Source organism: Bradyrhizobium sp. 132 (assembly GCF_023074185.1).
In the GTDB taxonomy this organism is placed as follows: Bacteria; Pseudomonadota; Alphaproteobacteria; order Rhizobiales; family Xanthobacteraceae; genus Bradyrhizobium.
On sequence record NZ_JADPKY010000030.1, the window covers coordinates 1 to 57671 of the forward strand.

Here is a 57671-nt window from a genome sequence, read left to right on the forward strand (position 1 = left end):
ATAATCTGTTCTTCCGTAAACCTGGCTCGCTTCATCTGTCCGTCCTTCAGAAGGCCGGACTCTAACTTCAACCGGAGGAAATCGGCAGGGGCAGGTCACCTCGCGACAACACCGCCGCGGCATAGGCGGGGGATATTGGGCGCTGAGCCCAACCGTCGGCCACTGACTAGCTGTCGCTTATGCTAAACGCTTTGGACTCCTAACCAACAGCCGGTCCGTGGGCATCGAAATGCAGACTTGGAAACAATTTGAAGAGACGGTCGCACAATCAATCCGCGACAACAGCGTCATATTCCTTCGCCGCGCGGCCAACGAGATCGCGAACCATGACGACCGGGGAGACAAGGCATTCGATCACGAGACGGGCACGATCGTGACCGTATTGACCCAGATGTCACTGGAGCTTGCGGTAGCCAGTTTCTTGGTGAAGCACGATGGGCTCGAATCGATCCTCGTGAAGCCAAAACGGTTCACAGACGATCAGATAAGGGAGAAGTGGCTGGACAACGAGCTTCGGACGAAAACATTTGAAGAATACCGGCAAATTCTTGAGGCCAAGCATCTTGGAATCTATTCCGTTTTTGAAGACATCAATCAACAATTCCAGCAATCACGCAACAAGATCATGCACCTCCATTTTCGATTCGAAGAGGGGATCTTTATGACTTGAAGTTCGAGTCGACCTTCATGCTCATTCACATCATCACGCAGTTTATTTTTGAGGATGACTATAACCACTCCGACAATATCGCCAGCCTGCTTTCGCCAGATTTATTCAAGAAACTCGTTCGCTTTCCGCCATATCAATATTACGTCAAAAAGCTAGCTGAGGACTATTCGCGTGTCGTTCTGCGCTGTCCCAAATGCGAATGCGTCGCGTTCTCTGACGTTGAACGCAAGTGCTTCGCATGCACATACGAGGATCCCGCTCTCAGGCTGCTTGACTGCCCAAAATGCTCAGAGCGAAGCGTCATGTATGACCACCTGAACCTGGATATTAATAAAAAGCTCGCAGGCAAGTGCCTGAAATGCGGGTCCATGCATGAGGTGTTCAAATGCACTTCCTGCGATTGTCCGACTGTGGGCGTCGCACCTTATTTGCATTGTGCGTTTTGCGCCGAAGATGCGCAAGAACAGAAGGCATGAAAACGAAAGCCTCCTTCTCGCAAGGGCGGGAAGAAGGCGTCCGAAGAATAGCCCACCTTCCGCTCGCCGCAGCCACCGACGCTGTCATATCACATCGTGACTTCACCACCAACGCTCCGAGAAAAGATCGCGCCATAACGTTGTCACCAACAAGGGATCGTCTTCGGGAATGTCATTGGGGTTGGCCGTGATGTATCCAAGAAACCAGCCAAAAGTCGGGTCCTCGTAGAGATCGACGGGCGAATATGCGTCGGCCTTGTAGGCGATTTGCGCAGTATCGCCGATGATGCCAACCACAGTGTAGCAGGCGACCGCCAGCGCGGAGCAGAAATACGACCTTTGTTCGAACTCGGCCTTGCTGGTGACTTTGCCGTAGTCGCGGCACGGATCTCTTGCAGTTCCTCCTCGAATTTCGTTCTGGTCTTTTTGTATTTGAAGATTCCGCGCCAGTCGTATTGGCTGTCGCTTTTGACGAGTGCGTCGGCGAACTCCCTCAGGGCTTGGATTCGTTCATCGCCAAACTTGAATTGGCTTCGCAACACGCCAATGATGTAATCCTCCTTGTCGTCCTCGGACAAGCGGTGCTTTTCAATCTTCGGATCGCCCGCCTCTATGATCTCGCCATTGCCCAGATAGACGGCGGCGTGGGTATACGGACTTCCGATCTCGTCCGAAACCCTCTGCGCCAGGGCGTCTGGCTCAACTGCTCGGAATAGCAGGATGTCGCCAGGCAGCAGGTCGGCGAACTCCAGAAGCAGGCCGTCGAGAGACGCTTCCTCCCGCAATGGGTCCTCGTTCGAGGTCCTGTTGGTCATTTGTGGCCTCCCTGTTGCCTGTTGGCAGATGCCTGCCATTCCATGGCTAGCGAAATCGGAAAGCGAGGCCAAGGCCTAGGTCAATATGCGCTGGGGTTTGGCCAGCGACTTTTTCGAAAGCCGCATCCTTGGACGGTTCCTGGCGATCTTCCAACATGAGCAGCGTTCTTCGTATCGTACGATGGGTTGGACGAAGCGAAGCGGAGGCGCAGAGATGGCACCCGCGGTCGGGGCAGTGATAGCGACGCCGTAAAGCGGCGGGCTCTTCGCGCGAGTGCCTCCGGCGAGCAACACATGATGAGCGCGAGGATCGAAGCCGTAAGGCCGAGACCCTCTTGGGGCTCGGTTCATATGTGGACGGCCCCCGACTTGCAAGGATTGGCTTGGGCAGCATGCTCGGATCGCTTGCGCTCATATGTCCGGCCTACGATTGGGTCTGCGACCACTGGCCAAGATGGGCTTCGCGAACAGTGAGATCCAAACACGAGAACCGCATTTGCTGCCGGTGAACCGAGCGGAAACTCTCCCTGTTCGGCTTGCGCCGATCACACCACCTCTTCCTATCCTGCAAGTTCCAGCCTTAGCGTCAGACCTGCGGTGCTGACGCCAAACTTTGCATTTCGTTCAGGCCTATATCGGTGTTGGCATTGGAACTGCGTTGCCAATGGGTCGATAGCGCTCCCCGCTGATCATCAATTTCCAAGCGATCCGAGCCATCTTGTTGGCCAATGCTACCGCGACGAGTTTTGGTGGCTTCCGCGCGATTAAAGATTTTAACCAAGGCCACATCCTACTGCCGCCCCGGCGTAGGTCGCCGATGACCGCGGTAGCGACCGCGACTACGACGCTTCTTAGCATCTCATCACCGGCGCGCGTGATAACACCGAGCCGGTTCTTGCCAGCCGTCGAGTGGTTTTTTGGCGTCAAGCCGAGCCAGGCCGCAAAGTTTCTTGCCGACTTGAAGCCGCGCGCGTCTACGACCTTTATTGATAGCAACGTCGCGCCGATCGGACCAACTCCTGGAATAGCCGCCAGTCGTCGGCTCATCTCGTTACCCCGATGGAGTTGCATGAGCTTCTTGTCGAGCGCGGCGATCTGATCATCAACACGTGCCAGTTCGGTCGCCAACGCCTCAACCAACTCCATTGCCAATTCGGGGACTGTCGCGTCGGCCCGAATATCGATCAGCAGTTGCTGAAGCCGCGAAAGCCCCTTGGGCGCGGTAAAGCCGAACTCTGCGGCGTAACCGCGGATCGAATTGGCGAGCTGGGTGCGCCTACCGATGAACTGGGTACGCACGCGCGTCAGCATCTGTGCGCCCTGTTGCTCGGGACTCTTGATCGGCACAAAGTTCTTGCGCAGTTTGGGTCGACTGGCCGCCTCGCAAATCGCCTCGGCGTCGCAGCGTCGGATTTCCCGCGCTGTACGTACGGTTTGACATATTATGGCGGGATCATCGCCACCTCATGCCCCAGCGATCGCAGCTCCCGCGCCCAATAGTGCGATGCTCCGCAAGCCTCCATCGCGACAAACGCAGGCGGCAAACGACCGAAGAACGCCAGAACCTGACTGCGTTTCAACTTACGTCGCAAGACCGGCTGCTCCATCCGGTCAACGCCATGCAACTGAAATACGCTCTTTGACGTGTCCAAACCGATGCGAACAATTGTTTCCACGGGCGGTTCCTTCCTTTGAGGTCATCGACGACCCCATCTTGCCACGCAGACCGGCGGACGGGGGCCGTCCCCCCAACACGAGAGCCCGGTGCGGTTCACCGCACGCGCCAGAGCGGTGACCAGGATTGCGATCGGTTCCAGCATTGATTCAGTTGTTGACGCCCCATTGGAGAAAAATGAGATCGCAACCAACGCAGCGGATCAGAACGAAGTGGCGGTACCGATTTCATTACCTTCTCGCACGGCCTGCTCGATCTTCCTTCGCATGATTGCGTCAGCATAGCGCCGCCGAAGGCGGATGCGAGACCGACTGCTCCCGCCGAGCGGCTCAAGAGCGAACCTCACGACTCGTTGGTATCAATTTTGCATTTGTGATATCGTCTCAATGTTGTGCATGTCGATCCACGACATGTGCATGTTCACTGAGCCAGTTTTTTACAGAGGGCGACATGGCCAAGAAAGCGAAGAAGGCAAAGAAGACCGCGAAGGCAGCTACCAAGAAGGTGGCAAAGAAGACTTCAAAGAAAAAGAAGTAGTCGTATCTGCGACTGAAAGATTGCCGCCTGCGAGTCGTAACTCGGACGCAAAGCGAAACCTCTCCAAAGGATCTGAAATGTCCTTTGCAGCCGTTTGGTAGCGCGGCAGGGTAAGATAAGGCCGGCCCTTTGTGCAGCTAACCACTGCATAAAGGTCCGGTTTTTCGTTTCTGCCCCGGCGAGGGGCATGATCTGCTCTTGCGCGAAGGATCGATGCCGCATGGCCGCGACGCTCTTGCGGCGCGTTTCACGAGAGCCTGGTCCGCGAATGCGGCCGCGCCCGTATCAATATCCGACCTTTGCGGCTTTTAATGCTTCAACAATACGATCTCGCTCGAAACTTGTGGCCCATGCGGTGCCAACATTCAAGAGACCAGCGGGAGTAGTATTGTCTTTTGCTAGCTTGATCGCCGCCAATTTGAGCTTTACGTCAGATTGTTTCGCGCGATCAATTTCCCATGTCATCCATTTGCTCTTGCTGCTTTTGGCACCGACAAGAACCAAGAGGTGAGTGGCACTCTTCATTTTCGTCGTAAGCGCTGCCTTCACGGCCGCCGCGTCATTGGAATCTATAGCTACATCCGGCCCGCGACTGTCGAATTCGAAGTCAAAATCCGAGTTGGCGTCCCAAGCCTGCAACAGTCGCTTATAATTCACGTCTTCCGAATGATCGTAGCTTACGAACACCTTTGTCTTAGCCATTTCAATTTCTTTCCGGTTTCGTGTCTGAACTTCGTTCAGCACAAATGGAGCAAAACGCCAAAGCAGCGCACCTTGTGCGCACATCATCCTTCGCTCTTCTGCGCCTCCGTGCAACTATAAATGTGCTATCACACATTCGCTCGTCTTGGCTAGGCAGTCCGGTGACCTCAAGACGGATACCCGATCCGCGAAATTATTGTCCGAGCCTTCACAAACCAACGATGCCGAAACGCAATCACTTTGGCTCATTTGGGGCCAAATGCTGGATGAAGGCGGTTAGACACGCGTTCAACTCAGCGCAGAACGCGAGGAAATAACGATCAATGGGCTTCCTGCCTTCGGAGCGTATTTGCCCGAACTGGAACGGCCGGGCCTTGTCGAAGGCAACAACCTGGCTGTCGACCGCTACTCAGCAATTTTGCTGATCTCGCGTCTTGCACCGCAGCGACATTGCCAAGGGCGAGCCACCCTTTGACATGCGACGGTACAATCCTAGCGGCTAAGCCCAACTCTAGCAAAGCCCGGCCCTACGGAGGTATAGATGCCCATCGCCCGAGCGCGACGAAGCATCGTGTTAATTTCGTACATGGCGGATGCGGCGGATGTGGTACAACCAACCTGAAGTAAGATTTCTTCTTTTTCTCTCAGCTTTTGCCCTATGCATTCCGGTCGCGGCCATGATCTTTGTTCAGCTGAAGCTGCTGGGCAAAGCCGAGAATGATGAAGGCAGCGCAAATAGAGAACGAAGATTAGCGAGGCTTTATAAGGTCTTTGACGCAGTATACCTGAGCTACACCCTGCTCGTCGTAGCCGTCGCAGTCGTCGTGGGGTTGAACTCGATTGGCTTCGATTCGATAAAGGTATATTTTTTGCCGATGGGTTTTTCGGGCACCCTATGGGTTTTAAATGGCAGGAATAAAAAATCATCCGAAGCGGCCGCTATATTAGCAAAGGTCCTGTCTGGCTTTTCTGAATATGCCAGAAGAACGGGGATATCGGGTGTTCAGCTTGCGAACGAAAGTGTCACCAAGAGCTGGCCTCCATTCGCATTGTTCTTGAGATCCTTTCATCTCGAACAACACTCGCCCAACCCTTTTGCGAAAGATTTTAAAGAGAATGAGCACGAGAGGAGATTAGTTCACCTCGTTGAGGGAGAGACAAAGCTATTTGTCCTGGGTCTCGGAAAAGAAGTCCTTTCGGGCGCAGCCCGGTTACAGTTGTCCAGCGAACTAAACTGGAAAGAAGCCGTTTTCTGGCTTGCAGCCGCCGCCGACGTCATTTTCCTTTGGCCCGGTTCTACAGACGGCACCATTTGGGAAATAAACATATGCCTTTCTCACTTTAGCCGAAAGACGATTTTTTATGCTCCAAAGCTCGATCCATACTTCATGAGCGACGAGGACAAGCAACTGCTCAAGGAGTTCTCTTTTATGGCCGACGTTCTGCGAGAGGTGGGCTTCGAAACTCCCATGCTCTTTGGGGAAAATACCTTCTGGATCTACGCCGGCGATAAGACGTTTCGAGCGTTCAACAACGCGGTCGAATCCTGCGCTTACGTGCATGAGAACGCTTTGGAGCAACGGACATCAAACTGAGAGCGGAGCAATGCGCACGCTAGTGGCCGATCGTCTCGGCGCCTTCGCCAGTCGCCTATGGACACAACATGCGCTGGGAGCCCTCTGTTCTGTCGTCTGGGCGGCTCGAATGCTCGGCGGCAACGTCCGTTTGGCATTCTAGCCGCCCAAAACATTCCAGATCCGAGTCGTTGCCCATTCGGCATCCGGATGTAGCGCCAGCTCCCGCCATTCTATTCTGACGAATTCTACCGTTGGACTGCGATTTCGACTGACAAATTCCAACACCTGAAACTGATTGCCTGTTGAATGCTCCAGCTCAGACTGACTAACCCCGCAACTGCCGGCGCCGCACACGATCAGAGACTTGATATGATCCTGTGAGTGACGGTCTCGCACGACCGTTTCACGCAGCTGCGGTCGATGCTTGTGGCCGTGGAGCACAACGTCGAATCTGCGTCGTTCCAAGAATCGCTCGAAGATACCACCGTCTCGGATGGTAGACATATCCATCCAGTGTTCCGCACTCCCAACCGGGTTTGCAAAGTCTGGGTAAGGATGGACGTGATGGTGCACGACAGCGATACGAATAACGTTGTCGGAGATATCGAGCTGATCGAGAAGGGTTGCGACCTTTCGTTGCTGTGCTTGCGAAATGAATCCATAGTGATGCTGTTCCGTTTCATAAACACAGGAATTGAAAGAGACGAAGAGTAGTCCCTGCTCCTTGTCTAAGCGAACCGACACAAGATCAGACGGCTCGGGCCGTGGAGTCATCACGCTGAAATCCCACGTGACTAGTGGGTAAAGCTCCCGGAACAACAATGGGCCGTAAAACTCTCGAAGGAAAATGAGATAAGGGTCGAATCGCTCGGCCTTGCTAATCTGTGATTTCGCCCAGTTAATATCGTGATTGCCGGGACAGAACACAAACTGCCGCGGGTCTAGCTGGAGTGCGTCGCGAAGATCTGCAAACAGTTTTGCGGCCTCTTTGAACTCCTCCGATGTGGCGGAATAGACAAAATCGCCTGACGCAACGATCGTTACAGGTTTGCCGACCAAACGAAAACGTCCCTTTGGATCGGCCAGTTCGGCTCGCAAGTGTTTTGCAAGAGTTTGGGAGTAGTCACCGTCAAAGAACCGATGCATGCTATGCTTAGCACCATCCTCGCCAAGTCGGTTTCCAAAATGAATGTCAGACAGATGGATTATGGTAGCAAGCGGACCCGTCGGAGTCGTTTTAATTGATCGTGCAGAGCTCTCCCCAGGTTGCGCCAATTCTGTGGTGACAGAGACAGACAATCTACGCAAGTTCGATGCTATTTCTTTGGCTTCCAAGCATCGAAAGCCTTGATCTCCTAAGAGGTCCAACTGATCAGCAGGTGAATTGAGAACGGTCGGATCTCCTGATAGCCTTGCGGCTTCCAAAAAGAAGTTGAGGGCGTCCGCCGGTTGCCCCAAGACAAACGCGCACTCGCCTAAGACGGCAAGGCACCACGGATCAGTCTTGGCATTCCCACTCGCCAGAACACCATCAAAAAGTTCGCGATAGAGTATTAACGCCGCTGCAGTATCTTGCTTATCAGCGACCTCGGCAATAAGCGTCATGCCGGCATGAGCAACGCGAATGTAGAGGGATCCCGGCGCTAGCCGACGAGCCTTGTTATAGCACTCGGCCGCATCCTTGTAGCGCCCTGCTCGCTTCAAAAGACCACCAAGCATCCCCAACGTTTCGGGGTCGGACGGATTCAACTTAAGGGCATAGCGAAACTGCTCTTCCGCCGCCGCATAACTCGGGGGGCCGGCGTTTCGCAAATACCAACCGTGACGCCGATGCAATTCGAAATCGTCGACTTTCTCGGAAATAGCACGAAAGCCGATGGTTGCAGCCAAACTCCAATTCCCATGGGTTGAAATGCGATCCGCTAGATCGATGAGCAAGTAGGCCGGCAAAGGCGATTGTTCGGACGCCCAATGCCAAATGGCTACGAGCTGCTCTTGTGTTGAAGCCCTCGAAATTTTCTGCCGGAGGTCTGCTTCGAACCCCGATTTATCTAATGGACTCGGTATAGTGCCAAGGTCCCTCAGATGCGACAGGATAGGACTACGCGCCCCTACAGCATTCGCATTTTTTACGGAGTGGGAAAGCTCGGTAATTTGAGCCGCAGTGAACGGCGCACTGGGATAATCGTAAAAAACAACTCTTTGGTCGTGGATATCGAACGGCAACAACGTTCCAAAGCGAGCGATAAGAATCGTGGGACGTTCTGTAAGAGATTGACGGATCCCTAGCTCGAAGTAGACGTTCGGGTTCGCGGACGTTAAATCTGCAATGACGACGTCTGACGACGCTAGGCGTTTAATAATCTGTCTGCTTATCGGACCCGTGAATGAGATTTCATCGATACGGCTACACTCCCAGCCGAGGACCGTACAGGCAGGCACAATGAATTTTTGATAGACCTCGTCAAAATCGGTTGTTTCCAGCGGTTTTGCAGGATCGACGGTCTTCTTACCAAAGGGCATTATTACAAATACACTGGGCATTGCGTGCGCCTATACGTCAGCAGCGATCGCCTGCACAAATTTGCTGGCGCTTTCATTTCTTCACGGTATCATGCCATATTGCCAGCGTCAGCCTCCGACCAACATTCGTTTTCCTCGGACTTCAGCACTCTCTTCGGCGCAGAACCCGGGTCGCTATTCCCCAAGGCCTGCGGGATATGCCATCGAGTGACCTAGGTTGCAGCTGTTCGAAATTGGACAGCCGACAATCATCGCGCGATGTGGCTCATTGGATGATTTTCTTGAATCCGACCCTGACCGCATAGGCGACTTGCGCGAGACAAAAGCCGGCAATTTTGGCCTACTTTGACCATAGCGGGTTTTACTTCCCTCGCAAATTGTTACAATCTAGGATGGCAATAGATGTATAGTGTCCGACGCAGACGGTCCTTTGCATTATCGGAAGCAAGCATCAGATTTTGTGCAACGGAGAGGTTTTCATCGGTACCGACCGCTGTGCCACTAATATAGATTTTGAATCGATTGAAACGGTACGCACGTTCGAAGTTACCGGTATCCATGGATATCTTTTCAAACCATTTTGATAAATTCGTACGCCCTCACTGACGGGACTACAGCGCACAGGTACTGTGCTATCGGGAGAAGGCATGTCCGTCTGGTCGGAGAACATCGCAAACTTCGATGAGCTTTATTCCATATCGGATCTCCATATGGGAGGTTCCGGAACGAGCTCTCAGATTTTTGACTCTGGTGCGGAACTAGCAAAGCTCATTGATTATCTGCGGACGAAGCCGGGGAAGATTGCCCTCGTGATCAATGGCGATATGGTCGATTTCTTAGCCGAACCCAAAGCAAAAGCATTCGATCCTACCGGTGCGGCAATTAAGCTGACGCGCATCGCGAATGACCCTGCATTCGAGCCAGTCTGGACTGCTCTAAAGAAACTGGTTCGTACAAAGGGCCATCGGCTGGTGATCACCCTTGGCAACCACGATCTTGAGCTCGCGCTGCCGTGGATGAAAGAATGCCTTCTTGATCTGCTTGCAGCTGAAGATGATTCCGCGCGGGGTCGCATTATATTGGCGTTCGACGGAGCAGGGTTTCTTTCCCGGGTCGGGAATGCCACGGTTATGTGCGTTCATGGCAACGAGGTCGACGATTGGAATATCACAGATCATGAAACGATTCGGCGTTTTGGTCGTGACTTGCAACAAGGACGTTCGGTAACGTCGTGGATCCCGAACGCCGGTACGCATCTTGTGATCGAAGTAATGAACGATATCAAACGACGATATCCATTCGTCGATCTGCTAAAGCCAGAACTGCAGGCGGTTATCCCAGTGCTTTTAGCGATTGCTCCCGATAAACGTGATCGGATCCTTGGTGCGTTTCCCGTGCTCAAGCGCCTAACGATGGACAAATTGCGCCGCGCAACCGGTCTACTAGGTGCGGAGGATTGGCCCGAGGATTTAGGAATGGCGGGATTGACGAACACCATTCGACGGCCCGCGATGAACTACAACGCTTTAATGATGGCGGTCGAAGATCGCGTGTCACGCGGCGTAGAGCCCATGTCGCTCGTTCCTGATGTGGAAGCGAATCAAAAACTTGGAGGATTGGATGCGGCATGGAATTGGATGCGAGGAAAGGATGCTCGGGACACACTGCGCATGGCCCTTGAAAGTCTTCAAAAGGATCGAAGCTTCGAATGGTCTCAGCAGGATGACACGTTCTGGCAGCTCGATGAGATGATCGGCGCGGACGTTGACTTCCTCCTGGCCGGCCATACCCACCTGGAAAGAGCTCTTCGGCGTAGAAAGACAAACGGCTACTATCTAAACAGCGGTACTTGGGCACGCTTGATCCGACTAGAAGCGAAATTCCTCACCGATTCTGCGGAGTTTGCTAATGTTTACGCTGCCCTTGTGGCTGGTTCGATGACGGCTCTCGACCAAGCTCCTGAATTAGTAATGCGCCGTCGCACGGTCGTTGCTATCCGCCCGAGCGAGGCCGGTACGCGAGGCGAACTATTGCATTGGACTTCGATCGGCAGCAAATTTGACTTAGCCCCGGTCGACCCGCAAGCCGGCATGACCAAGGTCTGATGACGCTATGCGCACAATCACCCTCGAGCTTCTCCGGCATGGCTCGGCCCACAACCAGCTACTTTCACCTCTTACTCCCTATCTGGCTTTATGCGAAAACCACGGTGCAGTAACTATCCACGTTCCGTTTGAGCATAATCAATTCCTGCATCGGCTTGATACTCTCGGATACCGAGCGACAGACGATGCTCGGCTATTTCAGATCAAGGACACCGCCGCAGTGCTCGGTCAAATGCTCGGCTTGGTGCCCGGCTTGGCCGCAGAGGCGAGTAAACGTGACGGCAAAGACGAGCCGTTGACACACCTTCGATTGATCATTTCGGCCTCGGAGCTTGCACTACTGCCTTTTGAGTTGGCCGACTCGCCCGCCGGACTTCCGGGAGCCGGCCAGCACCTGCTGCTGCAGCCGCAAATGCCGATTTGCCTTACGCGAGAGGTACGTCGCGCGACCGAGGAAGGCGTAAGCTGGCCTGACCGTAAACCACGCATACTGTTTGCCGCCGCCGCCCCGCCGAACGTGGGTGACATCCCACTTGAAGCACATCTCCTCGCATTGCGGCGAGCGATTGAACCGTGGGTAAGATATTTCGACGTTAACGACGCGAAAGCGCGTTCAGAACGGGTCGACGCACATCTGGTCTTCTTACCGGAAGCGTCTGTTGAAGCGATAGAGGCGCATTGCGCCTCATCTAGCTTCACTCACATTCATATTCTAGCACACGGCATCGAAATTCAGGAAGGACACGACAAGCGCTACGCTTTGGCCCTGCACAATGCGCGCAACCGAGAGCAAATGGACCCGATCAGCGGAGCACGTCTGGCCACGGCTCTGCGTGCATCCGACCGGACCGGAGCAGATGGTCTCGCGCGGCCTGCTGTTGTTACGCTGACGAGCTGCAATTCCGGCAATGTTGGTTCAGTCGCTGGCGCTGGTGCCAGTATTGCGCACGCGTTGCACGAAGCCGGCATCGCAATGGTAGTTGCCGGTCAGTTTCCGCTTTCCTTTGAGGGATCCGTACGGCTAGTAGAAGTTCTTTACGAGGGATTGCTTTGGGGCGCAGATCCGCGCCATTTGCTGTACGATCTGCGCCGACGACTCTATAGCCAGTTCCGCTCCACGCACGATTGGGCAAGCCTCACGGCTTATCTCTCGTTACCGCAGGCATCCGAGGTTCAGCTTTCGAAGATAAGAATCAATCAGGCCATGGAGAGCATCGATGCAGCCATGAGTCATGCCGACGAGGTGACACGTCGTACCTCCACCAGGATTCGTAGCAAGCGCAGCCTAGCGAAGCAGCAACGGCAGGATGACGTCGATCCAGGTCGCTTGTTTCAAGACGCTCGATCACGAATGTCTGCAGCCAAAAAGAGACTCAATGATCTTGTCCACGATATTCCAGAACAGGGCCCCCTGATCTGTGGACTTCTCGCGAGCACAGAGAAGCGTCAGGCCGAGGTTCTCTACAGGGCAGGCATGCTGCCCGAATCCAACAAGTTATTAGTGAATGCGCGTGATCATTATTGGGACTCGTTCCTAACCGACCGCACACATCATTGGGCTGTTACTCAATATCTTTCCTTGGCATTGATAACCGCACGAACACGCGGTTCAATGGAGGCGGACGTCAATCCAGGATTTGGTGATGCAGGGCAAGTGAGACCGGAAAAAGGTCCTAAGGAGCTATGGACGTTAGCTCGCATGCTTTCGCTTTACGATCTGCACCACGAAGATCGTGAAGCTCGTGGTTGGGCCCACGGCAACCTGGTCGAACTTTATCTTTTGTCTCTGCTCCCAGACATCAATGGTATGCTTCCAGTCGGCGTAGCCGAGCATCGTGCCATTGAGCACACGGACTTGTTGGTCGATATCGCTGGATGGGGATCTTTCCAGGTTTATTCGACCCGACGCCAGATGCTGCGTTATCTCGAATGGTACAGCCCACTAACGGGCGGCTACTTCTCGCCTCTCACGGACCTTGCTGAACGGATCTTCGATCGATTTCCTTCTGAGGTCGAAGAGCGATTCTGAAGGGCCTACCAAGGTGCCGTTCGAAGGCGATCGACATTCGAATGACAATTTCGCATTGTTGCATTATCTTCAGGAGATGGGAGATGCTTAATCCTTTTGACATGTAAATGATCAGCGAGCCTGAAGGGCGCGAGGCGAGTTAAATGAAACCGTTCTGCTTCGTACTTATGCCTTTCGGTAAAAAACTCGACGATAGTGGTCGGATGATTGACTTTGACAAAGTCTATCAAGACATCATCAAGCCAGCGGCTGAAACGGCCGAACTCGAACCGATCCGCGCTGATGAGGAGGTCGCTGGAGGCATCATTCACAAACCCATGTTTGAGCGGCTCATGCTGTGCGACTATGCTATCGCGGATCTCACTACGGCTAATGCTAACGTCTTCTACGAGCTCGGCGTCCGTCACGGCATTCGACCGCACAGCACGGTACTAATGTTCGGGCGAGGCATGCGGTTACCATTCGACGTATCGCTGCTGCGAGGGATTCCATACGACTTAGATTCAGTTGGAGCACCAGAGCATCCGGAAGCTGCACGAACGATTCTCATTGAGCGGTTGAATGCGTGCCGGGATCCGAAGGAAGACAGTCCACTCTTCCAACTCGTAGCGGAGTGGCCCAGGCCAGACATAGCTCGACTTAAAACGGACCGCTTCAGAGAATTGGTAGGGTACTCGCAGGAATACAGAAGGAAGCTTGCGATAGCGCGGACGGCGGGCGTTGAGGCCGTTGCTCGCATCGAGCACGAAATCAACGTGCTCGACGCTGATCCCGCAATTGTTGTTGATCTGTACCTGTCGTATCGCGCCGTCGAGGCATGGAACCGGATGGTTGACTTGGTCGGACGTATGTCGCCGGTTCTTGCACGAAGCGTGATGATTCGAGAGCAGCTTGGTTTTGCCCAGAACCGGCTCGGCCGGTGGAAGGAGGCAGAGATCGTGCTGCAGCAAGTGATTGAAGAAAACGGCCCGAGCAGCGAAACTAATGGTCTCCTTGGACGTGTGTACAAAGATCGATGGGAGGGTGCAGATCGGAAGGGCCGACAGGCGGAAGCCCGGGGATATCTGCGTAAAGCAATCCAAACCTATCTCGCGGGCTACGAGTCCGACTTACGCGATGCCTATCCAGGCATAAATGCGGTAACTCTAATGGAAATGGAGGATCCCGTAGATGTTCGACAAGCGGAGCTTCTTCCGGTAATCCTTTTCGCAGTTCGGCGTAGACTTGTGTCGAAGGTTTCGGATTATTGGGACCATGCGACTCTTCTAGAGCTAAGCGTGCTCCAGAGGGATCAGGTCGGTGCAGCAGTCGCGATGGCAGACACGCTTACGAGCATCCGGGAGGTTTGGGAACCGAAGACCACCGCTCGCAACCTCCGTCTTATACGAGAAGCAAGGGCAAAGCGCGGGGAAGATTCCTTCTGGATCGCCGCCCTGGAGAAGGAGTTGCTCAATGCCCCTGCTCCATAACGTTGCTGCTGCTGCGGAGAGCCCCGTCGTTCGTACACGCGAGAAAGATTTAGTGCCAATCGGGGATTAGTTGGGACGCCAACAATTTTGTTAGCTGTAGGCGAAGACTTACATCTCGGGGAACGATGGAAATCGCTGGGGCAGCTCTCGAGAGCGATGAAATTCCATTCTAGGATGCTGACATGGAATCAGGTGGGCGGCCGGCGGTAGCAATCAACGCGCTCCCGCTCTGCATTCCCCAAATGGATGGGCCCTAGCGTCGCATCTCGAACTGCTGATGATTGAGTCAAGCAGCTGACCGCGGTAGCCGATGTCTGCCTTGCATCCATGAATGGCCCTAGGTGTTGGCCGTCGTGCTTGAATCGCGCGCGTATGGGCATAGGATCGGCAGCGGCAGCAGCAGATTCGGATTGACATGACAAAAATGGCAGTCGCGGTACTTGCTGGGCGGCGTATCGATGCAATGGATGCGCGTGTCGATCGGTTTCCGTTACAGAATGTGCCAATCGTGAAAAATCGCATTCGAGACGTTCTTGCCATCAAGAATATTGAGTTGTTGATTAGTTCTGCGGCTTGCGGCGCAGATCTGTTGGCTCTGGAGCAAGCTTCGCTTTTAGGAATTCGAACCCGAATAGTCCTCCCTTACGAAATCGCTAGGTTCCGTCAGACCTCGGTGACCGACCGCCCCGGGGACTGGGGCCCATTGTTCGATCGGATGGTCAGCCTGGCGGAGGCCAACGGAGAGCTCATTACGCTAGATCTGCTCTCCGAGAGGAATGCCTTTAGCATTGCAAACAGGGCGCTTATCGCGAAGGCAACGAACGAGGATGCGCTCTTGACGTTGGCGATTGCGGTCTGGGAAGGTGTATGCCGGGGATCGGACGACTCGACGGCGGAGTTTATTCGATTAACTGCAGAGGCAGGGATGAGCCTGGAGACGGTGCTCACATGTTGACGCGTATCAAGGCGGTCATCGGGCGCGCGGTTAAAGTGGTTCGCAGGCAACCGGTCCGTCGAGTTCTTCAGTATCGCTGCGAGGGCCACGAGATTGCACTTGTGCTTGTGCATGGCTTTTCAAGTTCGGTGCAAACAGTCTGGGCGCAGTTCGCCACACTTGCTATTGCCGATGACACGATTAAGGGCTGGGATGTGCTCGGGGCTGGCTACACAACGAGCTTGCGCATTGATATCCCACACGTCTGGGCGGCTGATCCCGACATCCAAACACTGGCGGATGGCGTGCGAACCACGCTGTCGCTACCTCCCTTCGATCGTTATCGGAGCATTGCGATTGTCGCCCATAGCATGGGTGGGCTGGTTGTCCAAAGAGCGATTCTAGACGACGAGACGCTTGGGAAGCGCCTTAGCCATCTTTTCTTGTTGGGTACGCCCAGCGCCGGATTGAAGAAAGGACGAGTTTTTGCCGCCCTGAAGCGGCAAATCAAAGATATCGACGCGGATGGTCCATTCATCAGGAAACTAAGGAGCGATTGGGATAAGTGCTTTGCGAACGGTACGCGCTTCCTGTTTCGCGCGATTGGTGGAGATCGTGACGAATTTGTTCCGTCGAAATCATCACTCGAGCCTTTCGATGACTCTGTTCGCAGGGTCGTCGCGGGCAATCATTCAGACATTGTGCGGCCGGCCGACATCCAGCACGAGGGCCTTGCTCTAATCGTTCAGGCGCTAGCAGGCGAAACAAAGCCGCGCGCCGCCGTCGACAGTGCAAGGCTGGCTACGGAGTTGGGCGAATTTCAATCTGCAGTTGATGCCTTGTTACCGAAAGTTACTTCGATTGATGAAAGCGCACTGGTCAGCCTTGCGTTGGCCCTGGATGGCCTTGAGAAGAATGAGCAAGCGCTGGATCTCCTTGAGAACCAGGACTCGCGCCTCTCCACCACTGACGCAATCGGAACGCTTGCAGGCCGCATAAAGCGCCGATGGCTGGTAGAGCGTGCCGCCGCCGATTTAGATCGCGCTAAAGCGCTCTATCGAGACGCTTACGACAAATCAGTCGCTGCTTCAAATCATACGCAAGCATTTTATCATGCAATCAATCTGGCATTTCTTGAGCTCATGTCATCGCCCGAGGGTTCAGGTATTCCGGAGGCGGCAAAGAAGTTAGCTAGAATTGCAGCAGAACATTGCGTTCAGGTACCGGAAGACGCCTGGAGCCTCGCAACAGAGGGGGAAGCTGCTCTTGTTTTAGAAAATCTTGATAGAGCGATCATGTTCTATGAACGAGCGCTTCAGCGTACGACGTCCCCTCGCGCAGTGGATTCTATGTACAATCAGGCCGTGCGGGTGGCAACACGAGTATTTGCGGCGGAAGGTGCACGAAGAATCGAGCGCCTGTTCGGCGTATCATAAGTGAAACTCAAAGCTCATTCGACAGCTTGTTCCAGGGAACAATTTTCACACCATTCTTGCTGATCCAGTCCGGAGTGGTTTTTGGCGCGCCCTTCTTTGAGTGAGTGGCGATCACTCTCTTACCGAGTTCAAGGCTTTTCTCGACCTCCCACTGCACCCATTTGCTCTTGCTCGATTCATCTGTGAGATATACGACCGTTACTGATGCCTGGTTGATACGCTCGGCCAGCCTGCTTCTGATGTACTCGGCGCGTTCGCTATTATATGGCTCGTGGACAGACCGATCGTTGAATTCCAAGTCATTGTTCTCATTCTTAGCTTGGCCGCGCAATAGATTGACCTCGTCCAGATCATCATGATCGAAGCTGATGAAGACATTTTTCCGGCCGGGCGCCAACGCCTGCTTCGCTTTTTCTTCAAGGCTTCGCAGATCGCCCAGAGTTCTGCGACTCCCTCCACCACCGCCGCTGTTCCCGCCCATGCTAGATCTCCTCGAATTGAAACTCCTTGCAGGCGATACATTGCCCACAAGGGATATCATCCCCGGAATGACACGAGTAAGTTTCATCAATTCCTTTGGCCTTGGCCAAAGCAACAACATCCTGCTTGATCAACCCGTTAAGGGGCGCCAACACCTTAATGTCGCGACCTATCGCAAAACGTAACATCGATTCCGCCGCGGACAGAAATGCCGACGTCTGGTCCGGAAAAAGACTGGTATCTTCGTGCAGCAACCCGATTGCTATCGCGTCCGCGCCCACTTGATGCCCGTAGGCCGCAGCCATCAACAAGAACAGCGTATTCCTGCCGGGCGTAAATGCATCCTCGACAATCCGCAGGCTATTGTCAGTCAAACCCGACCGAATGAGTCCGCCGAAACCCGACAAGTCTGCAATCACAGGCGCGGGCAACCCCAACCGCTGCATGGCGCGCCCGCATGCAGCGATTTCCTTCTCTCGTGCGCGCTGGCCATAGTTGATGAACAATGGATATTGCGTGTTGCCCATTTCCTTTGCCAGGCACGCAACAAGCGTTGAGTCCAGGCCACCTGAAACGAGCGTCACAATACTCATGCTGTCTGTCCTTCAGCCAGGGATATGTCAGCCAACACCCGCATAACGACCCAGAGCGCCCAATCAAATAGACCCAGCGTATATCCAAGTGAATTCGCGTGGTCCCTGAGCACAGTTTCATAGGACGTGTAGGATTTGTAATTGCTGATTGATGTTCGCGATTCATGGCGGAGCCCCGTTAGGCTCATGTAGGATAGGATGTGACGATCGAGAATCGCCATCTCGTCACTAACGCCGAGATTGCGGAGAAACATGCTGGCCTGCTTTGGCCCAAGCCCAGGCGCATGCTGCACAAGCCACCGGCGGGTGTCCTCAACGTCAGAATAGTGGGTCAATGCTTCAGTGAGAGAACCAAAGCAGCCCGCTATGTTGGATTTGGCTGCAGCTAATTGAGCAGACTTAGCAGCCGGAAAACGGTATCGGCGTAACTTTCCATCGATGGAGAAGGCTCCGTGTAAGATCGCGCTTAGATCATGTTCAATGTCTGATCGGGGCCTTGAGTCAGAACACGATAAAACGCCACTTTCGTCGATCTTGTCGGCAGCTGCCTGCGCGAGACTGAACGGCACCTGACTGCTCAATACGCAGCACGAGAACTCGTACCAGACAGTTGCTTCGGTTGGCGCCTGTCGTTGAACACCTGCGCTTTGCTGAATGTCAGGATAGATAACCGCAACCGCGTATTGGATGCGTTCGGCCAGCTGGATATTCATCAAAGCACTCCCGGAAGGGCTTCTCGGGTCAGCTCCATTGCCTCCTCCGAGAGTAACTTGGTCAACATCTCTACCAACCGTTTGTCATCGAGCATTGCAGCCCTCAGTTTGTTGAGCCAAGATGCGTAGATATCAAGGTTGTGGAACACGGCTCGCCCCGAATAACGGACGTTATCATCGAGTATAGCCGCGCGAGTCACCGGCGATACCGCATACTGATCCTGCCATTTGTAAAGGTCGTAATGCTGGAAGTGATGCAGGGTATGAGTCTTGCCATCAAGCACATACCGGCACCACTCCAAGCCGTCGAAGCTATCGGCGCCGGCCGCGCAAAGCAAAGCAATGCTGACCGGATTTCCGGTGCCTAGAATGTGAATTGGTTGGTAGAAATAGAGCTCGCGCAAAGCGTTGCGAATGCTTCGCATCGTTTTCACGCGTTCAATGATGCCCGGGCCGAGCTCCCGTTCGGGGATCGCCACTAGTGGCGGACGAAACTCCTTGGCAACGCGCTTTACAAGCTCCGGCGCAATTGCCACGTCGTACTCTCCTCCTGATTGTGGCAAGTGCACGATCGGAAGAATGGTGCTGTGGCTCCGTCGCATATCCCGCTCAACCGTCTGAATGATGTCTTTCAGGGCCGGCATTAACCGCTTGGGAGGATCGAGGTTATCGTAGCAAAAGGCCATGTCGTGCGGCGTCTCGCTGAGCGTTCTGTGATACTTTGAAAGTGTCCATTCTTTGTCGCTACGCCTTGCCATCTCATAATTGCCGGAGTCGAGTAAGATCTTCACACCCTTACGGCGCAACTCCCGAAGAACAGGGAGCAAGCCTCTGGTGCGTCGTGTCTTGTCCATGTCGTAAGCCGACACGAGAATTGACCGCGCACCGAATAAATTCAGCGCGTCGAGCGCGGCTCCGGGTAACAGCCTCGTCTCATGGGAGGAAACGGAAAAAAAGAACGCAGGCAAGCCGGTTGCATTTGCAAAGCCAAGTCCAGCTGGTCGCTCTGTCGCCCCACGGCGGGCTTGAAGAGTTCGATCGATACGATCAAGGTGTTCTCGCACCTCAGGTGTGAGATCGTCGCCATTCCAGCCGATTGCGTCGGTGGCCTGAAGACTGCCGTGACCCAAGGGAGCCGGCACTTCGTGAATTCGGATTGGAATGATCGGAACGTTATGCTGAGTTGCGATCTGAAGTTCGTCATGCAGGACCGCGCTGTCCTCCGCGGCCACCGACCAGATCGGCACAATGCATCCAGCTGTTGGAATCTCGCTCTTGATCGCCCGACGATAGTCACCGTTGTCGATCCGGTGATCCCACCAAACCTTCCAGCGCGCTCGAAGTGAAGCATCAAGCCGTGAGGCCTGTTTCCGAGCATCTTTTCTCGCATACAGAATACAGATATCGGACACTCGATAGTTCTCAATCAACCGCGAGGTGCACAGGATTGTGCGATTCTATGCCTATTGAGCAAGGCTGATCATATCGCGATTCACGCCTGTCCCCAGCCAGCCCAATACAGAGCGGTTGTAAAGTCGTCAGTGTATTGGACCGACGCTCTTTGTTCCGCCGGCAAAGCGCTCCGCTGCTGAAAAACTACCACGAATAGCCCAGCCGAAACGGCAGCCGCAACGATGGACGCAGCAGTTCCAGATAAGCCGTCAGCAAGAAGCAACAGACTACCAGTTTTGGGTAACGTGTCGGGAGTTGCCATACGCACGCTGACCCCGAGGTCCATCAACCGCGAAACTGCCTCTTCGCGTAGCCAGCGGTCAGCTAGAGTTGTGGTATCCCCGACAACCACCACTCCCAGATTCGACTGACCTACTGGTTTTAGATCGGATCCGTCGACCTGCCGCACCGGCAAGACGCGGGACGCGGCATAAGCTGCGACCGACTGCGAAGCAAGCGTTGCTGCCTCGGCGGGCGCGGCCGCCCGCACCGCCCAGTGGTACGCAAAGACAGCGCTAAAAACATCACCGGTGCCGATTTTGAAGATCGACGAAGAGCGATAGGCGGATACCCATCGCGGAGTCTCGTTCGGTGCGAAAACCCAGGCACCTTTAACGCCGCATTTTGCGACCACGGCATCCGCGCTATCGGACTTCAAAATATGATTTGCTGCAACATGGATATCTTCTGACTTCCCAAACTGACGCAACTCAAGTTCATTCAGCACTATGGCCAGCTGTTCGGCCTTCGAGCCGTTGGCGGCGAACCGCGCCGCAAGCGCATTTTGAGGATCGTAGACCGCTCGCTTTGCGGTCACGATGGCGTCACCTTCAACCATTCCGAACCGCAGGACTAGCTCGCCATCCACGAGTAGCGGTTCCTCTTGCGAGATGATGCGCGGTATGATTGCTGGTTGCGAGAGTGGATGCAGATAAGAGAACACCACTTCGGTGGCGCTATCATGCGCGGTGACGCTCACGCGTTGAACCTCGATAGGGTAAAGATCCTGACGAAGAACTCCCGGACGGTAGGTTACTAACCGCACGCTGGGCGCAAACCCCGCAAGGACGACGGCCCCCCGTCCGCCCGAACCCAGAACGGAATTCCAACTCGGACTCTCGCACAGCTCGCGATAGCATCCCCCCACGACGATCATTCAAGATATTCTTTCTTCAGAACACATGCGCGCATGTCTCAGACTCACCCGGTAGCGTTCGCGTCCGTTCTCTGTTCACTTTCGCAGCAAAAGGTCTGTTCCAGGCGAGTTTCCCGGTGACGAATTTTGTTTCGTTTCAGCGCCCACAAAGATTGCTCAAGCGCGTCAAGTTTTTTGAACTTCGATCACGGTCGCCGCAATGTCCCCAAACCATCTGACATGCTCGCCTCCCTATCCGATACTACTCGCGCGCGGTAAACCGCTTGAAAAGCCGTTTAATTTCCTCTTCTCAAACGCGTCACCATCAACGTCAGCTGAACTTCGGTTCACCGAGGCCTTTCCGCTCGCAATTCGTTGATAATTTCTTGCACTCGCCGAGGCAGATTGCCCGGCAACGACTGCCCTCGTTCGGTGTCATTTTCGAGAATCGCGTACAGCAGGCGCCGCCGCAACAGTGGATTCTCCGTGAACTGGCAGAGCATTGCTACGATCTGCCTCACGATATCGATTTGCTGCCGGGCACCACTCGCGGTGCGCCAGGTAAGCGGATCGAGGCCGTGCTCCAGCAGCGCTTCCCAGCATGCTAAAGTCGTCCGGCACTCAGCTTCCACCAGCACGCGATCCACGCTTAGTGAGGCAAACTCTTCTGTACTAAGCGCCACGGTCGCTCTCGCCAGTTCCGTTGGTTCCAGACGCAGCCACGCCGCCCGTTCTACCAATTCCCGGGATACTTCACTTCCGAGCAACAAATAAGAGGGATAAGCCGTTGATCGCCGGATGCGCGGGACCACAAGTGCGTTGGCCTTCACTGTTTGCCCGGTCTTTCGGTCGTCCGGCACTTCCACTTTCACCACACCCGTTTCAGGCGTTACGGTAATCACTGTGCAGCCCGCGGCAAGATGCGACTTTAGCACCGAGGTATACAAGATGCAGATATCAGGAAGGTCCGCCTGCGTCACAATGATTAGTGTTTTAACGCTGCTTGGTACAAACCGTGTCCATCCGTTGCCGTCTTCCGCGAGACAGAGCGAATCGGCCCACGTTGCGCAAGCCGAATCGACCTGAGGGATAGGGATGCCGGCATTCAGCCAAGTGAGCAGTTCGGCGCGCCGTGCCATCCACGCAAGAGCCAGCACGCGCTGCGTCGCGTAAATCCACACCGCGCATCCACCCGTAAGCTTATCGGCAGCGGCATCATTTGCCGCGCGAGCCAACTGCTGCTGTGACGGCACACGGCCATAGTCGCCAAATGCGCCCAGCGTATGCAATGTCTCTTTGATAACCGGACGAGCGCCGGCGCCAGTTACCCAACCTACGCCGTCCGTAAACGAGATCGGCATGGACCCGCCAATCAGATCCATACCGTCGCTTTCCACCAACCCGACGAGCGGCAGTTCGGATATCAGCTCCGCCACTATGGGAAGATCGGCCGCGTGTGTCGTCACAAGACCCGACGAGGGTATCGCCTCGGTTCCCCATACGTTCAGAGCCCCGATCAGCTGGTCGGTGATATGCATCCACTTATTAGCGCTACTGCAAATATCTAGTGATCGCGACCACGAAGGCGTCAGTTCAGCGATCGAGTTTCGGATACCGCCCGCCACTTCGAGAAAGCACCATGCGCGACCGAGATAGTGTTGGTCGTCCGCAATCACCACCGTTGTTGCGCTCGCCTGTATGCGATTTAGCAGCCGCAAGTCGTTACGAAAGGTCCGCTCTTCCTCGTCTGCTCGCGGCGCCTGATACATTGAGGCGTAGTCGTACCACAGCAAAACCTGGCTGCGCATCCGATCGAGAAGCTGTCCCACACCTAGCGATTCTTCCACCGCTTCTGCGGCCGGTAGGAAAGCCGCTTCGTCAGCAGCCGTCCTAGCTACGTCGATCACAGCCTCCGCCCAAGCAGAAAGCAGAATGCGCTCCGCCACGAGCCGCGAGGATGAATCGAAAAACCGTCGCATGATCTCAGGCAGGCCAGAGTGTGTTGCCCTGCCATCCTCCATGCCTTCAATCGCAACGCACAGAGCGAGAAGGAGACCTGTTTTGAGTGCCTTGATTTGGTTTGCCGCCGGATCCGGGTGCTCGGGGGTCTCCCAGCGATGCGAAATGAACAACAGCAATCGGCCTTCACTCGCTATTTCGACTAGGCCTACTGGAATATCCTGCCTCCGGTGCATCTCTTGCCAACCGTTAATCGTCTGCCAACTGAGCCATGTGCCGATTCCGCCGTGCCATGGTTCGTGAATCGCCTTCGCGCGCTTGCTTTCGCGAATTCCCATGCCGGTTACCACGACGTGTTTCTCTGCGCGGAAAATGATGGTAGCGGTCATGCCATAATGGCCAAGAATGCCGTCGCTTTCCTTGTGAGGAAGGTTCGCAAACGGATGAACGTGGGGATCCTGTCCGCCGCCCCATTCATTCTCGCAAGCGAGCGCGATCGTGCTACTTGCCCAGGGCGCCACGCGATTGTAATCATTACTTCGCCGTGTCGCCATAATCGCTAGCTCCCGCTCATCAAGCGAGGCGGGCGCAATATGGCGGGCGCGCATCGCTGCGTCGGATGCCGACCAAAAGTCCGGATCCTTCTGCACAGCCATTAAAGTACTGAGCGATTCGGCCGCGTACGGTGTCAGATCGCTCCCTGCCGAAGGAAGCCAGTGCGCCGGAATACACCGGAATTCCTTATACCCCTCTGCGCGGGTCACATCGTCCACCACGGGCTTCGCGTACTCGCCGCTTAGTTGTCGTTTGAGGGGCATCTGAAATTACCTCTCGATCACGCTCTTGGATGTCTTAGACGGGCTGCGTGCTCGCTGCTCAATACAACCGGGCAAGTTCCTGCGAGATTATGGATGTCATTCGGTCCTCTAGTAAAGAGGTCACGGCATTTGCGATTGCCTTCGGGGGTCAGCTTTGACTACGCCGATAACGGGCTCCGCGCAGCCGAACTACCTTCAATAGCGGACTCGAATCGGACGGAAAGTAACGACTCTGGCGAGGCGAAGTCATATCGGTTCAGGAATCAGTCCGTGATTGCCGGGCCGGATTTACGGCCGGACTGGCCCTCATTGTGGTTTCCGAAGGGTGAGGCTAATCAGAAGATCGCCTACCCCAGCGGAATCGCTAGATGAACGAGATGCGGCAACCGAGCGCAAAGCAAGTTCAAGAGGCTCGGCGATTTGCCGTCTTCATTAGCTACAGCCATCGAGACGAATCCCTTGCGGGCTGGCTGCATCGTAAGCTTGAGGGTTATCACGTGCCTAGGGACTTGGTTGGGAAGAACGGGGCCTTCGGCCCCATTCCCGCTAGGCTTGGACGATGCTTTCGGGATCGTGACGACCTCTCGGCTTCGGGTAACCTCAGCGACGCGATACGTGACGCGCTCGTCAACTCGGATGCGATGCTCGTGTTGTGCTCCCCCAGCGCGGCTACCTCGCCGTATGTCAGTGAGGAGATTAGAACTTTTAAAGCCCTCGGCAAGGGGCATCGCATTCTTGCAGCCATTTCGTCCGGCGAACCTCATGCGGCGAGCCGCGCCGGGTTTTTTGCGGCGGATGAATGCTTCCCGCCAGCTCTACTGCGACAAGTTGGGCCTGATGGTTCGCTGACTGAGCTGCCTGAGGGGCGTGAGCCCCTTGCAGCAGATTTTCGGGAAAGAAAGGACGAGCGAGATGTAGGCAAACTGAAGTTGATGGCGGGTCTGCTCGGGGTTGGCCTCGACGATTTGGTGCAACGCGAGAGGGTCGCACAGCGATGGCGTATGCGAGTGACAGCGTGTCTGGCCGTGATGTTCGCCCTTCTGGCACTTGCGGCTGTCGGATTTGGTCTCTGGAGCGAGCATCAACGCATGCGCAGTGAGGCAAACCGTCTCGCTCTGGAATCCCAGCTCGCCAGCGAACTTGATCAGTCCCTGTTGCTGGCGGTTGCCGCATACAAGACAAGCCCGAGTTTTCAAACTGATGTTGCATTATTCTCTGCCCTCACACGCAGGCCTAAGCTTGATCGTTTTTTGCATGGTTCCAATGGCCCTGTGAGGTCCTTGCTCGTTCTGCCGGATCAAATAATCGTCGGATTGGCAGGACGCGACAGCGGCGAGTTGAGCCTGTGGGATTTAACCAAGCCAAGACCTGAGCGCACGCTGATCACTGGTGTCCAGGCTGGAGTCGCCGCGTTTGCCCTCGCCGCCAGAGGGACCAAATTGGTGGTTGCGAGGAAATTTTCCATCGAGCTGTTCGACTTCAATTTGTCAGCACGCCGAGCAACGCTAATCCAGCAAATCCCCACCGAAGAAGTTGCCGCTCTGGCAGGTCATGTTGAGAGCCAATTCGTCTATGCGGGAACAGCCAAGGGGAAGGTCATTACCTTTGATGTGGCTCTCGGTAAAGCTATCAGAGAGGAGCCGTCGCCCGAGAGGTCGCTGGAGTATCCTGTTCTTCGGTTGGCTCCAGACGGATCTACTCTCGCTTTGCAGACCAAAGGCGGCATCTGGCTGAGACGAGGTAGCGTATGGAGGCGGCTGTCGCCGGCACCAGCCGCGGGCCAAGTGTTTATCGACGCGGTGTTCGACAGTGCCGGTGAACACTTGGCAAGTGCGAGCGGCCTTGATCAAAACTGGTACGGTCGCGAAGATGATGCAAGAAAAACAAATGCCTTTCGGTGTTGGAAGGTGGCAGACGGCACATTGGCATCGGAATGCCCTCAAATCGGGGGCCTGGCGAGTCCCGGTGGAGTAGGAAGCATCTCCGCGGATGCCGTTTTGCTCTCGACCCGTGATCTGCGCACGAAAGCTGATGTGACGGAATATTGGCTGCGAAAAGGGTCAAAGTGGACAGCATCGACCCTGCGCGCGGACGCCACTTTTGTGACAGGCCTTGCCGAAACGAAGCGTGGAGCCCTCATGGTCGGGACCGTGGATCAGGAACTCGGTTTGTATGCCCTTGATCGTTTGGGGCCAGGCGAGAGCCGGCAACTGAAAGACGAAGGCCAAGTCCTCCTACTGAGGTGGACCGAAAGTGGATGCCGTCTGATCCTCCGGACCGGTCGAGAGCTTCGGTTGTACGATTGTCTCGGAGCGCCTGCGATAACTAAGAACGTGAGATTCGATTTCGAGGCGAATGTTGTTGTTGGGCCGCGTGCGGCTAGAGATCAGCTCAGTCTGGAGGCTGTGGATGCCCGAGGAAATTTGATTATCTGGGATAGTGCGCTAACCGAAGTCGTCCGCGCTCCGCCGCCTCCCGGGATCTCCCTTGCTGAGGCGGGCCGCGAAGTTGTGTATGCGCCGAAGTGCGGCTGCATATTTCTTTCGATTGGAACTGATGAAATTTGGCGTTTTGATATTCAGACTGCCAGATGGCGTCTGTTTGCCCATTCTCCCTTCAAAATCCGAACTCTTGGATTTGGTGGCGCTGGAGTGCTGTTTGCCGGCGATGCCAATGGCGGCGGGATTGCAGCATTCGACGCACAATCAGGAAGCTTGAAGTTCAGCATTGCCTTGCCGGGCGGCCAATTCGTGACCGGAATCTTTGCTGATAGTAGGGGCGAAGCTGTATACGTGGCCGCTTTGACAGGGCGACGCAGCTTGTACAAGCTCGATGCGCGCACCGGAGCGCTGCTATCGGACGACTTCAATCGTTTCCCAGGACCTGCCAAGATATTGGCTGTCTCCCCAGACAGCCAGTTCCTGATCATGCAGGGTGTCGGTTTCGCGGATCAGAAGCTGCAGAAAAACAACGATTCCCGAGCCGGTGCTGCGCTCGAGCTCTGGGATGCACAACGACTGCTTCCCCTTGGGGATGGATTTCGACTGCGGGAATGGGATTGGTTCGCTAGCTTCGATCCAACCAGTAATTCGGTTGTTCTCGCACCGGAATCGTCTGCCGAGTTCGCACGTTTACCGCTCGATCGAGCGTCCTGGATGGCCACCGCTTGTCGGATGGCGGGTAGGGATCTCGGCGAGAAGGAACGAGAGCGGTTTCGGATCGCCGCAGAGAACGTTTGTGCTGTGGAGCCGAATGAGGCAGCACCGTCGCTGCCAATTTGGCCGTAAGAGAACAAGATCAAGCTCGGCTTACGCCCGATCGACGCGGCGGTTACCTACGAGGGCAGCAACGTGATCGTTGATGGCCTATGAAGCCGCGGGACCCTGCACGGTTACTACTGGTACCATTACCATGCCTGGAATGATCGACGCGCACCGTCACGAGCGCGTTCACGACTTGGCTAACCTGCGGGAATTCAAGAATTAGAGCGATACGAACGGACGATGATTGCCTACAGACGAGCCGTCCAGTATCGGAACAGTTTTCCCCCCAGAAGCGACGACTTCATCAAAGCGCGATGAACACGCACGACCTCCAGTGAAAAATAGAATAAACGAAGCTGGGTTGCTTCCTCCCGCTCATAGCGGCGTGATTGCTGGCTCGTGTCCTAACGCGCACGTGAATGCTGCGTTGATGAATGGAAAACCAGGCCCGATTAAGTCGATCGTTGCCAACGCGGAGCGTACCGACCAACGACGACGGGTTCAGCGGTCCTCCTACAGGGGACGAATACTCGTCCCTTTTCTACGTTTTCCAAGCCAAATGCCGCCCGTGGCAGAAATGTCCTTCACAAGGCTCACGGTTTCTCGTTTTGATGCCCGCGCGGAACGGCCGAAATGACGTTCGAAACAGTCGCCAGGTCCCAAAGATGTGCCTGACCGGCTAGCTGAGTAGAGTTCCCTCACCTCACCATAAGGTGGCAATGAGTACCGCGTCATCTGGAACGCGCATTCGAAAGCGTAGGGTCGACAAGCTTGCCCGGGCGAGAGCACGTCCTGATCCCTCGCAGTGGAGCGAGGACGAAGTGATGACCCTCGTCGAAGCTGTTGCCGTGTTCTTTCCGCAAGGTCCATTGACGCTATCCTCCCTGCGAACGGCGGCAGCCTCTGGGACTCTTGAAATCGCCAAAGTCGCAGGTAAGGATCTGACCACGCCTCGTGCCATCCGCAAATTGGTCAAACCGTCATGCCGGGCCGCAAAGCCAAGCCGCCACGACTCTGGTTCCGAGAAGACGCAGGACGCTGGGTCATCCTCGATCGATCAGAGAGAAAGCGACGGCAGATCCGCACAGGTTGCAGCCGCGACGATGTTGATGGCGCTGCGAAAGCGCTCGAAACCTATATCGGCAGACGGCACACAACCACAATCGGCGCAACTGACCCCGGCGTCCTCGACATAGCCGACGTCCTTACAGCCTACGAGATATCCAAACGGCCCAAGGACAAGAATGACGAGCGAGCCTGGGCGCAGCACGATCTGCTGCTCATCCGGCTTCTCGATCTTAATTGCTTCTTTGGTGACAAGACGGTGAGCAAACTCAAGGTTCAACTGTGCCGCGACTTCGTGGACTGGTCCACCGGCACGCCGAACGAAAACAACAGGCAGATCGGGCTTAAGCCACGTCAAGGTAAAGTTTCCGATCAAACCGCCAGGCGCCGGCTTGAGGATTTGCGGGCTGCCGTCAACGCGTACCATGCGGAGCACACGCTGAGCGTCGTTCCGAAGATTACCCTGCCTCCCAAGGCGGAAGGCCGCCACCGCTGGCTGACGCGCAACGAAGCCGCGCGCCTGCTCGGTGCCGCAATCGGCTACGTGTGGGATAACGAGCGAAACGCCTGGAAACGAAAGGAAGATGGCAAGCTATTTCGTCGCGAACGGTGGATCATCCGGCGACGTTATCCGGCCGCCCGCTTTTGCCTGATTGGCGTTTACAGCGCGCGGCGCGAGGAAACGATCCGGCGCACGCAATGGCTCCCCACCACCACGCATCCCTGGATGAACTTGGATGCCATGGTCTATCAGGGCAAAGGCGCACTGGAGCGGTCAACCAAGAAGCGGCGCCCAGCAGCAAAGATTGCCAGTCGTCTGCGCCCTCACCTGGTCCGCTGGCACAAGATCGACCAAACGCGGTCAGGCGAGTTGCGCGCGGCCGGCATTCTGCAGAGCGGCGAGCAAATCCGCTTCGTCGTCAACCGCATGAACGATGGGCAGCCGCTTGCCGGCAAAATCCGTTCGGCTTGGGAAGGTATTCTGCAGGACGCCGGGCTTGGCGAAGATGTCGTCCGGCATTCGCTGCGCCACACTGCGGCGACGTGGTTGATGCAGGCCGGCGTTGATATGTGGGAGGCCGCCGGCTGGCTGGGGATGACCGTGGAACAGCTGGAGGCCAACTGCGGCCATCATCACCCGGACTTTCAGGAAGAGGCGGCAGAGGCGTTTAGGGGACGGCGTTAACCAACAGCGAACTATCCTCGTCGGGAGCCCAAGACTCTTTTCCACCGATATTTCCTCACATTGCATTTCCGGTCATTGACCGGCTGCGAATCGGAGCCAACCTCTACTGGGATTGGAGAAGACAGTTATGGCTATTGAGATTTTAGGAGTGCAGATGGGCGCGCAGCACCGGTCGGCAAAGCCGGACGAATGGAACGTCACTTACTCCATCGATGGCCGCCATCGCTTGGTTCATCGAGTTAGCGACCCCTCGGTTCGATCATCGATGGATGCCGTGAAGATGGCGAGACGCGAACTCGGCCTCGAGGATGCCACGTAACGTACAGGAGTTCGAAGTGCCGAATATTCAGGTTCCTGGCGAGCGTCGTCGCCAGATCATTGAGGAGCATCGGTTATGGCAGCGATCGCTTCCGCGCATCCCCGGCCAGTTCGGTGGCACCATATTAAGCTTAGTTGAAGGTCCGCCGGTCATTGTAACAGGTCGGATCGAAGCTTATTCAGACTTCAGCCCAGTACGATTTATTTCCGTCGACGAGCCATTCTTAAAATTCCTCGATGAGAAAGGGATCTCCTACGAGAAAAATTGACATGCTACCATATCCTGTTTTCCTGGGATGAAGCGTTTAGAGACGCCGCTAATTTTTTCGAATGTCGCGTGCAGTAGTTTCTGCGAAATCGAGTAAATCACCCCAAAGGCAGAAACATCTGCTGTTAGCTTATCAAGGTGATCGGCGGTTACCGTCACCGGCAAACGGCGTGTCCTGCCCTTGGGCTGAAGCAGGCTCGCGAATTGACCACGTGAGAACAAATTGGCCCACGGCCACATAGAATCGCTTTTTGAGAGCGCTGGCTCTAGGTGCCGTCGTTCGGCATCACGATCACGTCGTCCGGCTCAAGGAAAATGCCGATACGATCGTCATATTCGCCGAGTTCGAACTTGGTGCTGGCCGCTCGATAAAAGCTGTCGCTGCATTTTTCAAAAATGGGCAGCGCCTCATTCGGCCGTTCCGCGCCGAGATCGCCGAAGATTCCGCGGCTCGCGCGGCAGCGGATACGCTTCCCGTCCGGGCGATTAAGCCAGAAGTAAAGGCCGTCAAGCTCGACATCCGGCCTCGTGTTGGCGATCGGCGACAGTACGATCTTGCCGGTATGCGGGAGAAGCCCCGTGAGGCGCTCGTGCATCCGCTGTACTTCGACCCCCTTGTTGAAAAGCCGGCGACCTAGGTCATTCCAGATGCCAACCGGAATAGGCGACGTTCCGGCCACAAAGCGCCGAAGGGTGCGCTCGTTGACGCCGAGTTCGCTCGCAAGGGACGACTGCCATTGTCCCCCGAACATCAAGATCGCGATTTTGATGAATAGCTGCGCCATAGCCTCTGGGCCTCCTTGCCCATTTCTGGCGGGGCAAAATCCCCATCCATTCGACAGCGGAACTGTTCCCACTGCACTTATCGCCATGTAAGGCGGCAAATGACGAGCGTCAAGAACATGGGAAACCCGCCAATTCGTTGCGCATTTCGTTGCGCATCGTTAGAGGCGAAATTATAAGCTATTGAAAAGATGGTCGGAGTGGCAGGATTCGAACCTGCGACCCCTGCGTCCCGAACGCAGTGCTCTACCGGGCTGAGCCACACTCCGACAAGAGGCCGGCTTATAGCGTTGGGTGTGGCGCACCGCAAGCGGCCGAGCCGAGGAATCTTATCCCTGTGAAAACGGGTCTTGAAACGCTGATTTTACCGGCCGGCGAGGCCGGCGCGGAAGCTGCCGCCCGGATACTGGCCCGCGGCGGGCTGGTCGCGTTCCCGACCGAGACGGTCTACGGGCTCGGAGCAGATGCCGGAAATGCCGCCGCGATCGCCCATCTTTACGCCGCCAAGGGGCGGCCGGCCTTCAATCCGCTGATCGCGCATGTCGCCGACCTCGCGGCCGCGCGGAGGATCGGGCGACTCGACGCCTGCGCCTCGAGCCTTGCGGAGGCGTTCTGGCCGGGGCCGCTGACGCTGGTGGTGCCGAAGACGGACAACTGCCCGGTCGCCGATCTCGCCACCGCGGGTCTCGACACGGTCGCGATCCGGATTCCGGCCCATCCGGTGGCGCAGGCGATCCTGCGCGCCTTTGGCGGGGCGGTGGTGGCGCCGTCCGCCAACCTCTCCGGCCACGTCTCGCCGACGCTGGCCGCCCATGTCGAAAGCGACCTTGCGGGGCGGATCGACCTGATCGTGGACGGCGGGCCTGTTACGGTCGGCGTCGAATCGACCATTGTCGGCTGCCTCAATGCGCCGATGCTGCTGCGGCCCGGCGGGCTGTCGCGCGAACGAATTGAAGCCGTGCTCGGCGCGCGCTTGGCGCGGCCGCCTGTGGAGGCCGACAGCGACGACAGCCAGCCGCTGGCGCCGGGCATGATGGCCTCGCATTACGCACCGCGCGCCAATGTGCGGCTCAATGCGCAGGACGTTGCGCCCGGAGAAGCGCTGCTGGCGTTCGGCCCCGCGCGCCTGCCGGGCGTTGACGCCGCCGCCGCCGTCATGAATTTGTCGCCCACCGGTGATCTCGATGAAGCCGCCGCCAATCTGTTCGGCTATCTTCGCGCCCTCGATGCCAGGAGGCCGCGCGCAATCGCCGTGATGGCGATTCCCGAAGACGATTTGGGCGAAGCGATCAACGACCGGCTGCGCCGGGCCGCGGTCGCCCGATAAGAAGCTTGAGAAGAGACACGACCATGAACGTCAATCAATCCGCCACCCCTCCGCTTGCGCCCGAGTTGATCGAACAATTCCGCAAGATCGTCGGCGATCGCCATGCCATCACCGATGCGGCCGACATCGAGGCGTACGTCACCGAGGAGCGCAATTTGTTTCACGGCCGCTCGCCGCTGGTGCTGCGCCCGGGCTCGACCGCGGAGGTCTCCGCGATCTGCAAGCTGGCTTCCGAGCACAGAATTGCGCTGGTGCCGCAGGGCGGCAATACCGGCCTCGTCGGCGGACAGACGCCACACAATGGCGAGGTGGTGGTGTCGCTGCGGCGGCTGGACAAGATCCGCGAGGTCGACGTCGCCTCCAACACCATGACTTGCGAGGCCGGCGTGGTGCTGCAGATCGCGCAGCAGAAGGCCGCTGAAATGGACCGGCTGTTTCCGCTCTCGCTCGGCGCGGAAGGGAGCTGCACCATCGGCGGCAATCTCTCGACCAATGCCGGCGGTACGGCCGCGCTCGCCTATGGCGTCGCGCGCGAGATGGCGCTGGGGCTCGAGGTGGTGCTGGCGGACGGGCGCGTTCTGGGCGTGCTGTCGAAGCTGAAGAAGGACAACACCGGCTACAATCTGCACAACCTCTTCATCGGCGCCGAAGGCACGCTCGGCATCATCACGGCCGCGACGCTGAAACTGTTTCCAAAGCCGCGGTCGATCGAGACCGCCTTCGTCGGGCTGAAGTCGCCTGACGCGGCGCTGAAACTCCTGACGATCGCGCAAAGCGAGGCCGCCAATGCGCTGACGAGCTTTGAACTGCTCTCGGAGCTGGCGGTCGATTTCTCGATCCGCCATGGCATCGACGTGCGTGACCCGCTCGCGCAGAAACATCCCTGGTACGTGCTGATGGAATTGTCCTCTCCGGGCGACGACGCCCGCACGCCGCTGGAGACGATCCTCGGCCGCGCCATGGAGGACGAGATCGTCGACGACGCCGTGATCGCGGCCAATCTCACCCAGCGCGCCGGCTTCTGGAAGCTGCGCGACGAGATGTCGTCGGCGCAGAAGCCGGAGGGCGGCTCGATCAAGCACGACATTTCCGTGCCGGTGGCCACTGTTCCCGCCTTCATCACGGAGGCCAATGCCGCCGTAGTGAAGCTGATTCCCGGCGCGCGGCCGGTGCCGTTCGGCCATCTCGGCGACGGCAATCTGCACTACAATGTCAGCCAGCCGATCGGCGCCAACACCGCGGATTACCTGGCACGCTGGCACGAGATGAACGCAGTGGTGTTCGCGATCGTGTTGCGCATGGGCGGCTCGATCTCGGCCGAGCACGGCATCGGCGTGCTCAAGCGCGACGAGCTGCCTGACGTGAAGGACAAGACCGCGTTCGAGCTGATGCGGTCCATCAAGGCAATGCTCGATCCGCTTGGAATCATGAACCCGGGAAAAGTGCTGTGAGTGCTCTCGAGATCGATGCGATCAATGACGCCGATGTCGAGCCTGTCGTCGCGCTGTGGCAGCGCTGCGGCCTGACGCGGCCGTGGAATGATCCGCACTCGGACATCGCGCTGGCGCGACGGCGCGACAATTCCACCATCCTGATCGGTCGCGACGGCGGCGCGATCGTCGCGACCGTCATGGTCGGCCATGACGGCCATCGCGGCTGGGTCTATTACGTCGCGGTCGACCCCGATGGCCGCAAGCGCGGCCATGGCCGGGTGATCATGGCCGCCGCCGAGGACTGGCTGCGCCAGGCCGGCATTGCAAAGCTCCAGCTCCTGGTCCGGCGCGAGAACGCGCAGGCCAATGCGTTCTATCAGTCGCTGGGTTTTGAGGAATCGACCTCGGTGATGTTCCAGAAGTGGCTCGACGGCCGCGACACGACTCCAAGCAACTGAGCAAGCAACTGAGATCGAGCCATGACCATTTCCGACCGCGTCCGCATCAAGGACGTCCGCGTGCTCTCGGACAACTGGACCACCCTCAAGAACACCACGTTGGAGTACCGGCGCGCCAATGGCGAATGGCAGACGCAGCACCGGGAAACCTACGAGCGCGACAACGCCGCCGCCGTGCTGCCGTATAATCTCGCACGGCGCACGGTGATCCTGGTGAAGCAATTCCGCCTGCCGGCCTTCATCCGCGGCTACGACGATTTGCTGATCGAGGCGGCCGCCGGCGTGCTGGACGATGCCTCGCCCGAGGTGCGCATCCGCGCCGAGGCCGAGGAGGAAACCGGCTATCGCCTGCACCACGTCGAGAAAGTGTTCGAGGCGTTCATGAGTCCCGGCGCCATCACCGAGAAGCTGCATTTCTTCGTCGCCGAATACGAGCCGGAGATGCGGGTCAGCGACGGCGGCGGCCTCGAACATGAAGGCGAGGACATCGAGGTGCTGGAGCTCGGCATCGACGAGGCGCTGGCGATGATCGCGGACGGGCGCATCATCGACGCCAAGGCGATCATGCTGTTGCAATACGCGGCGCTGCATCTGTTTCGGTAGGTTGCTTACCCTTGAGCTCACCTCCAACTATCAATAGTCTGTTGCCAACAAGAACCACAGGAGACGCGCCCCATGACCGCTTCGCGCGACGACGAATTCGGCTTTGCGCCCGACTATGATGCCCCCGTCCCCTATATGCAGCGCACGCGGGACTATTACACCGCGATCGGCTACACCACGGCGTATCGCTGGGCCCACTACACCGAGGCGCCGTTCCAGCCGCTGAAGAAGCCGCTGGCGCAATCGCGCGTGACCATCATCACCACGGCCGCGCCGTACGATCCCACCAAGGGCGACCAGGGGCCGGGCGCGGCGTATAACGGCAGCGCAAAGTTCTACCAGGTCTATGACGGCGACACCGCGAAGCCGCACGACCTGCGCATCTCCCATATCGGCTACGACCGCAAGCACACCTCGGCCACCGACAACGGCACCTGGTTTCCGCTGCCGCAGCTTTTGAAGGCGAGCGCCGCCGGGCGCATCGGCGAGGTGGCCCCGCGCTTCTTCGGCGCGCCGACCAACCGCAGTCATCGCGTCACCCTCGACACCGACGCGCCGGAAATTCTGGCGCGGGCCGTTGCCGACAAGGTCGATGTCGCCGTGCTGGTGCCGAACTGCCCGGTCTGCCATCAGACCACCGCGCTGGTGGCGCGGCATCTCGAGGCGAACGGCATTCCGACCGTGATCATGGGCTGCGCCAAGGACATCATCGAACACGCCGCCGTGCCGCGCTTTTTGTTCTCGGATTTCCCGCTCGGCAATTCCGCCGGCAAGCCGCACGACATCGCCTCGCAGGCGCAGACGCTCGAGCTGGCGCTGAAACTGCTGGAGACCGCGAGCGGCCCGCAGACCACGATGCAGTCGCCGCTGCGCTGGAGCGAGGACGCCTCCTGGAAGCTCGACTACAACAACGTCGCGCAGCTCACACCTGAAGAGCTGGCGCGCCGCCGTGCCGAATTCGACAAGCAGAAGGAGCTCGCGCGCGGCAACCGCGCCGCCTGACGTCCTCCGACAACCAAAACAAAAAGGGAGAGCGACGTGACGCGACCGTTCGAAGGCGTGAAGATCCTGGACTTCACGCAAGTGCTGGCCGGCCCTTATGCGAGCTACCAGCTCGCGCTGCTGGGCGCCGACGTCATCAAGGTCGAGCGGCGCGAGGGCGAGGACATGCGCCGCACGCCGCTGTCGCGCGAATGGGCCGACCGCGGCCTCGCGCCGGCGTTCCAGGCCATCAACGGCAACAAGCGCAGCCTGACCCTCGATCTGCAAAAGCCCGATGCGATCGCGATCGTGAAGAAGCTCGCGGCAAATGTCGACGTCGTCATGGAAAATTTCCGGCCGGGCGTGATGGACAAGCTCGGCATCGGTTATGAGGCGCTGTCCGCGATCAATCCAAAGCTGATCTACTGCGCGGTATCAGGCTTCGGCCAGACCGGCCCGGATCGGCTGCGCCCCGGTTATGACGGCAAGATGCAGGCGCTGTCGGGCATCATGGCGATCACGGGCCATCCGGAGACCGGCCCGACGCGCGCGGGCTTTGCGGTGTGCGACGTGCTCTCGGGCGCGACCGCTGCGTTCGGCGTGTCGAGCGCGCTGTACCAGCGCGACCGCACCGGCAAGGGCCAGCTCATCGACGTCTCCATGCTGGAAGCGACGATGGCGTTTCTGTCGGGGCAGATCGCGGACTGGTCGGTCGCGGGCCATCGCCAGACACTGTCGGGCAATCAGGCGGTGAGCCGCCGGACCACGGCGAATTTGTTTCGATGTGGTGACGGCCACATCCTGCTCGCCGTCAACAACGAGAAACAATATCGCGCGCTGATGTCTGCGCTCGGCCGCGAGGACACGCTGACCGACCCGCGCTTCGCCGACTGGTTTGCGCGCAACGACAACGAGCCGGCGTTGCGCGCCATCATCGAGGAAGCGCTCGCGGCCAGGCCTGCGCGCGAATGGGAGACGATTTTGGAAGATGCCGGCGCGCCCTGCGCCAGCATCTGGAAGGTCGAGGAGGTGATCGACCATCCGCAGATCAAGGCGCGCGGTGCGATCCAGGAGCTGGATACGCCCTACGGGCGCCTGCGCTTCGCCGGCAGCGGGTTCAAGCTCGCCCATGGCGGCGGCAAGCTCGACCGGATGGCGCCGGAGCTCGGCGCGGATACGAATGCGGTGCTGGGCGAGCTAGGTTTTGATGCGGCGGCGATTGCGGAGTTGAAGGCGCGGGAGATTGTTTGAGGGCGCCGCCGCCTAAAACAACGACCCCTGCCCGCCATCCTCCGATCCAACCGCCTTCCGCACGACCTTCTTCGGCTTCACCGCTTCCGCCTCGATCTCCTCCGCGCTGATCGGCAGCAACAGCTGCTCGTCATCATTTGCGACGCGGTTGACTCGAGTAGTGACCGGGTGCCAGGCGAATTCGCCGATGCGCGGGGCGGTCATCAGCGGCAACACGGTGTCGACGTCATCGCTGCGGCTGTCCAGCCAGCGCTCGAAATCGCGCGGGCCGATGGTGACGGGCACGCGGTCATGCAACGTGGCGAGATCCTCGCTCGCCGCCGCCGTGACGATCGCGGCCGTGTCGAGCTCTTCGCCGTTCGGCCCGACCCAGGTCTCGAACAATGCGGCAAAGCCGAGCGGCTCGCCGTCGGCGCGGTGGATGAAGAAGGGCTGCTTGCGGCCGTCGATCGACTTCCATTCGTAATAGCCGTCGGCCGGAATCAGGCCGCGCCGCCGGCGGATCGCGCGCTTGAACGCGGGCTTCTCCAGCACCGTCTCGGAGCGGGCGTTGATCAGCAGCGTAAATCCTTTGGGATCCTTGAGCCAGCCCGGCAACAGGCCCCAGCGCATCAGGCGGAAATGCCGCGCGCCGTTCTCGGCCAGCACGACCGGAATCGGTTGTGTCGGGGCCACGTTGAACCGGGGCGGGAAATTCGGCTGCTCGATATAGCCGAACAGTTGCCGCAAAGCCGCCGGGGCTGAAGTTATGACGAAGCGTCCACACATCCTTGAGCGCCTATATAGGGTCCGTTCAGGTCCTTTTAACCCCGAACGTCAACACTGCGGCAGATGAGCTCAACGGTCCCCCAGCCGGCGCGAATGCATGGACAGACGGGGCCCGAGGCCGCGGCCTGGGCCGAGCGGCTGCGCGTCGCCAACATCAACCCGCGGACCGGGCTTGCCACCGACTATCTCAACCATTTCAATGAAGCCGTGATGCTGCTGGAAATGGTCCCGGACATGCCGGAATGCGCGGAAGATTTCTTGACCTGGTCGCCGCTGTCCTACGCCGAGCATTTCACCGCCTCGAATTTCAAGGCCCGGGATCTGGCGATCGAGGCCTATGACAAGGCCGACCCGAACGTGCGCGCCCAGTTCGACCATCTCACCGACACCATGACCTCGATTCTGTCAGCGGTCGGCTCGGCCATGCGCGAGGTCGAGAAGGACACGACCCGCGTCCGCCTCGCCGAGCAAGCCGCAGTCTGGGTCAGGCCGCTGATCGCGGCCTGCGGCGGCATCATCAATGGCGGTGCGGAAGCCGACGTCGACACCATTATGGCGAACTGAGCCCGAGCAGGTGAAGTCATGGCCGCGGTCGTCCAGCCCACCCATCCCCAGCTCGCGGTCAGTGCCGCGATTTTTCGCGACGGCAAGGTGCTCCTGACCCGCCGCGCGCGCTCGCCCGCAAAGGGGTTCTATTCGCTGCCCGGCGGCCGGGTCGAGTTCGGCGAATCGCTGCACCAGGCGCTGGCGCGCGAGGTCGACGAGGAGACGGCGCTCGATATCGACATCATTGGCCTGGCCGGCTGGCGCGAAGTGCTGCCAGCCACGGCCGGCGCCGGCCACTATTTGATCATGTCCTTTGCCGCCCGCTGGGTGGCGCGGGAGCCTGTTCTCAACGACGAGCTCGACGATTACCGCTGGGTCGCCCCAGAGGCCCTGGCGAGCCTCGGCGACCTCAAGCTGACCGGAGGGCTGGAAGAGGTCATCCAGTCGGCCCACCGGCTGATCGGCCCCTGACCCCGCCTTGCGTCTACCGCCCCGAGGGGGCATACACCCCGCCGATGTCCACGCGATTTCTGGCCATTTTTGCCCTGCTTCTCACCTGTGCCTCCGCGCCCGCCCGGGCCCAGGACGGGGCAGCGCCGTTTGACGGCGATTTGCAGCGGCTGGCGGAGATCCTCGGCGGGCTGCACTATCTGCGCGGCATCTGCGGGTCCAACGAGGGCAACAAATGGCGCAGCGAGATGCAGGCGCTGATCGATGCCGAAACCCCCGCGGGCGAGCGCCGCACCCGCATGATCGCCGGCTTCAACCGCGGCTATAACGGTTTTCAGCAGACCTACCGCAGCTGCACGCCGGCCGCGACGGTGGCGATCCGCCGCTACATCGAGGAAGGCTCGAAGATCTCGCGCGATCTCACGGCACGCTACGCGAACTGATTTACTGCCAACCGCATCCAGACCGTGAACTCCTCATCCTGAGGAGCGCGGAACGCGCGTCTCGAAGGATGAAAGGCCCTGCTGCTGCAGCAGGGCCTCTATGGTTCGAGACGCGTGCTTCGCACGCTCCTCACCATGAGGGTTGGGCATCGGGGAACTCTGTCATCGTCTTTGTACACAGCCGTTAACCGTTCCTAAAGATGTGGCCTAGCGGGCGTTAACGCGCGTGCTACACCTCTCGCACAGCGCATCGCCGTGGACGCGCCTCCAGCCCTGTCGAGTTTCATGAGCCATCCAGTGTCCTACGCCCCCGCCCGCGCGCCGCTGCCCGATCACGAGCAGAAACAGGCCGCACTGAGCTATCTCAACGAGGCCTGGGCCGAAGCGCGCCATGATGGCGTCGACGGCGACTGCCTGGCGCAGGCGAGCCTGTTCGCGGCCCTGGCCGAACTCGTCGGCACCTATGGCGAGGACGCGGTGGCGAAATTCGTCGAGGGCTTTCCCGGCCGGATCCGCAACGGCGAATTCTCGGTCGACATCTCCAGACAGTAAGCCTTTCTCCAGGCAGTAAGCCTTGCCGAAAATGACCCCGCCGCACGGGCGGGGCCAGTCTACGGATGAATGACTTTACGACGAAGTCTCGGCGAAGACGTCGCGAAGCCTGCCGTGTTTATCGCACGGAAGCGGCCTCCACCGGCCAAGCATTAGTCTCGTCAGGGCCGGGAGTTGTTCCCGCAGCCATCGGGAATGCGCGCCCCAGCCCGTCACGGCTCGATCTTGAGCGTCGCTTTCATGTTGGGATGATAGCGGCAGTAATAATCGACCGTGCCCGCCTTCTTCAAAACGAACGTCCCCGATTTTTTCGCCGGCAGGTTCACGTCGAAATCGCCGTTCCCAGCGGTCGCGGTGTGGGCGAAGACGTCCTTGTTGATCCATTCCACGGTGTCGCCGACCTTCGCCGAAGCGTCTTTCGGCGACATTTCGAGATTCTCCATCGTGATTTCTATGGTCGCGGCGTGCGCCGGGACGGCCATCGCCACGAGCACGACCGCTGTCGCGATCGCAGACAATCGTCCCGGCATCGTCACCTCTCCCTATTTCAGTTCAGCCGCGACGTGCTCGGCGTGCTGCTGATGCGCCTGGAAGATTTTCAGGCCGGTCTGCAGCAAGCTCTTCAACTCGGCATTGTTGGCGGACGGAATGAGCTGCGTCTCCAGCGCGCCGTTGACCGCCTTGTGGTAGGCGACCTCGTTCGCGACATAAGCCTTGTCGAAGGCCGCGCCGTCCAGCTTGCCGAGCTCGGCCAGCTTATCGCTCGCCTGCTTCGACAGCGCCTTGCTGGTGTCGTTGTCTTCAGGCGTAACGTTCAGCTTCTTGACCAGCGCCAGCGCCTGCTTGTTGACGGCCTCGTGGTCGCGCAGCATGTCCTCTGCAAATGCCTTCACATCCTTGTTCTTGGCCTTCTTCTGCGCCTGCTTGGCCGCGTTGATGTCGATCACGCCCGCGGTGTAGGCGATGTGGGCGATCTGCGGATCGGTCGGCTTGTCGGCTGCTCTGGCGCCTTGCAGCAGCGCGGGGCTCGACAACAAAATTGCTGCGGCGATCGCCGCACTCCAACGAACGAACATGGTTTGACACTCCTGTGCTGCCGGACGGATTGCCGGCGCTTTGCTTCACAGGCGTTGGATGGAGTTTTCGCGCGAACGTTCCCGAAAAACTTCAGCCGCCGATGCCGAGCCGCTTCAGCACTGACACGGTCAGCCGCTCGCAGCGCCACCCGGCGAACGGGAACGCATCCATCACCAACGGACCGATCTCCTTCTCGACGTTCTCGCGCAGCATGGTGCGGGCACGGTGCAGCCGCGTCTTCACGGTCTCGGGCTTGACGCCGAGCAGCTCGGCGGTCTCCTCGATGTTCATGCCTTCCATGACGCGTGCGACGAAGACCATGCGGAAGACATCCGGCAACTCGTCGATGGCGCGCTCGACGACGCGCTGGATTTCACGTTGGGCCATGGTCCTTTCCGGATCGCCTGCGGGAGAAAAGGGAAATTTTATGATCTGCGCCTCGAGCATCGCTTCGGGCACCGAGCCGAGCTCGACATGCGGCTTGGCGCTTCGCGCCCGGCCAAGCGCCTCGTTGATGGCAATGCGCGACAGCCAGGTCGACAGTCCGGACTCGCCGCGGAACCCATCGAGATGGGTGAAGGCGCGGACGTAGGTTTCCTGAACCACATCCTCGGCTTCGCTGTCGCTGCGCAAAATCCCGCGCGCCAGCCGATAGAGCCTGCGGTTGTTGGCCTGCATGATCTCACGGAGCGCGGCCTCGTCCCGGCCCCGCGCCCGGTCGACCAGTTCGGCTTCCAATGCCCGGATTTCTGATGTCTTGGCGCCGGCGGACAGGCCGGCTGCGGTCCGTTGCATGGCGGTCACCTGCTCGTTTCGCTTCGTTCCGGACATTGGATGCCGGCCCAAGGGAAAGGTTCCCAACTTTCTGATCCTCTCCTCGGGGTTCCCTTGGGGAAGGGTTAAGGGATATCCTAGTCCGTCTCGATCGGCAGCGCCGGATCCCTTGCCCACTCGCCCATCGAGGCGTCGTAGAGCGTCAGCTTGTCGTAGCCGAGCTGCGTCAGCAGCAGCAGGTCGATCGTCGCCGAGATGCCGCCGCCGCAATAAAGGATCACATTCTTGTCGCGGGTGACGCCTGCCGCGGCGAATTTGGCCTCGGCATCGGCAAGCGTCGTCAGCGTCTTGTCGGCATTGGTGAGCGTTGCCGCTGATACGTTGACGCTGCCGGGAACGCGACCCGGCCGGCCGTAGCGGCTCGGCTCGAGGCCGCGATGAAATTGCGGACCGAGCGCGTTGACGATAACAGTCGCGGGATCGCCAAGCCGCGCCTTCACGGCGGTCTTGTCGACGAACAAGCCTTCGCGCGGTGTGGCCTTGAAGGTCGTGGGCGGATATCCCTTTGGGGCGCCCATCTCGAGCGGCCGCCCCTCGGCTTTCCATTTGTCGAGGCCGCCGTCGAGCACCTGCGCATCGACGCCGAGTGAGCGCAGCATCCACCAGAACCGCGTGGACCACATCATGGTGCCGATGCTGTAGAGCACGATGGTCTTGCTAGCATCGAGGCCGTGGCGGCCAAAGGCGGCCTCCAGCTGGGCTACGCCAGGCATCATGAAGAACTGTTGCGCGGAGGTGTCGGAGAACTCGCCTTGCAGGTCGAGAAAATCGGCGCCCGGGATGTGGCCGGCCTCGAACGTCTTGTCGCCGGGCACCGCGCGATAAGGCAGGTCGCTGCCCGGCGGCACCGGCTCGTTGTAGGTCGTGCAGTCGTAGAGGCGGAGATTGGGGTCGCCGAGCTGGGCTGCGAGTTGCTCGGCGGTGATGAGGGGTGTCGGTTGGGTCATTGACTACTCTCCCTATCGAGGGAGTGTAGCTCTCCCCCCTCGTCATTGCGAGCGCAGCGAAGCAATCCCGTCTGCCTCCGCAGAAAGACTCTGGATTGCTTCGCTGCGCTCGCAATGACGAATGTGTGGCAACACCGCGGCTACGCCTTCAACGTCTCCAGAAACCGCACCGGCTCGCCCTGCGACGCCGTCACGAGGTCGCCCTGCCACATCACGCGGCGGCCGCGGATGAAGGTGCCGACGGGCCAGCCTGTAACGCGGACGCCGTCATAGGGGGTCCAGCCTGCTTTGGAGGCGACCCATTTGTTGGTGATGGTCTCGCTGCGCTTGAGATCGACGATTGTGAAGTCGGCGTCGTAGCCGGCGGCGATGCGGCCCTTGCAGGCCATGTTGTAGAGGCGCGCGGGGCCGGCGCTGGTGAGATCGACAAACCTTGCCAGCGACAAGCGGCCGGCATTGACATGATCGAGCATGAGCGGCACCAGCGTCTGCACGCCGGTCATGCCGGAGGGCGAGGCAGGATAGGTCTTCTGCTTCTCTTCCAGCGTATGCGGGGCGTGGTCGGAGCCGAGCACGTCGATGATGCCCTGCTCGATGCCGCGCCAGATCCCGGCGCGGTGATCGGCGCCGCGCACCGGCGGATTCATCTGCGCCAGCGTGCCGAGCCGCTCGTAGCATTCGGGCGCAACCAGCGTGAGATGATGCGGCGTCGCCTCGCAGGAGGCGACGTCCTTGTGGTCGCGCAAAAACTCGATCTCTTCCTTGGTCGAGATGTGCAGCACATGGATGCGCTTGCCCGTCTCGTGCGCGAGCTTGACCAGGCGCTGCGTCGCCATCAGCGCCGCGGTCTCGTCGCGCCACACCGGATGCGAGCGCGGATCACCCTCGATGCGCAGCGATTTGCGGTCGTTGAGGCGGTACTCGTCCTCGGCGTGGAACGCGGCGCGGCGGCGGATCACCTGAAAAATGCGGCGCAGGCTTTCGTCGTCCTCCACCAGCAGCGCGCCGGTCGAGGAGCCGATAAAGACTTTGACGCCGGCGCAACCCGGCGCACGCTCCAGCACCGGCAAGTCCTGCACGTTTTCGCGGGTGCCGCCGATGAAGAAAGCGAAATCGCAATGCATGCGATGATGGGCGCGCTTCACCTTGTCGGTGAAGGTGGCCTCCGTCACGGTCAATGGCGAGGTGTTCGGCATCTCGAACACGGCGGTGACGCCGCCCATCACGGCGCTGCGGGAGCCGGTCTCGAGGTCTTCCTTCTGCTCCAGCCCGGGCTCGCGGAAATGCACCTGCGTGTCCATGACGCCGGGCAGGATGTGCAGGCCCTTGCAGTCGATCATTTCGGCGGCGGAAGCCTGCGACAGCGCGCCGATCTCGGCGATGCGGCCATTGACGACGCCGATGTCGCGGGCTCCCTCGCCGTCCTGGTTGACGACAGTGCCGCCCTTGAGGATCAGGTCGAAACGCTGGGTCATGGCTGGAGGCCTCTCTCGTCCCCAAGCGCAGGGCTTGAGGTCTTGTCGTTTTTGCCTTGCGGGCTTACGTTCCGGAGCAACATGTCGCAAGAGATTTTCGTATGAAATCAGCGTTTCTTCCCGACCGGGGCGTGGTGAAGGTCGCGGGCGAGGACGCGCGCAACTTCCTCAATGGCCTCGTCACGACCGATGTCGACAAGCTCAAGCCGGGCCTGGGGCGATTCGGCGCGTTGCTGACGCCGCAGGGCAAGATCACCGTCGATTTCCTGATCACGGAGGCGCCTGCCGGCCATGGCGGCGGGTTCCTGATCGATTGCCCGAAGCCGCTTGCCGACAGCCTCGCCACCAAACTGAAATTCTACAAGCTGCGCGCCAAGGTCACGGTGGAAAACCTGTCCGACGATCTCGGCGTGCTCGCGGCCTGGGACGGCAAGCCCGCGGCCCAGCCCGACCTCGCCTTCGCCGATCCGCGCAATGGCGAACTCGGTTACCGCATCCTGATCCCTGAAGATCTCAAACAGAAGCTCTCCGATCTGATCGGCGCCGAGCTGGTCGACGCCGCCGCATACGAGGCCCACCGCATCGCGCTCGGCGTGCCGCGCGGCGGGCTCGATTTCATGTACAGCGATGCGTTCCCGCACGAGACCAACATGGACCGCCTTTCCGGCGTCGATTTCGACAAGGGCTGCTATGTCGGCCAGGAGGTCGTCTCGCGCATGCAGCATCGCGGCACCGCGCGCACCCGCAGCGTCAAGGTGCTGCTCGAGGATCTCTCGCCTGAGCTCGGCGTCAGCGTTCTCGCCGGCGACAAGCCGGTCGGCACGATGGGCTCGTCGGCGCAGGGCAAGGGTATCGCGCTAGTGCGCATCGACCGTGTCGCCGATGCGCTCGATGCGGGACAGGCGCTGACTGCCGGTGGCCTCGCTGTGAGGCTAGCGGACCCTGACGTTGTCCGCATTTCAGCCAAGCAGCCCATCGCATGAGCCGTGCCCCTCGCCTGCATCCCGACGGAATCACGCGCTGCCCCTGGCCCGGCGAAGATCCGGTCTACGTCGCCTATCACGACACCGAATGGGGCGTGCCGGAGTATGACGACCGTGCGCTCTATGAAAAGCTGATCCTCGACGGTTTCCAGGCGGGCCTGTCCTGGATCACGATTTTGCGCAAGCGCGACAATTTCCGCAAAGCCTTCGACGATTTCCAGCCGGAGAAGATCGCGCGCTACAACGAGAAGAAAGTCCACGCGCTGATGAACGATGCCGGCATCGTGCGCAACAAGGCCAAGATCGACGGCGCGATAGCAAGCGCGAAATCCTATCTCGATATCATGGAGAAGGGCCCCGGCTTCTCGAAACTGCTGTGGGACTTCATGGACGGTAGCCCCAAGGTCAATCATTTCAAGACCACCGCGAGCGTGCCGGCCTCGACGCCGCTCTCCATGCAGATCTCCAAGGAGCTGTCCTCGCGTGGGTTCAAGTTCGTCGGCCCGACCATCGTCTATGCCTTCATGGAGGCAACCGGCCTGGTCAACGATCATCTCGTCGACTGCCATTGTCACGCGAGCTGCGGCAAGACGCAGCGCAAGCCTCGCCTCAAATCCAAATGACGGCCAAGAAGTCGTCACGCGATGTGGCGTCCCGCGCCTGGCAGCGCATGCTGTCGGGCCGGCGGCTCGATTTGCTCGATCCCTCCCCGCTCGACGTCGAGATCGGCGACATCGCGCATGGGCTGGCGCGTGTCGCCCGCTGGAACGGCCAGACCATTGGCGCGCACATCTTCTCGGTCGCGCAGCACACGCTGCTGGTGGAGACCGTGATGCGGCACGAGATGCCGCGCGTTGACCAGCGCATGCGGCTTGCCGCGCTGCTGCATGACGCGCCCGAATACGTCATCGGCGACATGATCTCGCCGTTCAAGGCCGTGCTCGATGGCCATTACAAGGCGGTCGAAAAACGCCTGCTCGGCGCCATCCACATCCGGTTCGGGCTACCGCCGGTGCTGGCTGACGAGATCACGCTGGCGATCAAGGCCGCCGATCGCGGCGCGGCCTATCTGGAAGCCACCGAGCTCGCCGGCTTCAGCGAAAGCGAGGCCAGGCGCCTGTTCGGCCGCGATCCGGGCCTGTCCGACAGCGTCCGGCGCGACTATCTCACGCCCTGGACGGCGGCTCGGGCGGAGAAGCAGTTCCTGGAGCGGTTTGGCGCGGTGTTTGCGTGATCGTTGTCGTGAGTTAGAGTCCTCTGGGTGGGCAAAGGCGCCCTTGCGCCGTCCCCACCAATTTTTCCCAAATGCGACGAAAGTGGTGGGCACGCTTCGCTTTGCCCACCCTACGAACGCCCGCTATAATCTGCGGAAAAGGTCCGCCATGATTCACGTCTGTTCCCTCGCCGCCCTTCCCCAAACCGTCCGCCTCACCAAGGCCAGCCACGTGCTGACCGTAATGGCCAATGTCGAACAGGTCGCGCGGCCGGTGTCGGTGCTGCCGGCCAACCATCTCAAGGTGTCGATGGACGACATCACCGAGGAGATCGACGGTTTTGTCGCGCCGTCCGAGAACCATATCGAGCAGGTGCTGAACTTCGTGCGCGGCTGGGACCGCGGCGCAGCGCTGGTGGTGCATTGCTATGCCGGAATCAGCCGCTCCACCGCGAGCGCCTTTGCCGCCGTCTGCGCGCTCAATCCGGATCGCGACGAGACCGAGATCGCGAAGAAGATCCGCGCGGCTTCCCCGATCGCCTCGCCGAACCGGCGCATCGTCGGCCTCGCCGACCGTGCGCTGGGGCGCAACGGCCGCATGCTGCGCGCACTCGACGAGATGGGCCCGGGCGCGATGATGGTCGAGGGCCGCCCCTTCGCGATCGAGCTCGAATGAGAAGAGAGTCGAATAGCAGCCCCAACGGGACTGCGCTCCCTCTTCCGCTTGCGGGAGAGGGATGGGGAGAGGGTATCTCCGCATCGGGACAGTCCCCCAGAGGAGAAAGCCCTCACCCGGCGTTGCGCGCCGACCTCTCCCGCAAGCGGGAGAGGTTGCAGCGAGCCCGCGGCGAGACCGGCTCAATCAACCTTCTCACAACACCGGCGATCGCCACCGCATGAGCGACAAGCTCCTGACGCCGATCGAGATCGGTCTGACTGCTGCGATCGTCGCGATCGAGGATCATGAACCGCTGATTCTCACCGCGCGCGGCAGCGACGGACTGGCCGGACTGCCGTTCGGCCCGTTCGATGCGCCGAGCCATCGCACTTTCGAGATCGGCCTGCGGGCCTGGGTCGAGCAACAGACGGGCCTGCGGCTCGGCTATGTCGAACAACTCTACACGTTTGGCGATCGCGGCCGGCATGCCGAGGCCGGCGATACCGGCGCGCACATGGTGTCGATCGGCTATCTCGCACTGACGCGCGCCGTCGGCGGTGAACTCGCAGCCACGAGTGCGAGCTTCGCGCCGTGGTATCGCTTCCTGCCCTGGGAAGACTGGCGCGAGGAGCCGCCGGCGATCATCGCGCGCGACATCATCCCGGCACTGACAACATGGGCCGAAGAGGAGACGCCGGAGACGACACGCGCGCTGCCGCGCCGGGATCGCGTACGGTTCTATTTCGGTCTCGACGGCGCGCCCTGGGACGAGGAGCGTGTGCTCGACCGCTACGAGCTCCTGTACGAGGCCGGACTGATCGAGGAGGCACGGCGCGACGGCCGCCCCGCGGCATTAGCGCGCAAGACGCTTCCCGTGCTCGGCACATCCATGCGCTTCGACCACCGCCGGATTCTTGCGACAGCGATCGCGCGGCTACGCGCAAAACTGAAGTATCGTCCTGTAGTCTTTGAACTTTTGCCCGCCGAGTTCACACTCACCGAATTGCAGCACACGGTGGAGGCGATCTCCGGCCGCCACCTGCACAAACAAAATTTCCGCCGCCTGGTCGAAATGGAAGCCCTGGTCGAACCGACCGGAGTGATGTCGACACAGACGGGCGGACGTCCGGCGGCGCTCTACCGCTTCCGTCGCGACGTGCTCCAGGAGCGGCCCGCGCCAGGCTTGCGCGTTCGCTCCCGGCGCTAACCCGAGAAATGCGTGATCGGCCCCTGCCCGCCGATTGCCTGGAGGCTTTATGTCAGACGGCCCGTTCGACGTCTTCGCGCTGATCATTGCGATCATCGCTTTCATAATCGCGATCAAGGCCTCCAGCCAGGCGGCCGGGCTGCGCCGCCGGCTGAGCTCGCTCGAAGAGAAGTTTTACGTACAGCGGCAAGTGCAGCCGCCGCCACTGATGCCGACGCCGCCGGTGCAGGCCGGGACGCCGGCAACAACTTCCGAAGCGCCGCCGCCGCTTGCGCCCGACGCCGAGGCGCCGCCCCCGCGCGTTACCCAGGACGTTTCACCGCCCCCACTCGAGGCGAGCACCGAAGCCGATGCGCCGCCGCCGCTGCCCGCGCCGGCGCCCGGCTTCGAGGAACGGCTCGGCACCCGCTGGGTGGTGTGGATCGGCGGCCTTGCGCTTGCGCTCGGCGGCTTCTTCATGGTGCGCTATTCGATCGAGGCCGGCCTGGTCGGCCCCGGCGTGCGCGTGTTCCTCGGCGGCGTGTTCGCGCTGGCGCTGCTTGGTGCCGGCGAGTGGTCGCGGCGCAAGGAGAGCATCTCCAACATCGCCGCGCTGCCGATCGCCAACATTCCCGCGATCCTCACCGCGGCCGGCACGGCGGTGGCATTTGCGACCATCTACGCGGCTTACGCGCTCTATGGCTTCCTGGTGCCCGCGACCGCTTTCGTGCTGCTCGGCCTTGTCGCGCTCGGCACGCTGGCCGCAGCGCTCTTGCACGGGCCCGCGCTCGCGGGCCTCGGCGTGGTCGGCGCGTTCGTGATGCCGATCCTCGTCTCGAGCGACAAGCCGGACTATTGGGCGCTCTACATCTATCTCGCCATCGTCACCGCCGCGAGCTTCGGTCTCGCGCGTATCCGGCTGTGGCGCTGGCTTGCAGTCACGACAATCGCCTTCGCCGTGCTCTGGATCTTCCCGGGTCTCGACACCAGCGACTTGCAGGTCGCGCCGCACGCTTTCCATGTGATCGCAGGCTTTGTCCTCGCGGCCCTGCTCGTCGTCTGCGGCTTCATGTTCGGCCCGACGATCGAGGACGGAGAGATCGAGCCGGTCTCGTCGAACTCGCTCGGCGCCTATCTGTTCGGCGCGATGCTGATCGTGTTGTCGAGCGCGCATGCGGATCTGGCGCTGATCGCCTTCACGCTGCTCGTCGGCGCGACGCTGCTCGTCGCCTGGCGCGCGCCGGCGGCTACGGGTGCGCTGGGCGCGGCCGCCGCGACCGTCTTCATCGTATTCGCCGAATGGGCGGTGCGCGCCAATCCCGACATGCTGGTGCTGCCGGGCGGCCCCCTGGCCGGCATCGCACCGACAGCGACCGACAGCGCGGTGACGCTGCATCTGGTGATGGCGGCGGTCTTCGCCGCCGGCTTCGGCATCGCGGGCTTCCTCGCGCAGGGACGCTCGAACTCGGCGATCATTCCGGTGGTGTGGTCGGCCGCGGCTGTCGCGACGCCGATCGCGATCCTGGTCGCGCTCTACGCACGCATCGCGCATCTCGACCGCTCGATCCCGTTCGCCATCCTCGCAGTGCTGCTCGCGGCCGCCTTTGGCGCAGCCACCGAAGCGCTAGCGCGCCGCGAGACCCGGCCGGGCGGCAAGATCTCCACGGCCTTGTTTGCGACCGGCACGCTCGGTGCGCTGGCGCTGGCGCTGACGTTTGCGCTGGAGAAGGGCTGGCTCACGATCGCGCTGGCGCTGATGTCGCTCGGCACCGCCTGGATCTCGATGCAGCGGCCTATCCCGTTCCTGCGCTGGCTGGCCGCGATCTTCGCTGGGCTGGTCACCGCACGCATCGGCTATGATCCCCGCATTGTCGGCGACGCCGTCGGGACCACGCCGATCTTCAACTGGCTGTTGTGGGGCTACGGCTTGCCGGCGGCATCGTTCTGGGCAGCGAGCCTGTTCCTGCGCCGCCGCGGCGACGACGGCCCGCTACGCATGGTCGAGAGCGCCGCGATCCTGTTCACCGCGCTGCTCGCCTTCATGGAGATCCGCCATTTTGCGACCGGCGGCAACATGACTTCAGCACCGTCGCTGCTCGAATGCGCGCTGCAGGTCTGCGTTGCGCTCGCCATGGCGATCGGGCTGGAGCGCCTGCGACTGCGCAGCCGCAGTATCGTGCACAATGTCGGCGCGGTCGTGCTCACGGCGATCGGCGGGCTCGTCAGCGTGTTTGGCCTGTTGATCCTGGAGAACCCGATGCTGTGGCGCACCGATGTCGGCGGCGCCCTGTTCAACCTGCTGCTGCTCGGCTACGCGCTGCCGGCGGTGCTGATGCTGCTGCTCTCCTATGCTGTGGTCGGCGAACGCGGCAAGACCTACGCCAACACGATCGCGGGCGGCGCGCTGCTGTTCGCGCTCACCTATGTCACGCTGGAGATCCGCCGCTTCTATCACGGCCCGATCCTTTCCACCGGGGCGACGACGGGCGCCGAGCAATACACCTATTCGATCGGCTGGCTCGGCTTCGGCGTGGTGCTGCTCGCCGTCGGTATTCTCGTCAATTCGGAGCGGGCGCGGCTGGCGTCGGCCGCCGTGATCGCGCTGACGATCCTGAAGGCCTTCGTCATCGACATGTCGACGCTGACGGGCGTCTACCGCGCGTTGTCGTTCATGTGCCTCGGCATCGTGCTGGTCGCGATCGGCTGGCTCTACCAGCGTATCCTGTTCCGGCGGCAGGTCGCACCGCCGCCGGCTCCGCAGACAAGCCCGTGAGGATCAGGCCGCGCGGACCGATTCCAGGAACTGCGCGACCTCGACCTTGAGCCGGGTGCTGTCGGTCGCCAGCGATTTCGCCGCCGACAGCACCTCGTTCGAGGCCTCGCCGGTCTCGATCGCACCGCGCTGCACGTCGGTGATGTTCGACGAGACCTCCTGCGTGCCGACCGAAGCCTGCTGCACGTTACGCGAGATTTCCTGCGTGGCCGCGCCCTGCTGCTCGACGGCGGCAGCGATGGCCGCGGCCACCTCGGACAGCCGCTCGATGGTGCCGCCGATCTCCTGGATGGCACTGACCGATTCCTGCGTCGCCGCCTGGATGCCGGAGACCTGCGCCCCGATCTCACCGGTTGCTTTCGCGGTCTGCTCGGCCAGCGCCTTGACTTCGGAGGCCACGACCGCGAAGCCGCGGCCAGCATCGCCGGCACGCGCGGCCTCGATGGTCGCGTTCAGCGCCAGCAAATTGGTCTGGCCCGCGATGGTGTTGATGAGCTCGACGACGTCCCCGATACGGGACGCCGCCTGCGACAGCGCGTTAACGCGGTCGTTGGTCCGCGTCGCCTGTTCGACGGCTTCCGCTGCCATCCGTGCCGAATCCTGCACGCGACGGCTGATCTCGGTGATGGAGGACGACAGCTCCTCCGAAGCGGATGCCACCGCCTGCACGTTGGTGGAGGCTTCCTCGGACGCGGCTGCGACGACGGTCGCCAGCTCCTGTCCGCGCTGCGCGGTGTTGGTCAGCGTCGACGCGGAGGCCTCGAGTTCGGTCGAGGCGGAGGAGACGGTGCCGACGACCTCGCCGATCATGGCTTCGAATTTGCGGGTGATGGCGTCGACGCGGCGGCCGCGCTCGATCTTGGCTTCGGCGTCGTGCGCGGCGGCCTCGTCGGCGGCCTTCTTGGCGATCAGCGCCTCCTTGAAGATCTGGAGCGCATCCGCCATCGAGCCGATCTCGGTCCGCTCGCCGCGATGCGGCACCTCGGCCGAAAGGTCGCCTTCGCCGAGCGACTGCATCGGGCGGATGATTGAAGCGATGCCACGGGAAACGTCGCGCACGAGATAATAGGCGGCGCCGATCGCGATCACGACCGAGAGCACGATGATGCCGACCAGCACGCGGAAGATCATGGCATAACTGTCGGCCGCCTGCTTCGTCTCCAGCTCGGCGCCCCGGTTGTTGAGCTCGATGCCCTTTTGGAGCAGCGGATCTGCAGCCTGGGCCATCTTCGCCACCTTGGTCTGCAACAACTCGTTGGCATCAGTCGGGAAATGGCCAACGCCCTTGCGCGACAGCGCCATCACGTCCTGCACGCCGATCAAATATTCGGCCCACGCCTTGGCCCACTGCCCGTAGAGCGAGCGCTCCTCCGCGGTGGTGATCAGCGGCTCGTAGACCTTGCGCGTCTGGTCGATGCGTGCCTGCAGCGAGGCGAGGCGCTTCTCGGCGGCGTCCTTGCCCTCAATGGTGTCCTGCATCAGATGCAAACGGAGCGCGACGCGCAGCTCGTTGATGTCGGCGCGAAGCGAGCCGAGCGCGCGCACGCCGGGCAGCCAGCTCTCCGCGATCTCGACCGTATGGGAATTGATGTTCTGCATGGTACCGATCGCCGTCACGCCGACACCGGCGAGCGAAAGAACCAGGACCGACAGCACGGCCAAAAGCTTGAAGACGATCGACAATTTCGACATCACGACAAATCCCGATGATACCTAGCAACGCGCAGATCACCTGCCGTAATCGCCACGACGGTGGCGAGACGGAGGTCAGTTCAACAATGCTGGCTGGTTCTTATCCCGTGAGATTGCTCCCATAGTTGCAAACAGCCGTTAACAGGAGCCTACGTAAAACTACGGGATGGGCCTAACCGTCACTATTTCTCCTGCAACTGTCTGTTGCAGCTGCAACGGCGCCTCATGCTGCGACGCGCAGCGCTACGCTTGCGTCGCAACATTCAACCGACGTGGCCGCCGTCATGCAGCCCGCACCGACTCCAGGAAGCGCGCGACCTCGCTCTTCAGCCGGTTGCTCTCCTGTGACAGCGATTGCGCGGCCGAATGCACCTGCGCCGAGGCAGCCCCGGTTTCGCCTGCGCCGCGCTGGACGTCGCCGATATTCGCCGAGACTTCGGAGGTGCCGTGCGCGGCGTGCTGAATGTTGCGGGAGATCTCCTGCGTGGCGGCGCCCTGCTCCTCGACCGCGGCGGCGATGGCCGACGAGATTTCCGACATCCGCGCGATGGTGTCGCCGATCTCCTTGATCGCACCGACTGAGTCTTGCGTCGCGGTCTGGATCGCACCGATGTGCTGGCTGATTTCGCCGGTGGCTTTCGCAGTCTGCTCGGCGAGCGCCTTCACCTCGGTTGCGACCACGGCAAAGCCCTTGCCGGCTTCGCCCGCCCGTGCCGCCTCGATCGTCGCGTTGAGCGCCAGCAGATTGGTCTGGCTGGCGATGGTGTTGATCAGCTCGACCACGTCGCCAATGCGGGAGGCGGCCTTGGTCAGCTCGGCGACGCGCCCATTGGTGCGCTGGGCCTGCTCGACGGCGACGTCGGCGACACGCGCCGATTCCTGCACCTGACGGCTGATCTCGGAGATCGAGGAGGTCATTTCCTCGCTCGCGGAAGACACCGACTGTACGTTGGCGGAAGCCTCTTCGGAGGCCGCCGCCACGACGGTGGCAAGCCCGTTGCCGCGCTCGGCGGCCTGCGTCAGCGTGTTCGAGGATGCCTCGAGCTCGGTTGCCGCCGACGACACGGTCTCGATGATCTCGCCGACCGCGCCCTCGAAATTGTCGGCGAGCTCCTGCATGTCGGCCTTGCGCTGCTGGCGACCGCGCACATCGGCTGCGACCTGCTCAGTGCGCAGCCGCTCGGCCTCCGCCATGTTGGTCCTGAACACCTCGACGGCACCAGCCATCTCACCGATCTCGTCCCTGCGCCCGATGCCGGGAACGGAAGTCGAAAGCTCGCCGCGCGCAAGCCGCGTCATCGCACCGACCATGCCGGCAAGCGCTTTCGAGATCGAGCGTCCCAGGAGGAAGCCGACCGCGGCGAGTACCACAACGGTGACCCCGAAGGCGACGGCCATCCACAGGCGTACGGAATCGCGGGTCGCAGCTTCCGCCGCCTCGGCCTGCTTATACAGGTCTTCGACTGTGTTGCGCACCTCGATCATACCCGGTTCTAACCCACGGAACGTCTTCATCATGCTGGCGTCGAGTGCCGCGGTTTTCTGCGCCGTCTCCGCCCAGGACGCGAACTCGGACTGATATTTCTGCAGCTCGGCCGTGACCTCGTTCATCGCCTCCGTAGGGATTGCGACGAGCTCTATCGCCTTGGAGAATTCGGCTGCAGCCTTCTTCATCTCGACGATGTATTTTGGGTCGCGCCGCAGCATGAAGTCCTTCTCGTGCCGGCGCATCATCAGCATCCAGCTCGTGGTCCGCGGATCGTCGATCTCCTTGAGCTTGGCCTCGATGTCGTGCACCGCGGCGCGGAGCGAGCCGGACAGGCCCAGGGTCTCATTCAGGCCGAGCCGGGTCTCGGCGCCGACCAGCGCATTGAAGTCCGACGCATAGCGCTTGAAGCCGCCCTGCGCTTCCTTCATCCTCTCGGAGAGCGTACTCATGCCGCCGGCCGCCATCAGCCGCTCGACCTCGTCGAAATCGCGGTTGATCGGGCCGATCAGCTCGGCATGCGCCTTGGCGTAGCTTTCGTTGCGGCGCTGCTGAAAGTTCTTCTCGTTGCGCCGCGCCTCCAGCATCTCGATCGAGAGCTGCTTGTTCAGATCGGCGATCGCACGAGCGCGGTTGGCGACGGCTCGGGAGGCGTCCTGGGAGAGGCTGCCGATCTGGTAGATTGCGCCGAAGGCGGCGAGATCGACCAGGCCGAAGAGTCCGATGGCCATGACCTTGTGAGTGAGACGGATGGAAAGGCCGCTCATGAGTGTGCTCCAATACGTCGATACGCAATACAAGGAGGGCGACTCAGCGCCCGGAATATTGCGGGGATCATGACCGCATCGGTTTTCCGCAAGGTTAACCCTGCGCGGTCTTCGTCACGGCACCGCAATGTGCCCCCGCGCAAACGCCGCGCTTGTACGCGCGGCGGTTGCAGTTCTCTCAGGACATGCCCCGTCAAGCTGCGCGGACGGTATCGAGGAACTTGCCGACCTCGAGCTTGAGCCGGTTGCTGTCGCCGGACAATGACTGTGCGGCTGCCAGCACCTGCGACGATGCCGAACCGGTCTCGCTCGCGCCGCGCTGCACGTCGGTGATGTTGGACGAGACTTGATGGGTGCCTTCCGCCGCCTGCTGCACGTTGCGGGAAATCTCCTGCGTCGCCGCGCCCTGCTCCTCGACGGCCGCCGCGATGGCCGAGGAAATCTCCGACAGCTTTTCGATGGTGTCGCTGATGTCCCTGATGGCGCCGACCGAATGCTCGGTCGCGGTCTGGATGCTGGCGATCTGCTGGCCGATCTCGCCGGTCGCCTTCGCGGTCTGCTCGGCCAGCGCCTTGACCTCGGAAGCGACCACGGCAAAGCCGCGGCCGGCCTCGCCAGCACGTGCCGCCTCGATGGTCGCATTGAGCGCCAGCAGGTTGGTCTGGCCGGCGATGGTGTTGATCAGCTCGACCACGTCGCCGATCCGCGTCGCGGCCTTGGACAGTTCGCTGACGCGCTCGGTCGTGGTGCGGGCCTGGCCGACCGCCTCGCTTGCCACACGCGCGGATTCCTGGACTTGCCGGCTGATCTCCGTAATCGAAGACGACAGCTCTTCCGTTGCCGACGCCACCGACTGCACGTTGGTCGAGGCTTCCTCCGAGGCTGCCGCAACCACGGTCGTGAGCCGTTGCGTGCGCTCGGCGGTCGAGGTCAGCGTCGTGGCGGACGCTTCGAGCTCGGTCGAGGCCGACGACACCGTTCCGACGATCTCGCCGACGGCGCCTTCGAAACTGTCGGCAAGCTTGCGCATCTCGGCCTTGCGCTGCTCGGCCGCCATCTGGTCCTGCCGCATCTTGGCTTCCGCTTCCTCGCGCGCTTTCTGCTCGGATACGGTCTTGAATTTTTCGACCGCGCCGGCAACGCCGCCGACCTCGTCCTTGCGGCCGAGGCCAGGTAGCACCACGGCAAAGTCGCCGCCGGCGAGCTTCTCCATCGCGGCAGTCAGGGCGCGCATGGGACGGGCAATGCTGAAGATCGAGAAAACGCAGGCGCCGATCAGGACGACCGCGACCACCACAGCGGCGATGAACGACGTCCGCGCAACGGACGCAGCCTCTGCTTCCGCCGCCGTGCGCGCCTCTGTACTTTTCTGCTTGGCGAAATTCGTGATCTGGTCGGCGAGTTCCGATATTTCCGCGTTGATCGGAGCCAGCACTTCCTTGCGGATCTGGTCGACCTCAGCAGTCAGCTTTGCCAATTGCGTCGCCGCTTCGCCGTCCTTCTTTGACTCAAGCGCGAGCTCCTGCTTGTGGATCCCCTCGATCTGCTGCGCGCCCTTCTGGAAATTGCCGATCAACACGGTCAGGCGGTCGATACGCTTGTGGTTCTCCGGCGATTGCGAGAGCCTTGCCATTTCACCGGAGAACTTCAGGGCCGCGGTCTGCCGGTCGTTGAAATAGCTGGTGGCCTTCTGCATCTCGGCCGGCGAGCCGGACGTCAGGATGTCGCGAATGCCGATCTGCATTCCCCGCACCGACGCCTTCGCCTCCGCGGCGTTTTGCGCGACCGCCTGCTGTCCCGATGCGCCATTGCTGAGCTTCTGGACCTCGGCGCCTCCGCTCATCTGGAGCAGGATCATCAGCGCGACGAGCGCGAGGGTCAGCGCCGAGGTGATGGCGAGCTTGGTGCCGATTCGCAGGTTCTGAATGAACATCATCGAAAAAATCCCCGGGATACGCATTGTCGCCGCGACGAAGCGCGTGAATAGCGTGGGAGACTAGTCTGCGAGCTTTCCATTAACGTTAAGCGGGAGGCGACACCGCTTGGGTAGAAATACTGAATATGCAGCTCCAATTGCAGGATTATCGCAACCATTCCGCGCAAGCGAAACATGCTTCGCGAATTTACGGAGGTCACGTGCGTTAACGTCGATCCCCTTGCGCGAGCGCGTCATCGCTGACGGAGCGGATTTCGCGTTCGGCTTGCATCTGCGCGCGATGCCGCCGTCAGGCGGCGCGCACGGTGTCGGGGACAACCGCCGCGATGGTCACCCGCTCGCCCCGCAGGTCAGTCGATGCGGTTGGGAAGCGGATGGCTCTCGCCGACGAGACTGATACGAAACACCGGCTTCTTGTTCTCGTCGAGCAGCTCCATGCGCCACTCGGCGTTCGGCTTCAGGCTGCGCGAGATGCCGCCGAGCAAATTGGCGCAGACCTCGGTCATCTCGGTCCAGGCCGCGGCACGATCCTCGAACTCGTATGGCTGGTCGGCAGCGCCGGAATAGCGGCCCGTGCTGATACGGAAGAAATACAGCGACATCTTCGAACCCTTTTATCGGGCCGCGCCCCCCGGCCGTACGCAAATTGGGGCGCGAACAGCTACCAACGCATAAAAGCCGCCGCCCGTATGACTACGGCGCGGCGGCTTCGTGTTCGACGGCAGCTCTCAACGACAAAGTGCGCGGACTGTCCCGCGCAGCAAACTCACTGGGTCGAGCGGCGCAGCTCCAGCGGGGCGTCGTTCTTGGCGGGCTCTGATTTGGCTTCCGGCTTCACCGGCTCGAGCCGG

At 60.0% G+C, this 57671-nt stretch carries 51 protein-coding genes, 1 tRNA gene and 1 pseudogene (1 of these 53 running past the window's edge); 30 read left to right on the forward strand and 23 right to left on the reverse strand.

Annotation, left to right across the window (positions count from 1 at the left end; translation table 11 throughout):
• The first annotated feature begins 217 nt into the window (after nucleotides 1-217).
• Nucleotides 218-670, forward strand: a complete 453-nt coding sequence (locus IVA74_RS04215) for a hypothetical protein (RefSeq protein ID WP_247340153.1) — start codon at nucleotides 218-220, stop codon at nucleotides 668-670.
• Nucleotides 667-1146, forward strand: coding sequence for a hypothetical protein (locus IVA74_RS04220; protein WP_247340154.1), 480 nt, complete (start codon nucleotides 667-669; stop codon nucleotides 1144-1146). The genes IVA74_RS04215 and IVA74_RS04220 overlap by 4 nt, the downstream gene beginning before the upstream one ends.
• 143 nt (nucleotides 1147-1289) lie before the next feature.
• On the opposite strand, the gene IVA74_RS04225 is transcribed toward IVA74_RS04220, so the two are convergent.
• Nucleotides 1290-1961 (reverse strand): hypothetical protein, encoded by a 672-nt coding sequence (locus IVA74_RS04225; RefSeq protein WP_247340157.1) that lies wholly within the window; start codon nucleotides 1959-1961, stop codon nucleotides 1290-1292.
• Between the two features lie 630 nt (nucleotides 1962-2591).
• Nucleotides 2592-3637: pseudogene (locus tag IVA74_RS04230) on the reverse strand (IS110 family transposase).
• Nucleotides 3638-3725: 88 nt separating this feature from the next.
• Between IVA74_RS04230 and IVA74_RS04235 the strand changes: the two are divergent.
• Both IVA74_RS04235 and IVA74_RS04240 read left to right on the forward strand, forming a co-directional pair.
• On the forward strand, nucleotides 3726-3920 hold the full coding sequence (locus IVA74_RS04235) for a hypothetical protein (protein WP_247340159.1): 195 nt from the start codon (nucleotides 3726-3728) through the stop codon (nucleotides 3918-3920).
• A gap of 132 nt (nucleotides 3921-4052) precedes the next feature.
• Nucleotides 4053-4274 (forward strand): hypothetical protein, encoded by a 222-nt coding sequence (locus IVA74_RS04240; protein WP_247340162.1) that lies wholly within the window; start codon nucleotides 4053-4055, stop codon nucleotides 4272-4274.
• A 184-nt stretch (nucleotides 4275-4458) separates the two neighbouring features.
• On the opposite strand, the gene IVA74_RS04245 is transcribed toward IVA74_RS04240, so the two are convergent.
• On the reverse strand, nucleotides 4459-4962 hold the full coding sequence (locus IVA74_RS04245; protein ID WP_247340165.1) for a TIR domain-containing protein: 504 nt from the start codon (nucleotides 4960-4962) through the stop codon (nucleotides 4459-4461).
• A gap of 515 nt (nucleotides 4963-5477) precedes the next feature.
• On the opposite strand from IVA74_RS04245, the gene IVA74_RS04250 reads away from it, so the two are divergent.
• Complete coding sequence (locus IVA74_RS04250) at nucleotides 5478-6470, forward strand: hypothetical protein (protein WP_247340167.1); 993 nt, start codon at nucleotides 5478-5480, stop codon at nucleotides 6468-6470.
• A gap of 138 nt (nucleotides 6471-6608) precedes the next feature.
• Here IVA74_RS04250 and IVA74_RS04255 read toward each other — a convergent pair whose 3' ends face one another.
• Entirely contained in the window at nucleotides 6609-8996 is a 2388-nt protein-coding gene (locus IVA74_RS04255; protein ID WP_247340168.1) for a metallophosphoesterase, read from the reverse strand.
• Between the two features lie 626 nt (nucleotides 8997-9622).
• Here IVA74_RS04255 and IVA74_RS04260 point away from each other — a divergent pair.
• The 5 genes from IVA74_RS04260 (at nucleotide 9623) to IVA74_RS04280 (ending at nucleotide 16948) form a co-directional block, all read left to right on the forward strand.
• The gene (locus IVA74_RS04260) at nucleotides 9623-11080 is read left to right on the forward strand and encodes a metallophosphoesterase (RefSeq protein ID WP_247340169.1); all 1458 of its coding nucleotides are present in this window, start codon (nucleotides 9623-9625) and stop codon (nucleotides 11078-11080) included.
• Nucleotides 11081-11087: 7 nt separating this feature from the next.
• Complete coding sequence (locus IVA74_RS04265; protein WP_247340175.1) at nucleotides 11088-13109, forward strand: CHAT domain-containing protein; 2022 nt, start codon at nucleotides 11088-11090, stop codon at nucleotides 13107-13109.
• A 143-nt stretch (nucleotides 13110-13252) separates the two neighbouring features.
• On the forward strand, nucleotides 13253-14578 hold the full coding sequence (locus IVA74_RS04270; protein WP_247340177.1) for a TRAFs-binding domain-containing protein: 1326 nt from the start codon (nucleotides 13253-13255) through the stop codon (nucleotides 14576-14578).
• A gap of 415 nt (nucleotides 14579-14993) precedes the next feature.
• Complete coding sequence (locus IVA74_RS04275; protein WP_247340179.1) at nucleotides 14994-15533, forward strand: hypothetical protein; 540 nt, start codon at nucleotides 14994-14996, stop codon at nucleotides 15531-15533.
• A complete protein-coding gene (locus tag IVA74_RS04280) occupies nucleotides 15527-16948 on the forward strand; it encodes an alpha/beta hydrolase (protein ID WP_247340180.1) in 1422 nt (473 codons plus the stop codon). The genes IVA74_RS04275 and IVA74_RS04280 overlap by 7 nt, the downstream gene beginning before the upstream one ends.
• Before the next feature lie 7 nt (nucleotides 16949-16955).
• Here the strand turns inward: IVA74_RS04280 and IVA74_RS04285 are convergent, their stop codons facing one another.
• From IVA74_RS04285 to IVA74_RS04310, 6 genes are all read right to left on the reverse strand, one after another.
• Nucleotides 16956-17429, reverse strand: a complete 474-nt coding sequence (locus IVA74_RS04285) for a TIR domain-containing protein (protein ID WP_247340186.1) — start codon at nucleotides 17427-17429, stop codon at nucleotides 16956-16958.
• A 1-nt stretch (nucleotide 17430) separates the two neighbouring features.
• Entirely contained in the window at nucleotides 17431-18021 is a 591-nt protein-coding gene (locus IVA74_RS04290) for a 7-cyano-7-deazaguanine synthase (RefSeq protein WP_247340188.1), read from the reverse strand.
• Nucleotides 18018-18734: a DNA lyase gene (locus IVA74_RS04295; RefSeq protein WP_247340189.1), complete on the reverse strand. Its 717-nt coding sequence runs from the start codon at nucleotides 18732-18734 to the stop codon at nucleotides 18018-18020. The genes IVA74_RS04290 and IVA74_RS04295 overlap by 4 nt, the downstream gene beginning before the upstream one ends.
• Nucleotides 18734-20146 carry a toll/interleukin-1 receptor domain-containing protein gene (locus tag IVA74_RS04300; protein WP_247340193.1) on the reverse strand — a complete coding sequence of 471 codons (1413 nt, stop codon included), beginning with the start codon at nucleotides 20144-20146 and terminating at the stop codon, nucleotides 18734-18736. The genes IVA74_RS04295 and IVA74_RS04300 overlap by 1 nt, the downstream gene beginning before the upstream one ends.
• A gap of 80 nt (nucleotides 20147-20226) precedes the next feature.
• Nucleotides 20227-21165: a PfkB family carbohydrate kinase gene (locus IVA74_RS04305; protein ID WP_247340195.1), complete on the reverse strand. Its 939-nt coding sequence runs from the start codon at nucleotides 21163-21165 to the stop codon at nucleotides 20227-20229.
• A 503-nt stretch (nucleotides 21166-21668) separates the two neighbouring features.
• Nucleotides 21669-24098 (reverse strand): hypothetical protein, encoded by a 2430-nt coding sequence (locus tag IVA74_RS04310; protein ID WP_247340196.1) that lies wholly within the window; start codon nucleotides 24096-24098, stop codon nucleotides 21669-21671.
• 368 nt (nucleotides 24099-24466) lie between these two features.
• Here IVA74_RS04310 and IVA74_RS04315 point away from each other — a divergent pair, with 368 nt between their 5' ends.
• From IVA74_RS04315 to IVA74_RS04330, 4 genes are all read left to right on the forward strand, one after another.
• Nucleotides 24467-27385: a toll/interleukin-1 receptor domain-containing protein gene (locus tag IVA74_RS04315; RefSeq protein WP_247340199.1), complete on the forward strand. Its 2919-nt coding sequence runs from the start codon at nucleotides 24467-24469 to the stop codon at nucleotides 27383-27385.
• Between the two features lie 958 nt (nucleotides 27386-28343).
• Nucleotides 28344-29612, forward strand: coding sequence for a hypothetical protein (locus IVA74_RS04320; protein ID WP_247340200.1), 1269 nt, complete (start codon nucleotides 28344-28346; stop codon nucleotides 29610-29612).
• Nucleotides 29613-29739: 127 nt separating this feature from the next.
• On the forward strand, nucleotides 29740-29931 hold the full coding sequence (locus IVA74_RS04325; protein WP_247340201.1) for a hypothetical protein: 192 nt from the start codon (nucleotides 29740-29742) through the stop codon (nucleotides 29929-29931).
• 16 nt (nucleotides 29932-29947) lie between these two features.
• Nucleotides 29948-30199, forward strand: a complete 252-nt coding sequence (locus tag IVA74_RS04330) for a hypothetical protein (protein WP_247340202.1) — start codon at nucleotides 29948-29950, stop codon at nucleotides 30197-30199.
• A 265-nt stretch (nucleotides 30200-30464) separates the two neighbouring features.
• Here IVA74_RS04330 and IVA74_RS04335 read toward each other — a convergent pair whose 3' ends face one another.
• Together IVA74_RS04335 and IVA74_RS04340 are read right to left on the reverse strand one after the other, a co-directional pair.
• The gene (locus tag IVA74_RS04335) at nucleotides 30465-30983 is read right to left on the reverse strand and encodes a DUF1488 domain-containing protein (protein WP_247340203.1); all 519 of its coding nucleotides are present in this window, start codon (nucleotides 30981-30983) and stop codon (nucleotides 30465-30467) included.
• Between the two features lie 190 nt (nucleotides 30984-31173).
• Nucleotides 31174-31250 (reverse strand) — tRNA-Pro (locus tag IVA74_RS04340).
• Nucleotides 31251-31318: 68 nt separating this feature from the next.
• Between IVA74_RS04340 and IVA74_RS04345 the strand changes: the two genes are divergently transcribed.
• The 6 genes from IVA74_RS04345 (at nucleotide 31319) to IVA74_RS04370 (ending at nucleotide 37034) form a co-directional block, all read left to right on the forward strand.
• On the forward strand, nucleotides 31319-32308 hold the full coding sequence (locus tag IVA74_RS04345; RefSeq protein WP_247340205.1) for an L-threonylcarbamoyladenylate synthase: 990 nt from the start codon (nucleotides 31319-31321) through the stop codon (nucleotides 32306-32308).
• Nucleotides 32309-32331: 23 nt separating this feature from the next.
• Nucleotides 32332-33759, forward strand: coding sequence for an FAD-binding oxidoreductase (locus tag IVA74_RS04350; protein ID WP_247340207.1), 1428 nt, complete (start codon nucleotides 32332-32334; stop codon nucleotides 33757-33759).
• Nucleotides 33756-34199: a GNAT family acetyltransferase gene (locus tag IVA74_RS04355; protein ID WP_247340209.1), complete on the forward strand. Its 444-nt coding sequence runs from the start codon at nucleotides 33756-33758 to the stop codon at nucleotides 34197-34199. Before IVA74_RS04350 ends, IVA74_RS04355 begins: the two co-directional genes overlap by 4 nt.
• A 21-nt stretch (nucleotides 34200-34220) precedes the next feature.
• A complete protein-coding gene (locus tag IVA74_RS04360) occupies nucleotides 34221-34802 on the forward strand; it encodes a GDP-mannose pyrophosphatase (RefSeq protein WP_247340212.1) in 582 nt (193 codons plus the stop codon).
• 72 nt (nucleotides 34803-34874) lie between these two features.
• Nucleotides 34875-35804, forward strand: coding sequence for a glycine reductase (locus IVA74_RS04365; RefSeq protein ID WP_247340213.1), 930 nt, complete (start codon nucleotides 34875-34877; stop codon nucleotides 35802-35804).
• A gap of 36 nt (nucleotides 35805-35840) precedes the next feature.
• Nucleotides 35841-37034 (forward strand): CoA transferase, encoded by a 1194-nt coding sequence (locus IVA74_RS04370; RefSeq protein ID WP_247340214.1) that lies wholly within the window; start codon nucleotides 35841-35843, stop codon nucleotides 37032-37034.
• A 12-nt stretch (nucleotides 37035-37046) separates the two neighbouring features.
• Here IVA74_RS04370 and IVA74_RS04375 read toward each other — a convergent pair whose 3' ends face one another.
• On the reverse strand, nucleotides 37047-37802 hold the full coding sequence (locus IVA74_RS04375; protein ID WP_247340215.1) for an SOS response-associated peptidase: 756 nt from the start codon (nucleotides 37800-37802) through the stop codon (nucleotides 37047-37049).
• A 63-nt stretch (nucleotides 37803-37865) separates the two neighbouring features.
• On the opposite strand from IVA74_RS04375, the gene IVA74_RS04380 reads away from it, so the two are divergent.
• The 4 genes from IVA74_RS04380 to IVA74_RS04395 all read left to right on the forward strand — a co-directional run bounded on the left by IVA74_RS04380 (nucleotide 37866) and on the right by IVA74_RS04395 (nucleotide 39793).
• Entirely contained in the window at nucleotides 37866-38366 is a 501-nt protein-coding gene (locus tag IVA74_RS04380) for a hypothetical protein (protein WP_247340216.1), read from the forward strand.
• An 18-nt stretch (nucleotides 38367-38384) separates the two neighbouring features.
• On the forward strand, nucleotides 38385-38819 hold the full coding sequence (locus tag IVA74_RS04385) for an NUDIX hydrolase (RefSeq protein ID WP_247340220.1): 435 nt from the start codon (nucleotides 38385-38387) through the stop codon (nucleotides 38817-38819).
• Nucleotides 38820-38863: 44 nt separating this feature from the next.
• Nucleotides 38864-39241, forward strand: coding sequence for a TIGR02301 family protein (locus IVA74_RS04390; protein WP_247340221.1), 378 nt, complete (start codon nucleotides 38864-38866; stop codon nucleotides 39239-39241).
• Between the two features lie 285 nt (nucleotides 39242-39526).
• A complete protein-coding gene (locus IVA74_RS04395) occupies nucleotides 39527-39793 on the forward strand; it encodes a hypothetical protein (protein ID WP_007594892.1) in 267 nt (88 codons plus the stop codon).
• A 212-nt stretch (nucleotides 39794-40005) separates the two neighbouring features.
• Here the strand turns inward: IVA74_RS04395 and IVA74_RS04400 are convergent, their stop codons facing one another.
• The 5 genes from IVA74_RS04400 to IVA74_RS04420 form a co-directional block, all read right to left on the reverse strand.
• Nucleotides 40006-40323 (reverse strand): cupredoxin domain-containing protein, encoded by a 318-nt coding sequence (locus IVA74_RS04400; RefSeq protein WP_247340225.1) that lies wholly within the window; start codon nucleotides 40321-40323, stop codon nucleotides 40006-40008.
• Nucleotides 40324-40335: 12 nt separating this feature from the next.
• Nucleotides 40336-40869: a DUF4142 domain-containing protein gene (locus IVA74_RS04405; RefSeq protein ID WP_247340226.1), complete on the reverse strand. Its 534-nt coding sequence runs from the start codon at nucleotides 40867-40869 to the stop codon at nucleotides 40336-40338.
• Nucleotides 40870-40960: 91 nt separating this feature from the next.
• Nucleotides 40961-41665: an RNA polymerase sigma factor gene (locus tag IVA74_RS04410; protein ID WP_247340227.1), complete on the reverse strand. Its 705-nt coding sequence runs from the start codon at nucleotides 41663-41665 to the stop codon at nucleotides 40961-40963.
• A 116-nt stretch (nucleotides 41666-41781) separates the two neighbouring features.
• Nucleotides 41782-42651, reverse strand: coding sequence for a sulfurtransferase (locus IVA74_RS04415; RefSeq protein ID WP_247340228.1), 870 nt, complete (start codon nucleotides 42649-42651; stop codon nucleotides 41782-41784).
• A gap of 140 nt (nucleotides 42652-42791) precedes the next feature.
• A complete protein-coding gene (locus IVA74_RS04420; protein WP_247340235.1) occupies nucleotides 42792-44126 on the reverse strand; it encodes a dihydroorotase in 1335 nt (444 codons plus the stop codon).
• 101 nt (nucleotides 44127-44227) lie between these two features.
• On the opposite strand from IVA74_RS04420, the gene IVA74_RS04425 reads away from it, so the two are divergent.
• The 6 genes from IVA74_RS04425 (at nucleotide 44228) to IVA74_RS04450 (ending at nucleotide 50939) form a co-directional block, all read left to right on the forward strand.
• Nucleotides 44228-45109 (forward strand): folate-binding protein, encoded by an 882-nt coding sequence (locus tag IVA74_RS04425; protein ID WP_247340237.1) that lies wholly within the window; start codon nucleotides 44228-44230, stop codon nucleotides 45107-45109.
• Nucleotides 45106-45732: a DNA-3-methyladenine glycosylase I gene (locus IVA74_RS04430; RefSeq protein WP_247340249.1), complete on the forward strand. Its 627-nt coding sequence runs from the start codon at nucleotides 45106-45108 to the stop codon at nucleotides 45730-45732. Before IVA74_RS04425 ends, IVA74_RS04430 begins: the two co-directional genes overlap by 4 nt.
• A complete protein-coding gene (locus tag IVA74_RS04435) occupies nucleotides 45729-46343 on the forward strand; it encodes an HD family hydrolase (RefSeq protein WP_247340251.1) in 615 nt (204 codons plus the stop codon). Before IVA74_RS04430 ends, IVA74_RS04435 begins: the two co-directional genes overlap by 4 nt.
• A gap of 148 nt (nucleotides 46344-46491) precedes the next feature.
• The gene (locus IVA74_RS04440; RefSeq protein ID WP_247340253.1) at nucleotides 46492-46998 is read left to right on the forward strand and encodes a protein tyrosine phosphatase; all 507 of its coding nucleotides are present in this window, start codon (nucleotides 46492-46494) and stop codon (nucleotides 46996-46998) included.
• Between the two features lie 220 nt (nucleotides 46999-47218).
• On the forward strand, nucleotides 47219-48187 hold the full coding sequence (locus IVA74_RS04445) for an NAD regulator (protein ID WP_247340255.1): 969 nt from the start codon (nucleotides 47219-47221) through the stop codon (nucleotides 48185-48187).
• 49 nt (nucleotides 48188-48236) lie between these two features.
• Entirely contained in the window at nucleotides 48237-50939 is a 2703-nt protein-coding gene (locus IVA74_RS04450; RefSeq protein ID WP_247340256.1) for a DUF2339 domain-containing protein, read from the forward strand.
• A gap of 3 nt (nucleotides 50940-50942) precedes the next feature.
• On the opposite strand, the gene IVA74_RS04455 is transcribed toward IVA74_RS04450, so the two are convergent.
• From IVA74_RS04455 to IVA74_RS04475, 5 genes are all read right to left on the reverse strand, one after another.
• The gene (locus IVA74_RS04455) at nucleotides 50943-52631 is read right to left on the reverse strand and encodes a methyl-accepting chemotaxis protein (RefSeq protein WP_247340261.1); all 1689 of its coding nucleotides are present in this window, start codon (nucleotides 52629-52631) and stop codon (nucleotides 50943-50945) included.
• Nucleotides 52632-52913: 282 nt separating this feature from the next.
• Nucleotides 52914-54884: a HAMP domain-containing methyl-accepting chemotaxis protein gene (locus IVA74_RS04460; RefSeq protein ID WP_247340267.1), complete on the reverse strand. Its 1971-nt coding sequence runs from the start codon at nucleotides 54882-54884 to the stop codon at nucleotides 52914-52916.
• A gap of 193 nt (nucleotides 54885-55077) precedes the next feature.
• Nucleotides 55078-56820, reverse strand: coding sequence for a HAMP domain-containing methyl-accepting chemotaxis protein (locus IVA74_RS04465; RefSeq protein WP_247340269.1), 1743 nt, complete (start codon nucleotides 56818-56820; stop codon nucleotides 55078-55080).
• Nucleotides 56821-57170: 350 nt separating this feature from the next.
• Entirely contained in the window at nucleotides 57171-57422 is a 252-nt protein-coding gene (locus IVA74_RS04470; protein WP_247340271.1) for a hypothetical protein, read from the reverse strand.
• Between the two features lie 164 nt (nucleotides 57423-57586).
• Nucleotides 57587-57671: the 3' end of a hypothetical protein gene (locus tag IVA74_RS04475; protein WP_247340273.1), read on the reverse strand. 515 nt of this gene lie beyond the right edge of the window; the window shows 85 of its 600 coding nt (coding positions 516-600); the start codon falls outside the window, past its right edge; the stop codon is at nucleotides 57587-57589.

Coding starts and splice junctions, on each gene's coding strand:
- IVA74_RS04225 (WP_247340157.1), bottom strand. CDS start 1,961: ATGACCAACAGGACCTCGAACGAGGACCCATTGCGGGAGGAAGCGTCT.
- IVA74_RS04240 (WP_247340162.1), top strand. CDS start 4,053: ATGTTCACTGAGCCAGTTTTTTACAGAGGGCGACATGGCCAAGAAAGC.
- IVA74_RS04245 (WP_247340165.1), bottom strand. CDS start 4,962: ATGATGTGCGCACAAGGTGCGCTGCTTTGGCGTTTTGCTCCATTTGTG.
- IVA74_RS04250 (WP_247340167.1), top strand. CDS start 5,478: ATGTGGTACAACCAACCTGAAGTAAGATTTCTTCTTTTTCTCTCAGCT.
- IVA74_RS04255 (WP_247340168.1), bottom strand. CDS start 8,996: ATGCCCAGTGTATTTGTAATAATGCCCTTTGGTAAGAAGACCGTCGAT.
- IVA74_RS04260 (WP_247340169.1), top strand. CDS start 9,623: ATGTCCGTCTGGTCGGAGAACATCGCAAACTTCGATGAGCTTTATTCC.
- IVA74_RS04265 (WP_247340175.1), top strand. CDS start 11,088: ATGCGCACAATCACCCTCGAGCTTCTCCGGCATGGCTCGGCCCACAAC.
- IVA74_RS04270 (WP_247340177.1), top strand. CDS start 13,253: ATGAAACCGTTCTGCTTCGTACTTATGCCTTTCGGTAAAAAACTCGAC.
- IVA74_RS04275 (WP_247340179.1), top strand. CDS start 14,994: ATGACAAAAATGGCAGTCGCGGTACTTGCTGGGCGGCGTATCGATGCA.
- IVA74_RS04280 (WP_247340180.1), top strand. CDS start 15,527: ATGTTGACGCGTATCAAGGCGGTCATCGGGCGCGCGGTTAAAGTGGTT.
- IVA74_RS04285 (WP_247340186.1), bottom strand. CDS start 17,429: ATGGGCGGGAACAGCGGCGGTGGTGGAGGGAGTCGCAGAACTCTGGGC.
- IVA74_RS04290 (WP_247340188.1), bottom strand. CDS start 18,021: ATGAGTATTGTGACGCTCGTTTCAGGTGGCCTGGACTCAACGCTTGTT.
- IVA74_RS04295 (WP_247340189.1), bottom strand. CDS start 18,734: ATGAATATCCAGCTGGCCGAACGCATCCAATACGCGGTTGCGGTTATC.
- IVA74_RS04310 (WP_247340196.1), bottom strand. CDS start 24,098: ATGCCCCTCAAACGACAACTAAGCGGCGAGTACGCGAAGCCCGTGGTG.
- IVA74_RS04315 (WP_247340199.1), top strand. CDS start 24,467: ATGAACGAGATGCGGCAACCGAGCGCAAAGCAAGTTCAAGAGGCTCGG.
- IVA74_RS04320 (WP_247340200.1), top strand. CDS start 28,344: ATGCCGGGCCGCAAAGCCAAGCCGCCACGACTCTGGTTCCGAGAAGAC.
- IVA74_RS04325 (WP_247340201.1), top strand. CDS start 29,740: ATGGCTATTGAGATTTTAGGAGTGCAGATGGGCGCGCAGCACCGGTCG.
- IVA74_RS04335 (WP_247340203.1), bottom strand. CDS start 30,983: ATGGCGCAGCTATTCATCAAAATCGCGATCTTGATGTTCGGGGGACAA.
- IVA74_RS04350 (WP_247340207.1), top strand. CDS start 32,332: ATGAACGTCAATCAATCCGCCACCCCTCCGCTTGCGCCCGAGTTGATC.
- IVA74_RS04360 (WP_247340212.1), top strand. CDS start 34,221: ATGACCATTTCCGACCGCGTCCGCATCAAGGACGTCCGCGTGCTCTCG.
- IVA74_RS04365 (WP_247340213.1), top strand. CDS start 34,875: ATGACCGCTTCGCGCGACGACGAATTCGGCTTTGCGCCCGACTATGAT.
- IVA74_RS04375 (WP_247340215.1), bottom strand. CDS start 37,802: ATGTGTGGACGCTTCGTCATAACTTCAGCCCCGGCGGCTTTGCGGCAA.
- IVA74_RS04380 (WP_247340216.1), top strand. CDS start 37,866: ATGAGCTCAACGGTCCCCCAGCCGGCGCGAATGCATGGACAGACGGGG.
- IVA74_RS04385 (WP_247340220.1), top strand. CDS start 38,385: ATGGCCGCGGTCGTCCAGCCCACCCATCCCCAGCTCGCGGTCAGTGCC.
- IVA74_RS04390 (WP_247340221.1), top strand. CDS start 38,864: ATGTCCACGCGATTTCTGGCCATTTTTGCCCTGCTTCTCACCTGTGCC.
- IVA74_RS04395 (WP_007594892.1), top strand. CDS start 39,527: ATGAGCCATCCAGTGTCCTACGCCCCCGCCCGCGCGCCGCTGCCCGAT.
- IVA74_RS04400 (WP_247340225.1), bottom strand. CDS start 40,323: ATGCCGGGACGATTGTCTGCGATCGCGACAGCGGTCGTGCTCGTGGCG.
- IVA74_RS04405 (WP_247340226.1), bottom strand. CDS start 40,869: ATGTTCGTTCGTTGGAGTGCGGCGATCGCCGCAGCAATTTTGTTGTCG.
- IVA74_RS04410 (WP_247340227.1), bottom strand. CDS start 41,665: ATGCAACGGACCGCAGCCGGCCTGTCCGCCGGCGCCAAGACATCAGAA.
- IVA74_RS04415 (WP_247340228.1), bottom strand. CDS start 42,651: ATGACCCAACCGACACCCCTCATCACCGCCGAGCAACTCGCAGCCCAG.
- IVA74_RS04420 (WP_247340235.1), bottom strand. CDS start 44,126: ATGACCCAGCGTTTCGACCTGATCCTCAAGGGCGGCACTGTCGTCAAC.
- IVA74_RS04425 (WP_247340237.1), top strand. CDS start 44,228: ATGAAATCAGCGTTTCTTCCCGACCGGGGCGTGGTGAAGGTCGCGGGC.
- IVA74_RS04430 (WP_247340249.1), top strand. CDS start 45,106: ATGAGCCGTGCCCCTCGCCTGCATCCCGACGGAATCACGCGCTGCCCC.
- IVA74_RS04435 (WP_247340251.1), top strand. CDS start 45,729: ATGACGGCCAAGAAGTCGTCACGCGATGTGGCGTCCCGCGCCTGGCAG.
- IVA74_RS04440 (WP_247340253.1), top strand. CDS start 46,492: ATGATTCACGTCTGTTCCCTCGCCGCCCTTCCCCAAACCGTCCGCCTC.
- IVA74_RS04445 (WP_247340255.1), top strand. CDS start 47,219: ATGAGCGACAAGCTCCTGACGCCGATCGAGATCGGTCTGACTGCTGCG.
- IVA74_RS04450 (WP_247340256.1), top strand. CDS start 48,237: ATGTCAGACGGCCCGTTCGACGTCTTCGCGCTGATCATTGCGATCATC.
- IVA74_RS04455 (WP_247340261.1), bottom strand. CDS start 52,631: ATGTCGAAATTGTCGATCGTCTTCAAGCTTTTGGCCGTGCTGTCGGTC.
- IVA74_RS04460 (WP_247340267.1), bottom strand. CDS start 54,884: ATGAGCGGCCTTTCCATCCGTCTCACTCACAAGGTCATGGCCATCGGA.
- IVA74_RS04465 (WP_247340269.1), bottom strand. CDS start 56,820: ATGATGTTCATTCAGAACCTGCGAATCGGCACCAAGCTCGCCATCACC.
- IVA74_RS04470 (WP_247340271.1), bottom strand. CDS start 57,422: ATGTCGCTGTATTTCTTCCGTATCAGCACGGGCCGCTATTCCGGCGCT.